Annotated in this window: 41 protein-coding genes and 1 pseudogene; 19 read left to right on the forward strand and 23 right to left on the reverse strand. The window is 43.7% G+C overall.

The features are described from left to right. The first annotated feature begins 154 nt into the window (after window positions 1-154). The 13 genes from U2P89_RS12930 (at window position 155) to U2P89_RS15265 (ending at window position 16,101) form a co-directional block, all read left to right on the forward strand. Window positions 155-595, forward strand: coding sequence for a hypothetical protein (locus U2P89_RS12930; RefSeq protein WP_322191595.1), 441 nt, complete (start codon window positions 155-157; stop codon window positions 593-595). 144 nt (window positions 596-739) lie between these two features. Continuing rightward, window positions 740-1,066, forward strand: coding sequence for a nucleotidyltransferase family protein (locus tag U2P89_RS12935; RefSeq protein ID WP_313382311.1), 327 nt, complete (start codon window positions 740-742; stop codon window positions 1,064-1,066). Continuing rightward, window positions 1,059-1,400, forward strand: a complete 342-nt coding sequence (locus tag U2P89_RS12940; RefSeq protein WP_091908098.1) for a DUF86 domain-containing protein — start codon at window positions 1,059-1,061, stop codon at window positions 1,398-1,400. Before U2P89_RS12935 ends, U2P89_RS12940 begins: the two co-directional genes overlap by 8 nt. Before the next feature lie 666 nt (window positions 1,401-2,066). Beyond that, a complete protein-coding gene (locus U2P89_RS12945; RefSeq protein WP_091908096.1) occupies window positions 2,067-3,449 on the forward strand; it encodes a dihydrolipoamide acetyltransferase family protein in 1,383 nt (460 codons plus the stop codon). 233 nt (window positions 3,450-3,682) lie between these two features. Beyond that, window positions 3,683-5,038 carry a dihydrolipoyl dehydrogenase gene (gene lpdA / locus U2P89_RS12950; protein ID WP_313382312.1) on the forward strand — a complete coding sequence of 452 codons (1,356 nt, stop codon included), beginning with the start codon at window positions 3,683-3,685 and terminating at the stop codon, window positions 5,036-5,038. Between the two features lie 172 nt (window positions 5,039-5,210). Next, window positions 5,211-7,670, forward strand: coding sequence for an alpha-ketoacid dehydrogenase subunit alpha/beta (locus U2P89_RS12955; protein ID WP_091908094.1), 2,460 nt, complete (start codon window positions 5,211-5,213; stop codon window positions 7,668-7,670). Between the two features lie 109 nt (window positions 7,671-7,779). After that, a complete protein-coding gene (locus tag U2P89_RS12960) occupies window positions 7,780-8,955 on the forward strand; it encodes a PHP domain-containing protein (protein WP_091908092.1) in 1,176 nt (391 codons plus the stop codon). A gap of 87 nt (window positions 8,956-9,042) precedes the next feature. Beyond that, a complete protein-coding gene (locus U2P89_RS12965; protein WP_322191596.1) occupies window positions 9,043-11,043 on the forward strand; it encodes an SDR family NAD(P)-dependent oxidoreductase in 2,001 nt (666 codons plus the stop codon). A 112-nt stretch (window positions 11,044-11,155) separates the two neighbouring features. Continuing rightward, entirely contained in the window at window positions 11,156-12,403 is a 1,248-nt protein-coding gene (locus U2P89_RS12970; RefSeq protein WP_313382308.1) for a PDDEXK nuclease domain-containing protein, read from the forward strand. 16 nt (window positions 12,404-12,419) lie between these two features. Further along, complete coding sequence (locus U2P89_RS12975) at window positions 12,420-13,688, forward strand: zinc-binding dehydrogenase (protein ID WP_091908086.1); 1,269 nt, start codon at window positions 12,420-12,422, stop codon at window positions 13,686-13,688. 106 nt (window positions 13,689-13,794) lie between these two features. Further along, the gene (locus U2P89_RS12980; RefSeq protein ID WP_076930884.1) at window positions 13,795-15,093 is read left to right on the forward strand and encodes a class II aldolase/adducin family protein; all 1,299 of its coding nucleotides are present in this window, start codon (window positions 13,795-13,797) and stop codon (window positions 15,091-15,093) included. A gap of 53 nt (window positions 15,094-15,146) precedes the next feature. After that, complete coding sequence (tal, locus tag U2P89_RS12985) at window positions 15,147-15,860, forward strand: transaldolase (protein WP_416188639.1); 714 nt, start codon at window positions 15,147-15,149, stop codon at window positions 15,858-15,860. Next, window positions 15,850-16,101, forward strand: a complete 252-nt coding sequence (locus U2P89_RS15265; RefSeq protein ID WP_416188640.1) for a transaldolase family protein — start codon at window positions 15,850-15,852, stop codon at window positions 16,099-16,101. The genes tal and U2P89_RS15265 overlap by 11 nt, the downstream gene beginning before the upstream one ends. 21 nt (window positions 16,102-16,122) lie before the next feature. Here the strand turns inward: U2P89_RS15265 and U2P89_RS12990 are convergent, their stop codons facing one another. The 3 genes from U2P89_RS12990 to uxuA form a co-directional block, all read right to left on the reverse strand. Beyond that, entirely contained in the window at window positions 16,123-17,517 is a 1,395-nt protein-coding gene (locus tag U2P89_RS12990; protein ID WP_322191597.1) for a glycoside hydrolase family 140 protein, read from the reverse strand. A 122-nt stretch (window positions 17,518-17,639) separates the two neighbouring features. Beyond that, on the reverse strand, window positions 17,640-18,701 hold the full coding sequence (locus tag U2P89_RS12995) for a PmoA family protein (protein ID WP_322191598.1): 1,062 nt from the start codon (window positions 18,699-18,701) through the stop codon (window positions 17,640-17,642). A 639-nt stretch (window positions 18,702-19,340) separates the two neighbouring features. Further along, on the reverse strand, window positions 19,341-20,558 hold the full coding sequence (gene uxuA / locus U2P89_RS13000) for a mannonate dehydratase (RefSeq protein WP_322191599.1): 1,218 nt from the start codon (window positions 20,556-20,558) through the stop codon (window positions 19,341-19,343). 131 nt (window positions 20,559-20,689) lie between these two features. Between uxuA and U2P89_RS13005 the strand changes: the two genes are divergently transcribed. The 3 genes from U2P89_RS13005 (at window position 20,690) to U2P89_RS13015 (ending at window position 23,502) form a co-directional block, all read left to right on the forward strand. Continuing rightward, window positions 20,690-21,568 (forward strand): AraC family transcriptional regulator, encoded by an 879-nt coding sequence (locus U2P89_RS13005; protein WP_076932195.1) that lies wholly within the window; start codon window positions 20,690-20,692, stop codon window positions 21,566-21,568. Window positions 21,569-21,709: 141 nt separating this feature from the next. Next, window positions 21,710-22,777 (forward strand): LacI family DNA-binding transcriptional regulator, encoded by a 1,068-nt coding sequence (locus tag U2P89_RS13010; RefSeq protein ID WP_076930876.1) that lies wholly within the window; start codon window positions 21,710-21,712, stop codon window positions 22,775-22,777. Next, the gene (locus tag U2P89_RS13015; protein ID WP_092027049.1) at window positions 22,774-23,502 is read left to right on the forward strand and encodes a lipoate--protein ligase family protein; all 729 of its coding nucleotides are present in this window, start codon (window positions 22,774-22,776) and stop codon (window positions 23,500-23,502) included. Before U2P89_RS13010 ends, U2P89_RS13015 begins: the two co-directional genes overlap by 4 nt. Window positions 23,503-23,532: 30 nt before the next feature. Here the strand turns inward: U2P89_RS13015 and U2P89_RS13020 are convergent, their stop codons facing one another. The 10 genes from U2P89_RS13020 to U2P89_RS13065 all read right to left on the reverse strand — a co-directional run bounded on the left by U2P89_RS13020 (window position 23,533) and on the right by U2P89_RS13065 (window position 32,113). Then, the gene (locus U2P89_RS13020) at window positions 23,533-24,504 is read right to left on the reverse strand and encodes a TIGR01212 family radical SAM protein (protein ID WP_322191609.1); all 972 of its coding nucleotides are present in this window, start codon (window positions 24,502-24,504) and stop codon (window positions 23,533-23,535) included. Between the two features lie 177 nt (window positions 24,505-24,681). After that, window positions 24,682-25,146, reverse strand: coding sequence for a DUF4252 domain-containing protein (locus tag U2P89_RS13025; RefSeq protein ID WP_076930874.1), 465 nt, complete (start codon window positions 25,144-25,146; stop codon window positions 24,682-24,684). Window positions 25,147-25,159: 13 nt separating this feature from the next. Beyond that, complete coding sequence (locus U2P89_RS13030; protein WP_322191600.1) at window positions 25,160-25,681, reverse strand: hypothetical protein; 522 nt, start codon at window positions 25,679-25,681, stop codon at window positions 25,160-25,162. Continuing rightward, window positions 25,665-26,186, reverse strand: a complete 522-nt coding sequence (locus tag U2P89_RS13035) for an RNA polymerase sigma factor (protein ID WP_092027047.1) — start codon at window positions 26,184-26,186, stop codon at window positions 25,665-25,667. Before U2P89_RS13035 ends, U2P89_RS13030 begins: the two co-directional genes overlap by 17 nt. Before the next feature lie 126 nt (window positions 26,187-26,312). After that, entirely contained in the window at window positions 26,313-28,325 is a 2,013-nt protein-coding gene (gene rpsA / locus U2P89_RS13040) for a 30S ribosomal protein S1 (protein WP_322191601.1), read from the reverse strand. Between the two features lie 228 nt (window positions 28,326-28,553). Continuing rightward, window positions 28,554-29,099: a DJ-1 family glyoxalase III gene (locus U2P89_RS13045; protein WP_092027043.1), complete on the reverse strand. Its 546-nt coding sequence runs from the start codon at window positions 29,097-29,099 to the stop codon at window positions 28,554-28,556. Window positions 29,100-29,181: 82 nt separating this feature from the next. Beyond that, window positions 29,182-29,964 carry an energy transducer TonB gene (locus U2P89_RS13050; protein WP_322191602.1) on the reverse strand — a complete coding sequence of 261 codons (783 nt, stop codon included), beginning with the start codon at window positions 29,962-29,964 and terminating at the stop codon, window positions 29,182-29,184. Between the two features lie 167 nt (window positions 29,965-30,131). Next, a complete protein-coding gene (locus U2P89_RS13055) occupies window positions 30,132-30,539 on the reverse strand; it encodes an ExbD/TolR family protein (protein ID WP_091908058.1) in 408 nt (135 codons plus the stop codon). 60 nt (window positions 30,540-30,599) lie between these two features. Next, the gene (locus U2P89_RS13060; RefSeq protein ID WP_232001561.1) at window positions 30,600-31,256 is read right to left on the reverse strand and encodes a MotA/TolQ/ExbB proton channel family protein; all 657 of its coding nucleotides are present in this window, start codon (window positions 31,254-31,256) and stop codon (window positions 30,600-30,602) included. 125 nt (window positions 31,257-31,381) lie between these two features. Continuing rightward, window positions 31,382-32,113 carry a pyridoxine 5'-phosphate synthase gene (locus U2P89_RS13065; protein WP_091908106.1) on the reverse strand — a complete coding sequence of 244 codons (732 nt, stop codon included), beginning with the start codon at window positions 32,111-32,113 and terminating at the stop codon, window positions 31,382-31,384. A 102-nt stretch (window positions 32,114-32,215) separates the two neighbouring features. Here U2P89_RS13065 and U2P89_RS13070 point away from each other — a divergent pair, with 102 nt between their 5' ends. Further along, complete coding sequence (locus U2P89_RS13070) at window positions 32,216-32,593, forward strand: hypothetical protein (protein ID WP_091908056.1); 378 nt, start codon at window positions 32,216-32,218, stop codon at window positions 32,591-32,593. A 152-nt stretch (window positions 32,594-32,745) separates the two neighbouring features. After that, window positions 32,746-33,642 (forward strand): NAD kinase, encoded by an 897-nt coding sequence (locus tag U2P89_RS13075; RefSeq protein ID WP_091908055.1) that lies wholly within the window; start codon window positions 32,746-32,748, stop codon window positions 33,640-33,642. Window positions 33,643-33,734: 92 nt separating this feature from the next. Here the strand turns inward: U2P89_RS13075 and U2P89_RS13080 are convergent, their stop codons facing one another. The 10 genes from U2P89_RS13080 to cmk form a co-directional block, all read right to left on the reverse strand. Continuing rightward, entirely contained in the window at window positions 33,735-33,917 is a 183-nt protein-coding gene (locus U2P89_RS13080) for a hypothetical protein (RefSeq protein WP_322191603.1), read from the reverse strand. Between the two features lie 11 nt (window positions 33,918-33,928). Continuing rightward, entirely contained in the window at window positions 33,929-35,086 is a 1,158-nt protein-coding gene (locus U2P89_RS13085) for a sodium ion-translocating decarboxylase subunit beta (protein ID WP_322191604.1), read from the reverse strand. Window positions 35,087-35,184: 98 nt separating this feature from the next. Continuing rightward, the gene (locus U2P89_RS13090) at window positions 35,185-36,342 is read right to left on the reverse strand and encodes a sodium ion-translocating decarboxylase subunit beta (protein WP_322191605.1); all 1,158 of its coding nucleotides are present in this window, start codon (window positions 36,340-36,342) and stop codon (window positions 35,185-35,187) included. Window positions 36,343-36,357: 15 nt separating this feature from the next. Next, window positions 36,358-36,798, reverse strand: a complete 441-nt coding sequence (locus U2P89_RS13095; RefSeq protein WP_313381621.1) for an acetyl-CoA carboxylase biotin carboxyl carrier protein — start codon at window positions 36,796-36,798, stop codon at window positions 36,358-36,360. A 112-nt stretch (window positions 36,799-36,910) separates the two neighbouring features. After that, on the reverse strand, window positions 36,911-37,816 hold the full coding sequence (locus U2P89_RS13100) for an OadG family transporter subunit (protein WP_322191606.1): 906 nt from the start codon (window positions 37,814-37,816) through the stop codon (window positions 36,911-36,913). Between the two features lie 12 nt (window positions 37,817-37,828). Further along, window positions 37,829-39,391, reverse strand: coding sequence for an acyl-CoA carboxylase subunit beta (locus U2P89_RS13105; RefSeq protein WP_313381619.1), 1,563 nt, complete (start codon window positions 39,389-39,391; stop codon window positions 37,829-37,831). Window positions 39,392-39,484: 93 nt separating this feature from the next. After that, on the reverse strand, window positions 39,485-39,892 hold the full coding sequence (gene mce / locus U2P89_RS13110) for a methylmalonyl-CoA epimerase (protein WP_313381618.1): 408 nt from the start codon (window positions 39,890-39,892) through the stop codon (window positions 39,485-39,487). Window positions 39,893-40,007: 115 nt separating this feature from the next. After that, entirely contained in the window at window positions 40,008-40,991 is a 984-nt protein-coding gene (gene pfkA, locus U2P89_RS13115) for a 6-phosphofructokinase (RefSeq protein ID WP_322191607.1), read from the reverse strand. 119 nt (window positions 40,992-41,110) lie between these two features. Next, entirely contained in the window at window positions 41,111-42,004 is an 894-nt protein-coding gene (locus U2P89_RS13120) for a 4-hydroxy-3-methylbut-2-enyl diphosphate reductase (RefSeq protein ID WP_322191608.1), read from the reverse strand. Continuing rightward, window positions 41,991-42,698 (reverse strand): (d)CMP kinase, encoded by a 708-nt coding sequence (cmk, locus tag U2P89_RS13125; protein WP_076930856.1) that lies wholly within the window; start codon window positions 42,696-42,698, stop codon window positions 41,991-41,993. The genes U2P89_RS13120 and cmk overlap by 14 nt, the downstream gene beginning before the upstream one ends. Window positions 42,699-43,099: 401 nt before the next feature. Here cmk and U2P89_RS13130 point away from each other — a divergent pair. Beyond that, a pseudogene (locus U2P89_RS13130) lies at window positions 43,100-43,216 on the forward strand (AraC family transcriptional regulator); the annotation flags it as partial. Window positions 43,217-43,271: the final 55 nt, after the last annotated feature.

Below are 43,271 nucleotides of genomic sequence, written 5' to 3' on the forward strand. Positions count from 1 at the left end.
ATTTCCCTTCTATTTCTTTGTCAATGGTTTGAGGGAAGTGCGAAACATGAGTAACTTAATATCAACCTTGTATCATTCAGTCAAAAGTTTGTTCAATAAAAATGGGGTGAAATCGTTTAGTTGAAGTTATGTTTGCAGAGACGTGAAAGCCTACATGGAATTCTTCAATAAATCATTGAATCTTTCCGAGAAAGAAAGAGAAGAATCGGAAGAGAGGGTTCGGAAAGAAGGACTGAAGAAGTCAGAGAATCAGTCGTTTGTTTTTCCTGAAGATTTTGAAACGGGTTTAGTGTTTTTCAATTCAAAGAGCGGTTGTGAGATGGTTTTTGAGGTCAACTCGGCTTTCCCCTTGCCGGACAATCCCTATTTCAGGCCGGAATTAAGTGAAAAGCATATTCATCGCTTATTGATGGACGAAAGCATTTCTTCTGAACTGGTGATGTTCTGTATTGATAACTGCAGGGAGAAGTTACCTTTTTTCAACGCCGGTCCCGGGCAACAATATCTGGGTGATATCGACTTTTTATTGCGTTTCAGGAAGCGTGGTAATTATCATACGGTTCTTTCCATTACTTTAATAGGGCAAAAAGAGTAAGCTTTTTTGTTAACTCATTGAGTAATATTTTGAGGAATCGCGGCGCAAAGTGTCATGAACCGAAAAGAGAAAGCTAAATCCATTCATTGAGCTTGTACGCTATTTTAAAAAAGTTGTATCTTTACCGGTAAAAAAACAAGCATTATGACAAAGACTGTAAGTAACATAGAGGAAATAAGCACGAAAGAATCCGTCTTGCAAAAAATAAAGTCGGTAAAAGCGAAGCTTGCTTTATACGGTATCAGAGATATCGGGGTTTTTGGCTCTTACGCGAGAGGGGAGCAGACTGATGTCAGCGACATAGATATCCTGATTGATTTTGAGCCGCATAGAGAGAATTTCGACAGCTATATGGCGGTTTATGATATTCTTGAGGCATTATTTGGCAATCGGCGGATAGATATCGTTACAAAAAACGGGCTAAGCCCTTATATCGGTCCCAAAATACTACAAGAAGTACAATATGCCTAAAGATCCAGTTCAATACCTCCTGCATATTCGGGATGAAATACTGTATATTCTTTCGGTCATTACCATAGACATGACGAAGGAGGATTTTCTTGCAGACGATACATTGAAACGGGCTGTTGTACGCAGTTTGGAGATTATTGGTGAAGCTACAAAGAAAATACCGGCAGATGTAAAAGTAAAATGGCATACTGTTCAATGGAAGCACATGGCAGGCATGAGAGACCGGCTAATACATGACTATATGGGTGTTAACTACAACATTGTATGGGATGTGGTAAAAAACAAAATACCCGAACTATACGGACAGATTACGGAAGTGATAGAAGGACTATAGTCCCTGAGTATCTGAAAACCGACTTTTTGTTTCTTTTGGCAGATTTTTATTCGGATACCAGTATTAAAGCCTGCATTAGAGTTTATATTTAGTCGTTTATTAAATTGAATGATAACGATAATCGCGGGACAAATTTTATCTGTCAAAAATCATAGCTGAAAAATCAATTATTCAACCGATCGGGAAACCAAACTTTGTACATTTGTCAATGCTTTCTGTGTTGATTATTTTATTCTAATGAATGAAATGGCTTTTGGATATCCGAAAATATTATGTATTAATTTAATGGAGTTTATCCTTGGATTCTATCATGGATAATGATATCTTTGTGTCAGCATAGTTCAGCACAGTTGGCAGTAGTCAAAATTATATATATTTCCAGAATATAGGATGCGCCTTGGAATAATTCAACGAGTTAGGCTATTTCATTCAAATACTTTAGACTATTTGAGTCGCCTACGCTCCTCGATTGTTAATTCTGCGTTCGGTAAAGTAAATAGATTCACTTTACACTCACTTAGCGGAATAGTTCAACAAGTTAGTTGTTTTCTACGCTCGACATAGTCAAAACTTGTTTTGCCTCTGTGCTCGCTTATCGAAAACATTCAGGCAAGCTTGATTCTTCTCTCGGCTTTCACTATATTTGCATACTTAAATCATGCGTAAATGGCAGTTGTAGTAATCATGCCCAAACAGGGGCAATCAGTAGAAAGTTGTATCATTACCGAACTGAAAAAGAAAAAAGGCGACGCCGTACAAAAGGGAGATGTACTGTTCTCTTATGAAACGGATAAAGCTTCATTTGAGGAGGAATCCCCTGCGGAGGGAGTTGTGCTCGAATGTTTTTACGGTGAAGGCGATGAAGTGCCCGTATTGGAAAATATGATGGTGATCGGTCAACCCGGAGAAGATATTTCTTCATTGCTGGGAGGTCGTGAAGTGCCCGAAGATGAATCGGAGGACAAAATTGAGCCGCATAGTACCGGCCATTCTTCCGGTGGAGCTATGGAATCCGCAACAACAACTTCATTAACCGGTGAGATAGCGGGACAGGGAGGTAGTTCTGTTCCTCTAAACATACCAGCCGGCACAAGCCCTGTTTCCCCGCGTGCCAGAAAATTGGCAGAGAAAAATGCCGTGGATACCTCCGCTCTTTCCGGAAGCGGTCCCAAAGGACGTATTATAGAGAAGGATATACAGGCGGTCTTGCAAGATCGTCCAAAGATGACGCCATTGGCAAAGAAACTGGCTGCCGAACAGGGTATGTTGCCGCAATCGTCCGGAACAGGGCTTGCAGGTACGGCCAGGGCTTCCGATCTGTCTGTTCCCGTGAACACTGTTTACAGCAAGGATTATGAAGACCGGAAGATCTCCAATATGCGCAAGATCATAGCGCGTTCCATGCATGCTTCCCTTCAGAATTCAGCACAACTTACCCACCATTTGGGAGCAGATGCCAGAAGAATATTGGCGCTCAGGAAGAAGGTGAAAGCGATGCAGGAAGAAGGTCAAATCGATATTAATATCACACTGAATGATATGGTCTGCTTCTCTGTTATCAAGGCGCTGAAGAAGTTCCCCAATGTCAATACCCATTTCCTGGGTGACAGTATCCGTTATTTTAATAAGATACATCTCGGATTAGCGGTGGATACCGAAAGAGGATTAATGGTGCCGGTGGTGCATAATGCCGATGACCTCTCCGTTACAGGGCTGGCCCGTCAGTTCAAGGAAATTGCCGCTGCCTGCAGGAATGGGAGTGTGAATCCCGATATCCTTTCCCCGGAAGCCGGTACCTTTACCGTATCTAATCTGGGAAATTATGGCGTGGAGATGTTTACACCGGTCATTAATCTGCCTCAATCGGCTATCCTGGGGGTGAATACTATCGTACCACGCCCCAAAGATATTGGCGATGGTGTTTATGCTTTTGTGCCCTTTATCGGGTTGAGCCTGACTTACGACCATCGTTCATTGGACGGAGGAGAAGCCACCCGCTTCCTGAAGCAAATTGCTATTGAAATAGAAAATCTGGAATTGGACGTTTGATGATGTACTTCGTGCTGATAATGCCTTCGGCAATAGTGTGCTTCGCACGACAAAAGATGGAGGATAATAATTTAAAGGAAGCAGCGTTTTAATGAACTGTTTGACGCTAAATTGTTATATATAGTAAATGGTTTTAGAGATGTTTTAAAATAATAAATTATGCCGGTAACCGGTCTGAATATAGCCTTTACAATCCTGGCTCTTGAGTCCTGGTTCTTGGCTCTAAAGAAAATATTATGTACGATTTACTAATTATCGGTGGAGGTCCCGCCGGGTATGTTGCGGCTGAACGTGCCGGGCATAAAGGGCTGAATGTAATACTGTTCGAGAAAAAATCAATGGGTGGAGTATGCCTGAACGAAGGTTGTATTCCCACCAAAACGTTGCTTTACAGCGCTAAGACTTATGAAAATGCTTTGCATGGAGATCTCTACGGGGTTTTTGGGGATAATATCCGTTTCGATTATGCCAAAATGGTCTCCCGCAAAAAGAAAGTGGTACGTAAACTCGTACTCGGCGTAGAAAGCAAAATGAAATCCAATAAAGTGACGGTGATAAAAGGTGAAGCCAATATCAACGGACGTTCATCGGAAGGGATCGAGATAACCTGCAACAATGAAAAATATATTGGAAAAAATCTCCTTATCTGTACAGGATCGGAAGCTTCCGTACCACCTATACCCGGTCTGCAGGAAGCAGGAGAGATCATCGTCACCAACCGTGAGATACTGGAGTTGACCGAACGTCCTGAATCGCTTGTCGTCATTGGCGGAGGGGTGATCGGTATGGAATTTGCCAGTTTCTATAACAGCCTGGGAACCCATGTGGCTGTAGTCGAGATGCTTCCTGAAATTCTTGGAGGACTTGATGTGGAGATTTCTGCCATGCTTCGGGAAATCTATACAAAGAAAGGAATTACGTTCCATCTGAACGCAAAGGTGACGCAGGTAGATGGTCACAAGGTTGTGTTTGAGAAAGACGGAAAAACAGAAACGATAGAAGGTGAAAAGATATTACTGAGTGTTGGTCGTCGTCCCGTTACGCAAGGATTCGGGTTGGAAAATCTGGGAGTAGAGTTATTGCGTGGCGGTATCAAGGTGGATGAAAAGATGCGTACCAATGTCCCCGGTGTTTTTGCTGCTGGCGATGTAACCGGTTTTTCGTTGCTGGCTCATACGGCAAGTCGTGAAGGCGAGGTAGTGGTGAATAACCTCTCTGGCAGAAGCGATATCATGCGTTATAATGCCATTCCGGGTGTGGTTTATACTAACCCCGAAGTCGCTGGGGTAGGAGAGACCGAAGAGTCAGCCAAAGCCAAAAATATAGCCTATAAAGTCGCTAAACTGCCTATGGCTTATTCCGGACGTTTTGTTGCCGAAAACGAGGGTGGAAGCGGACTCTGTAAAGTGCTGGTCGGTGAAAAGCATGGCGAGGTGATCGGCGTACACATGCTGGGTAATCCCGTCAGCGAAATCATTTACGGAGCCTGTATCGCTATTGAACAGGAAATGACGCTGAAAGAGATGCAAGAAGTGGTCTTTCCGCATCCTACCGTGAGTGAGATTATTAAAGAAACCGTCTTTTTATAGTGGAAAGGAGTATTAGAACTTACAACTTGGAACTGAGAACTGAGAACTGAGAACTGAGAACTTAGAATTAAGAACTAAAACTTCTAAATTTTCTCTTTTCTATACTTCTTGACTTCTGAGTGTAGTATAATCTTCAAATCAATAAATTAGTAAATCAACAAATCGATAAACAATGCCCAAAGTTCAACTTATAGATCCGACCGAAGCACGTAAACCCGGCTTTGTAGAGTTTCAACCGATACCTGTCAACCAGTACCAGAAAACGGTGCAAGATGAAAAAGAGAATTTTACCACAGAGGAATTCAAGGCGATTTACCATGATATGGTATTGATCCGTGAATTTGAAACCATGTTGAATCTGATCAAGACGCAGGGAGAATACAACGGTACTCCCTATAATCATCCGGGTCCCGCTCACTTGTCTATCGGACAGGAATCGTCGGCAGTGGGTATGGCCTGGACGCTGACGGTGGACGATTTTATTTTCGGGAGCCACCGTTCACATGGCGAAATCCTGGCCAAAGGAATGTCAGCCATCCATCAACTGGATGACCATCAGCTCATGGATATCATGGAGAATTTTTTTGATGGTGTGATCTATGAGATCGTGAAAAAAGATTTTGAAGGATCGGTCAAAGAACTTGCAAAAAGATTCCTGGTATATGGTACATTGGCCGAGATCTTTGCCCGTAAGACCGGTTTCAATAAAGGATTAGGAGGCTCCATGCATGCCTTCTTCACTCCGTTCGGCGTCTATCCCAACAATGCCATCGTGGGCGGATCGGGCGATATAGCCGTCGGCGCTGCTTTATACAAAAAAGTGAACCGCAAGCCGGGATTGGTCGTGGCAAATATCGGGGATGCTTCCATGGCATGTGGCCCGGTGTGGGAAGGAATCACCTTTGCTGCAATGGACCAATTCAAAGAACTTTGGGAGGGTGATATGAAAGGTGGTCTTCCGGTAATCATCAATATAATGAATAACCAGTATGGTATGGGAGGGCAGACCTGTGGTGAAACCATGGGGTATGGTATCGCTGCCCGTATCGGGGCCGGAGTGAATCCGGAACAAATGCACGCTGAACGGGTGGATGGATATAATCCGTTGGCTGTTATCGATGCTTATAAGCGTAAACGTAAAGTGATCGAAGAAAAGAGAGGCCCTGTCCTGTTAGATGTACTCACCTACCGTTATAGCGGACACTCACCCTCCGATGCTTCGTCGTACCGCTCTAAAGAAGAGGTGGAAGCATGGGAATCGCAGGACTGTATCCGCAGCTACGGTGAGCAGTTGCTGGAAGCGGGAGTAGCTACTCAGGCCGAACTCGACTCTATCTCCGACAATATACGGGCTCTGGTATACGAAATGTTCCTGAAATCGATCGATGATGAGATATCACCAAAGATGGAGAATCCGGATGTTATCGGCGACATGATGTTTTCTGACGGTTCGGTGGACAGTTTCTCCAATGAAAAACCGGAGGTGCTGATTCCGATGGAAGAAAACCCACGGGTGAAAAAGATCGCAAACAAAGAACGTTTTGCATTCGATGCTGAAGGTAAGCCGTTCAGTAAGATGAAACAGTTTCAATTGCGCGATGCTCTTTTCGAGGCGATTATCGATCGTTTCTATAAGGATGCATCCCTGATCGCTTACGGTGAGGAAAACCGTGACTGGGGTGGTGCGTTTGCTGTTTATGGAGGACTGACCGAGTCACTGCCCTATCACCGCCTGTTCAATTCGCCAATCTCAGAGGCATCCATCGTGGGAACGGCTATCGGCTACGCCATGTGCGGCGGGCGTGTGATTCCCGAAATCATGTATTGTGATTTCATCGGCCGTGCCGGAGATGAGATTTTTAATCAGTTGCCCAAATGGCAGTCAATGAGCGGGAATGTGCTGAAAATGCCGGTGGTTGTCCGTGTTTCCGTGGGATCGAAATATGGTGCACAGCACTCGCAGGACTGGACGTCGCTTGTAGCCCATATCCCGGGTTTGAAAGTATGCTTCCCCGTGACGCCTTATGATGCCAAGGGATTGATGAATGCTGCATTGCAGGGTACCGATCCTGTGATTTTCTTTGAAAGCCAACGTATATACGATATAGGTGAGCAGTTCCATGAAGGAGGTGTTCCTGCCGGTTACTACGAAATACCTATTGGCGAACCGGATGTGAAGAAAGAGGGTAAAGACATTACATTCCTGACCATTGGACATACCCTTTATCCCGCCTTACAAGCTGCGAAGGAGTTGGAAGAGAAATATGGCATGAGCGCAGAAGTGATAGATGCCCGCTCGTTGGTCCCATTTAACTATGAAAAGGTATTGGAATCGGTGAAGAAGACCGGAAAAATTATTGTTGCCGGAGACGCTACCGCACGTGGTTCATTCCTCAATGATCTCGCAGCCAATATCAGTCAGCTTGCGTTCGACTATCTCGATGCCCCCGTCTGTGTGTTAGGTTCACGCAACTGGATCACTCCGGCATTTGAACTTGAAGAGTCTTTCTTCCCCCAGCCAAGCTGGTTCCTGGATATGATCAACGAGCGAATCCTGCCCTTGAGGGATTATATTCCGGTACAGAATTTTACGGATGCGGAATTTATCAGAAGGGCGAAAAAAGGAGTCTGAGTTGATACCGACAAGTCGGGACAAGTAGTGATAATTCGATGATGTGAAGATTTGGTGATTAATCAATCTGCTAATCGGTATATCGGTAAATATTCTAATTAATTATTTGATGATGAGTCAATTAGGCGGGTCGGCTGTTGTAAAAGTAAACGCGCACCTGCATACACCATACTCTTTCAGTGCCTTTGCCGATGTCAATGATGCATTGGACAGGGCGGTTGCCGAGGATGTAAAAGTGGTGGGAATAAACGATTTTTACACTACAGAAGGATATCAGGAGTGGGCTGATGGTTGTAATAAGCGACAACTCTATCCTCTTTTCGGTATCGAATTTATCAGCCTGAATGAAGAGGACCAGAAAGCGGGACTGCGTGTGAATGATCCTGCAAATCCGGGACGTACCTATCTGAGTGGAAAAGGATTGTCATATCCTTTCCGGTTAGAGGAGCCCTATGCAACAATGTTATCCAATGTTCGGGATGAGGCCAATCGACAGGTAGAAGCAATGTGCAACAAACTGAACGGCCTGCTTCGACGGAAAGAATGTGGTTTTAAGCTTGATTTCAAACGGATAACCGACGAATTGACAAAAGGACAAATTCGTGAGCGCCATTTGGCAAAAGCGTTACGCATAAATGTCTATGAAGTTTGTGATAATGACGAGTCCAAAATAAGGGCATTGTTGGAGATGCTCTTTGACGGAAAGATGCTGAAATCGGCGGTAGATAACCTTGCCGGCGTGGAAAATGAGATCCGGGGTAACCTGCTGAAAGCGGGTGGGGCAGCGTTCGTTCCGGAAGAGCCCACCGCTTTCCTGCCGATGGAAACCGTGCAGGAAATCATTATTGCCGCCGGTGGTATTCCTACTTATCCCTTTTTAGCAGATGATATAAATGGGAATTATACTGATTTTGAAAGAGATCCGGAACGGGTAGCCAAACAGCTCACGCAACGGGGATTTCATTCGGTTGAATTTATCACAACCCGCAACGATGTCCGGCTTTTGGAAAAATATGCCGGCTATCTTTATGAACAGGGTTTTGTGGTGACTTTCGGCAGTGAACATAATACGCCTGCAATGGAGCCAATTGAACTATTTGCCCGGGGAGGTGCACCTTTGACCGAAAAACTTATGGAGATTAATTACAAAGGGGCTTGTCTCATTGCGGCACATCAACATTTAGTAAAACAGGGATTGAACGGATATATAGATCAGAACGGTTATGCAGACCGTTCTAAACGGCATGAACTGGAAGCTTTAGGTGATCAACTCATTTCGAACTGAGGGTCCCCACAAAATATCTAAATGTCTCTGCTTTAGTTGCAATCATATGGCTTACGAAACTGAATACATATAAAAAACATGATAAAGATGGAACAGCATTCTCAAACCTTTCTACCTGAAAACGACATTTTCGGAATACGGGATTTAATATATATATCACGGTTCTACGGGCAGGACAGCCGTTTTGTGATTGCCGGTGGTGGTAATACATCCTTCAAGAACAAAGAAAAGATATGGGTGAAGGCCAGTGGTGCTGCATTGGCTACAATAACCGAAGAGGGATTTGCAGTGCTCGACAGAAATAAACTCGACAGCATGTCGGAGAAAATATATAGTACAGATCCGGCAGAGAGGGAAGAGCAGGTGAAGAATGATCTGGCCGAAGCTACCCTCACTAAGGGGAGACGTCCTTCGGTGGAGACATCGATGCACAATATAATCGACTATCCTTTTGTGGTACACCTGCATCCGACAGCAGTGAACGGGTTGATGTGTGCACAGAATGCGGAAGCTGAATTGAAACGGCTTTTCGGTGAAAAAGCATTGTATGTGGAATATACTGATCCGGGCTATGTGCTTTTTAAAAAGGTCTATGACCGGATCAAAGAGTATCGTGCGGCATACGCCGAGGAACCCCAGGTGATCTGGTTGCAGAACCACGGTATTTTTGTCGCTGCTACTACCATCGCAGAGGTACAGTCGATCTATTCAGAGATACTTCACAAACTGGAGCAGGCTGTTTCTACGCCGTTACCCTCCGGCGAAAGAGATACCTGCCGTTGTACAGAAGAAATCTTGCCGGCTCTTCGGATGATGCTGTCTGGCAGCGGATTGAAAACGCTGACGGTAAGGAAAAATGAACTGATCAAATATTTTTACGATAATCCCGGTAAACAGCAGGATATTGCCAAACCATTTACTCCCGATGCCATTGTTTATTGCAAATCGAATTATATTTTCCTGAACGATGAGACACCCGAAGCCGTGTTGGAAGAAGCCCGGAAGACGATCCCTTCGTTTACGGGGAAACTGGGTTATCAACCTAAAGTAATACTGATAAAAGGAATTGGACTGGTCGCTGTAGGTGATAATGCCAAACAGTGCGATATCATTCTGGATGTGTTTGAAGACGCAATGAAAGTAGCCTATCTTTCACATTCATTCGGCGGACCGCACCCAATGACGCAGGAGCAGATAGATTTTATCGACAACTGGGAGGTGGAAAACTACCGCCGTAGCGTGTCGGCAGGAATATCCCGGGGACGTGCGGAAAATAAAACCATTGTGATTACCGGTGCTGCCCAGGGTTTCGGAGAGGGGATCGGGCGATGCCTGTTACAGGAAGGAGCCAATATCGTGATCGCCGACCTGAATGAAGAGGCGGGTAGAGTCACGGCCGAAAAGTTCAACCGTATTGCGAAAAGCAACAGGGCCTTTTTTGTGAAAACGAATGTAGCTGAAACGGCAAGCCTGGAGAATCTTATCCACGAGACCGTATGCCATTTCGGGGCAATTGATTGCTTTATCAGTAACGCAGGTGTACTTCGCGCTGGTGGCCTGGATGATATGACACCGGAAAATTTTGATTTCGTCACCAAAATAAATTACAGCGCCTATTTTTATTGCACGAAAATGGTCAGCAAGGTCATGAAGTTGCAGACAAAGTATGCTTATGTCGATTATTATGCCGATATCATCCAGATTAATTCGAAGTCGGGTTTACAAGGCAGTAAAGCCAATTTTGCCTATGCAGGAGGGAAATTCGGGGGTATCGGGCTTACCCAGTCTTTTGCTTTGGAATTGGCGCCAGACCGTATCAAAGTCAATGCCATTTGTCCCGGAAACTTCTATGAAGGACCCCTCTGGAGTGATCCGGAAAACGGGCTCTTTGTGCAATACCTGAAAGCAGGTAAGGTGCCGGGAGCAAAAACTATAGAGGATGTGAAAGCGTTCTATTTATCTAAAGTCCCGATGGGAAAAGGATGTACGCCCGAGGATGTAACCAAGGGAGTCCTTTACCTGATGGAGCAGTGCGGTGAGACGGGGCAGGCTTTGCCGATTACCGGCGGGCAGGTGATGCTTTCTTAGAAGATGGAAAGGTGGAAGAATGGAAAGGTGAAAAGGTTTGATTTGATGGTTCGATGATTTTTTTATAAAATTGAAGTAGTATCAAGAGTTGAATATAGATAACTTAAATCCTATGAATTTCAACGATCTGCAACAAAATATCCGGCACATTTCCGGCACATTCCGGCAGAATGCGGTTGCGGCTGTCAATACCCACTTAACCGTCAGAAACTGGCTGGTGGGGTTTTATATTGTTGAATTTGAACAGAAGGGTGAAGATCGGGCAAAATACGGGGCTAAGCTCCTTCAAAGCCTCGCCGATGCCTTTGATGAAGAAGGATTATCGTATAGAAATTTAAAACTTTATCGTCAATTTTATAATACTTATCCGCAGATAAGTGCTTATATACCCCATTTCTTCCAAAAATATTTTGGGGAGATTTGGCAATCACCGATTGTCAAATTACAATTTCCTGAAAAAGAGGATGTTGGAATTGGGCAATCACCGATTGCCCAATTGGGTAATTCAGAAGAAGGCAATGTAATTCTGCAGTCACTGATAGGAGAATTACAACACTCTGAAAAAGAAGATGTTGGAATTGGGCAGACACTGTCTGCCCAATTCAAGCCGGAAGGGGGAACTGAGCAGTTACCTTTTATTACGGAATTGGTTAGCAAACTTTCATTTTCACATTTTAGTTTGCTGCTTCCTATTGAAGATCCTTTAAAACGACGGTTTTACGAAATGGAGTGTATCAAGGGAACCTGGAGCGTACGTGAACTTAAGCGCCAGATCGATACCCTGTATTTTGAGCGGAGCGGTATTAGCCGGAAACCTGAGATGTTGAGCGAAGTTGTGCAGACGAAGAGTGAGAAGAGCACGATGACAGATATTATCAAATCGCCGTTTACTTTTGAATTTTTGGGACTTAAGGCAAAAGATGTGACTTATGAGTCAGATTTGGAACAAGCGCTTATCGAACATCTGGAAGAATTCTTGATAGAACTTGGACATGGATTTTGTTTTGAAGCCCGGCAAAAACGAATTATCATCGGTGATGAATATTTCTTTTGTGATTTGGTTTTCTATCATCGTATATTGAAATGCCACGTGTTGATTGAATTGAAAGTCGACAGTTTTTCACACGAGCATATTGGTCAGTTAAAAACTTATGTCAATTATTATAGAAAAGAGATAATGCAGGCAGATGATAATCCACCTGTAGGTATCTTGTTGGTAACAAACAGAAACCGTGCTTTAGTGGAATATGCTGTGGCCGATAGTGACCATGAGCTATTCGTGTCTAAATATCTGGTAGAACTTCCTGATAAAAAAGATCTTGAACGGTTTGTCAATCAGGAGTATGCAAAAATGAAATAACAAATAGAATAATCATATGAAAACGAGAGCAGTTAGATTGTACGGCAAAAAAGACTTGCGTCTGGAAGAATTTGATTTGCCGCCCATCAAAGAGGATGAAATCCTGGCCAAAGTGGTGACCGATTCATTGTGCATGTCATCCTATAAAGCTTCTTCACAAGGGACGGATCACAAGCGTATTCCCGATGACGTAGCGGAAAATCCTATTATCATCGGTCATGAATTCGCCGGTGAATTGCTGGAAGTGGGTTCCAAATGGGCTCATAAATTTAAAGCAGGGGATAAGTTCTCCATTCAACCGGCGCTCTACTACGAGAATGGCCCCGTTGGTATTCTGAGCGCTCCCGGTTATAGTTACAAATATATCGGCGGAGATGCCACCTATGTGATTATTCCTAACGAAGTGATGGAGCAGAACTGCTTATTGAAATTTACGGGTGAGGGATATTATCCTGCATCGCTGGCAGAGCCGCTCTCCTGTGTAATCGGTGCGATGCATGCCAACTACCATACTACTCCCGGCAGTTATAAGCACAAGATGGAGATTGTGGATGGAGGAAAGATGGCTATTCTTGCGGGTGTCGGTCCAATGGGACTTGCAGCTATCAACTATGTGCTCCATCGTGAAGACCATAAACCATCACTGTTGGTAGTGACCGATGTAGACCAGGCTCGCTTAGACAGGGCTGCCTCAATCTATACGGTTGAATTTGCCGCATCCAGGGGAATTGATCTCCACTATATCAATACCGGTGCGATGGAAGACCCGGTGAAAGAACTGAAAACTCTGAGTGGTAATTCCGGTTATGATGATGTGTTTGTCTTTGCACCGGTCAGGCCGGTAGTAGAGCAGGGGGATGCTATACTGGCATTCGACGGTTGCCTCAATTTCTTTGCCGGACCCAGTGACCCCAATTTCAGCGCCACGTTCAATTTCTACAATGTACATTATGCCTATACACATATTGTCGGCACCAGTGGAGGTAATAACGACGATATGGTGGAAGCACTCGATATTATGAGTAAAGGACTTGATCCAGCCGGACTGATTACCCATATTGGTGGATTGAATGCAGTAGCCGATGCGACCAACAACCTGCCCAATATCCCGGGTGGAAAGAAGCTGATCTATACACATATTGATATGCCGCTCACTCCGATATCCGACTTTGAAAAGCTTGGTGGGACCAACGAACTTTTTAAAGAACTGGCTGTTATCTGTAGTCGCCATAAGGGATTGTGGAACGTAGAAGCGGAAGCTTATTTGCTGGCTAACAGCAAATAATGATGTGATAATTTACTGATTTGATGATGTGCTGATTAGTGTTTATAATCTGCTAATCAGTACATAGATAAATCTACTAATCAATTTTACTCTTTATTCAATAAAAATGAAACAATTAGATGTGAATTTAATGCATCCGGTGGAACAGATCAATGTGATCATCGGAAGAATATACAGTCGTGGGATGACCACTACTTCGGGAGGGAATATCTCTATCAGGGATAAGAATGGTGATATTTGGATTACCCCTTCGGGAGTGGATAAAGGGTCGCTTACTACCAAAGATATTATGCAGGTGAAGAGGGATGGAACCATTATCGGGTTACATAAGCCTTCTTCGGAGCTCCCTTTCCATAAGGCTATTTATGAAGCCAGACCTGAAATAACCGCTATCATCCACGCCCATCCGCCTGCGCTGGTAGCTTTCAGTATTGCCGGCATTGTACCCGACACCAAAATCGTTCCTCAGGCACACAATATTTGCGGGGATATAGGATTTGCACCTTATGGAACTCCCGGTAGTGAGGATCTGGGCGAGAAAATCGCTTTTGAGTTCAAGGATACCCGTTATAAGGCGGTGATCATGGAGAATCATGGGATAGTGTTGGGTGGGACTGATATGATGGATGCCTATCAACGGTTTGAAACGCTGGAGTTTTGTTGCCGGACGATTGTGAATGCCAAAAGACTCGGGCAGGTGAATTATCTGAGTGATGAGCAGGTGTCGCAATATGTAAATCACTTACCGACCAATATTTCCCATTTTATGGATATTGATCATCCTTCCGATGAACGGGCAATCCGTACGGAGATGGTGAATATCATCCGTCGGGCCTGTGATCAGGGGATGATGATATCGACTTACGGTACGGTATCCGTACGCTGGAGAGGTGACGATTTCCTGATTACACCAAGTAATGTGGCGCGATGGGATATTGTGCCGGGTGATATTGTCCAGATAAAGAATGGTATGGCCGAAGCGGGAAAAACACCCAGCAGGTCGGTAGCCCTGCATCAACGTATTTACCAGCTGAACCCGCATATCAACTCTATCATCTGCACACAATCGGTGAATCTGATGGCGCATGCGGTGAGCGGTTCAAAATTCGATGTACGTACAATCCCCGAAAGTTGGATTTTCCTCCAGGATGTCCCCTCCATTCCTTTCGGGCTGATCTATAACGATGTAGATAGTGTGGCGAAAATGTTTAACCACAATCGGGTTATTCTGGTAGAAAACGACAGTGTTTTTGTGACAGGTGATAAATTGTTGAATACGTTCGACTATCTGGAAGTAGCTGAATTTTCAGCTAACTCGCTGGTGATGGCCTCTTCGATCGGCTCTTTGCAACCCATGGGGGACAAGGAGATCGACGAACTGCGCATCGCGTTTAATGTAAAATGACAATAATGCATTTTCGATGATGGTTGATGATGGTTGATTAAATATCATGACCTATGAATTTATTAGAGCAGTTGAAGCTGTATACCAAAGTAGTGGCTGATACGGGCGATTTTGCCTCTATTGAAGCATACAAACCGGTCGATGCAACTACGAATCCTTCTTTGATTTATACTGCATCGCAAGACCCGAAGTATGCTTCGCTGGTAGATGATGCTATTGCCTATGGTAAAACGCAGCTAACCGACAAATCCGGGCAATTGGCAAAAGCGATGGATAAGTTGGCCGTGAATTTCGGATTAAAAATTTTGGAAATTGTTCCAGGAAGGGTTTCTACTGAAGTAGATGCCCGGTTGTCGTTTGACACTGAAGCGTCGGTGATCAAAGCCCGGGAATTCATAGCTCTCTATGAGATATCGGGGATTTCGAGGGAACGGATATTAATAAAACTCGCATCCACCTGGGAAGGGATAAAGGCCGCAGAAATACTTGAGAAAGAAGGAATTCATTGTAACCTGACCCTTCTCTTCTCTTTTGCACAAGCGGTTGCGTGTGCCGAAGCGGGTGTTCGTCTGATATCTCCCTTTGTAGGCCGGATTCTGGATCGGTACAAAAAAGAACAGGGTGTTACGGAAATTGCCGCTCATGAAGATCCGGGAGTGCTTTCTGTGAAAAAGATTTTCAATTATTACAAGAAATTTGGTTATAAGACCCAGGTAATGGGAGCCAGCTTCCGTAATATCGGAGAGATAGTGGAACTTGCCGGATGAATTGTTGACTATTGCTCCAAAGTTCCTCAAAGAGCTGGAGAATACCGAAGGTGTCTTAGTCCGGAAATTGAACGAGGAGGCTGCCAGACAATCTGAGATTGAACAAATCAGCATCGATGAAAAAACGTTCCGGTGGATGATAAACGAAGATGCCATGGCCACGGAAAAACTGGCGGAAGGGATCAGAAACTTCACGAAAGACTTAGAGAAACTCGAGGAACAAATGGCGAAAAGGTTGTAGGGGACAGGTGAAGAGATTCGTTTAGTACCTTTCCATAATCAATATCCAATCGTTATTTTTTCCTGATGACGGCGGAGTTGCCACGAAAGAACCTTTGGCTGCCTTGGCACCTATCCCGGTTTTTTTACCTGTACGGGGATTAAGCCAGATAAGTTTTATTTTTTTCGTTCCGGAAATTTTTTCCAGTGATACCTCCACACTATTTCCATGTGGAAGGTATATCAATGCATATCCATCTCCTTTTGTCGCGATGGCGTAGTCCTTGCTCTCTGTTTGTGGCGTTAAAATAATGGTGTTATCGGGTTGCCTGCTGAAAAAATCATATGATTCGAATAACCTGCGGGCATGTATCAGATCCCAGGCTCCCGGCAGGTCAAGGACATCATACCAGTTGTTCCGGACTCCTCCTACCGGGGTATAGCCAGGAGCCATGAACTGCCATACGGGATGGCAACCATAAGTATGTCCAAATGCCCCACTGAACAGACTCCAATACAATGCATGCCGCACATTGCTTTCATCGAACCAAAGATCGACACCTTCAGGTTGCCCTCTTACCGGATGATCTTCGTAACAAGGCTCCAGATTGATAGCCGGTTTAGTGGGTTGCCTGTTATAATCCCCGGCAATCAACTTTTCAAAAATATCGTAGGTATAATAGGCGTGTCCGGTCTGGCAACTATTAAAATCAAGCCAATCGTAATCATGAAACCAACTTCCGGATGTTTCCGCACCAATCGGGTGGAAGGTCATAAGATGATTGTTGTCTGCCGATCTGATCCCTTTAGCCATGGCATCCCAAATATCTTTGTTCCTGCCACCACCACTGCGATCCCCTCCGTTGATCCATATGATATTAGGGAAATCCTTGTAGCGTTCTCCTAAATATTGCCCGTAAGTATAAGCATTGTCGGTATCGAATACTACAGGGCCTGTGCCCCATTGAACATCTACTTTATCACCCCATGTAGGCAGCAGGCCAATATACATTCCCTTTCCTGCGGCTTTACGTATCACTTTATCCACCCATGCAAAATAAGCCTCGTTAGGTTTACGGGGATCGTTGCCGAGAAGAGGCCGGTCACCGTTTTTGTTGGGAGTGTTCAGCCCGTCCAATTCAGCAAGGATTACTGCCTGGATCACGTTAAACCCTTTTTCCCTTCGGTTTTCAAGGTAGGTGTCTATTTCCGTTTCATCCAGCCTGTGAAACAATTCCCATGCCGTGTCACCCAGGTAAAAGAATGGCGTGCCGTCGGCATGGCAAAGAAACCGTTTGTCGGGATGGACTTCCAATCTGCCATGTGAAAAATCAACCGCTTTCCCTTGCCATTTATCTTCCTGGGCATGGAGAATATACGTAGAAAAAATGAGTGCAAGGGCAAAAAATAATACCCTGATCTTATAGTTTGTGTTCATGATTGTATATTGTTGATAATAGATATGTTATCCCTTAAATTTTAAGTTGTGGCCATATGTTGCAAAGCAAATGTACATGATTTTCTTCAAAAAACCACATAGACGGCAAAGATAATACATTTTTATGCAAATATTATATCCTGTTTTAACGCTATAAACCTATATTTTTGTATAAATGAAAAAAATGATAATACGATTGAACTTACAAGATATTTTTTTGAGTCAATTTTAATTTCAGGTGTTGCGGCAAAACTATTCCAATACATTTCTGCTGCCTCTTTGTCGATTTTTCCATCAAAGACTATCATCCTGTACTTAAGAATATAATTACTTCCTTTCTGCAGTTCCCACGATCTATGGCGAATAGGGGTAAATTCGAAGAACATGTCACCTCTGCCTCCATTTGCATCGAGAGGCCAAACGCGCATAGGTTCAGGATGTGCACGATTTGAAGGATGGCTCAGAAAGAGAATCCCCGACCGGCCTTCCTGTACTTCCGATTCCCCTTCCACAATACACCAACGTGCGTTGCTGCCATCCGCATCGATCCTTGTTTTTCCTTCAGATGTCAGCACAGTAGAATTATCCTTTGTCCATTTTTCTGTTGCCCTGAAACCAATGCCACCTCCATATCTGTATGCGTCGAGCATGATACCGTCCGGCAATGGCGTATTTAATATAGTGGTATAGTCAATGATCCTTACTCCGTCGTGTATGTTCCAGGCTCTCACATCCAGAATCTCATTGATTGCTATCTGGTCTTCTCCCTTTGCTCCAAAATCAATATGTTGCTGCAACGCGCGAAAACCTGAGAATACACTTCCGGTTGTTTCGGACAAGAACCCGGCAAACTTCACCGTCCCCTGGCCTTCATACAAATTCCAGAAATCGACTTTCCGGTCATTTATGTGAGTTAATGTCCACGGACCCCAAATACCATAATGGTGATAATGATCGGGAGCCTGCACACGGGTTAATACTTCACCTCCCGGAGACCACAGGGGATGGATGAATCCTGAGCGCTTAAACAAAGGATCAACCCCTTCGGGGGGGTACATCGTACCAAAACGATAGCTTAAAATCTGCTGCTCTTTCTGACGAAGGGTGAGGTTTTCTCCCGATTTATAAATGTGAATATCAGTATTTGATTTATTGGGAGAATCCTGTTCTTGAAATTTAAGCACAAATTTCCTTGTTGAATTTTTTGCGGAAAAACCTTCTAATATAAACCAAAGGCGAGAAGTGTAATCCGATTCCAGTTGGCTGTGTATAAGTTTTTCTCCTGAAGGGGTGACCTCATATAATGCGAATGTTTCACTGGTTATATCAGCTATTAAATCATCTACCGAAATCGAAACAGGCGTATTAACGCAAGGTTTTTTAATAATAATTGAAAAGTTTATTGTTTGGGCAGATACACATAAAGAAGATATCCACACAAGTGTGAGCAACATTCCTCTTGATAGATTTGAAGTTTTCCTTTTCATTTCCCTGATTTGTTTAGATTTATATAGTATTTACGTAAACTGTTATTTACAGACAAACTTGAACTTATCCAGTTATTTCCATTACTGCCTGTCACTTTATTAAAAAATGCTTATATTCTCCCTAATATCTACCCTAACGCATGTTTTGTGTACGTGAACAGTCAGGATAAATCTTCAATTAATTTTCATTAAGGCTCAGATCACAAAAATAGCTTGGTGTTGTGTTAAAACAAAATATTATTTTTGCATATGAAGGTATAAAATTTGCAGGAATTATTCGGTCCGTTGATTTTTATATTCCACTATAGTAGTTAAAACCGCCGCTTTGGAGCGTCTTTACGGATTTATTTTACTTTTCACAATCCACTCTATTGCCGTTTGCAATCCCCTGATCTCCGACAGTCCTCTCATTCGCCCGACCAGTGGATAGCCGGGATTGGATTTTCTATGGAAATCATCCAGCATTTTCTTTCCGTGATCTGCCCTGAACGGGATCCTTATGTCTTCGCGTCCTTCGTTTTTTCGCCTGTATTGTTCTTTCAATAATAATTTCACGATCGGATACATATCTATATCTCCATCCAGATGTCCCGATTCATAAAAGCAATGATCATTTAAAAATCTCAGATTCCGGAGATGTGCAAAATGAATCCGGTCTGCGAATTTTTCAATAAACTGAAGTAAGTCATTGTCCTTTCTGGCCGCCAAAGAGCCGGTACAAAAAGTAAGTCCATTGGCAAGGGAACTGTTATGTGAGAATATCCGCTCAAAGTCTTCCACCGTACTGGCAATGCGTGGTAGCCCTAATAAAGAAAAAGGAGGGTCATCAGGATGGATGCACAATTGGATCCCATGCCTTTCGGCAACAGGTACCACCTCTTTAAGGAATAGGGAAAGATTATCCCTGAACCTGTCCGATCCTATTTCTTTATATTGTTCTATCGAATGGAGGAACAACTCTTTATAATCGTTGGTGTCTTCAACGGCACTATTAATGAAACCCTGTGTAATGATGATAATATTGTAGGCAAGTTCCTCTTTCTCCTTGTCATCCATAGACTCGTATATTTCCCTTGCTTTCAGGATAATGCTTTCCGGATAATCATCGGTTGCGCCCTCTCTCTTTAGAATGTACAGGTCAAAAGCGGCAAAAGTGTGATAATCAAACAGTATTGTTTCCGTGCCATCGCTGTCTTTGTAACGGAGATCCGTCCTTACCCAATCCAACACAGGCATAAAATTATAGCAGACGGTTTTGATACCGCATTGGGCCAGATTAACCAGGGAAGTTTTATAATTTTCCATATGTTCATCCCGCTTATCCGTTCCTAATTTTATGTCGTTCGATACCGGCAGGCTCTCCACAACACTCCACTTAAGGCCTTCCTGTTCAATCATTTTTTTTACGGGCAGGATGTCATCGACATGCCAGGCAGTACCCGGCTTTATGTGATGCAAAGAGGTGACGATACCTTCTACGCCGATCTGTTTTAAATCGGACAGGCTGATTGTATCGTCCATGCCAAACCATCTCCAAGTCCTTTCCAACAACATGATTCATTCTATGTTTTATGGCCGATAGACGGCGGTGTTATTCAGTTTACAAATGTATTCATATTTATAAATATCCGACAAGTTTGATATTTGCAATTATTAATACTATATTTGCGGCAAATTATATGGCTATGGCAAAAATAATGCATGAGAAGCTGAATCTCAGCAGCGGGTCACCGGTGAAGATAAAATGGTGTGATTATGATTATTTCAAATTTCCCTGGCATTTTCATGAAGAGTATGAAATTGTATATATATTGAAAAGTACCGGTACGCGATTTGTGGGGAATAATGTCGAGCTGTTTTCCGATGAAGATTTGGTGCTGCTTGGAAGCAGTGTCCCCCATATGTACAGAAATGATATTCAATATTATCAGAATGACCCGAAGTACAGGGTGAATGCTATTACCCTTCAATTTTCCAAGGATTTTTTTCATTATTCCCTTCAACAGTATCCGGAATTTTCCAAGATAAAAAAATTACTGGAGGATGCTAAATACGGCATTTACTTTGAGAAGGATGCGAATAAGACAATAAGAAAAAGAATAACAAAGGCACTTCGGTTAAGTGGGCTTGACTTACTTTTGGAGACAATAAAAATTCTTTCCATGATGAGCCAGTCACAAGAAAAGAGGTTATTGAGGGATGAGAGTGAAGATACTCTTATAAATATCCATGATAAAGATCCCCGTATAATTAAAGTCAAAGCTTTCCTGCATCGTGAATATACTAAAGCAATTACACTGCAAGATATTGCAGATATCGCAGGGATGAATGTAAGTGCATTCTGTCGTTACTTTCTGGAAAAAACGAGTAAGACCTGTTTTCAATATATCAACGAACTCCGGATCAGTTATGCATGTAAACTGTTGTTGGAAAGAAGGCTGACGATAACCCAGATTTGCTACGAAACAGGGTATAATAATATTTCCAATTTTAACAGGCAGTTCAAAAAGATAATGGGTTATACGCCTACAGAATATATACTGGAGTTTAATAAGGCTGTGTAAATATATTTCCGTGTACCGGAACCGTTTCTGTATTCTCACATAAATTCAAAATTAATTCGTTACTTTGTAAAAACAATTACACTTATCTTGTTTATTCACTAACATGTTTGTGTTTATTAAATATCTATAAAATCACCCTATATGCAACGAAAAGTTCGTATTAAGGATATTGCGCAAATGGCGGGAGTTTCGGCAGGCACGGTCGACCGGATACTTCATAACAGGGGAAATGTATCTGAATCGGCACGTATTGCTGTTGAGAAGGTGCTGAAGAAAGTAAATTACAAGCCGAATATCCATATCTCCGGATTATCATTAAAGAGAAAATACAAGGTGGTAATCACTACTCCGCATGTGATGGAGGGGGAATATTGGGAGAGTATCCATTCCGGTATCCGCCATGCTTTGGAAGAGTTTGAAAATATCCGGGTACAGTGTTTGATATATACTTATAACCAATATGATATTTATTCCTGCAGGGAGGTGCATGACCAGATAGCACAGACAGATGCCGATGCGGTCATTATCGGTGCTACTTTCAAGGAAGTGACCGTCCGCCTGACGAAACAGTTGGATGAAAGAGAAATCCCCTATGTTTTTGTTGACTCTCCCCTGGAGGATACTTCACCGCTCGCTTTTTTTACTTCCGACCATTATATTTGCGGTTATCTGGTGGCCAAACTGATTACCTCCATCATTCCTTCAGGGAGTGATATTGGGATGTTGCAGGCTGTGAGGATAGGAGCCCAGAGTGCCAATACGAGTATACTGAGAAAGCAAGGATTTAATGATTATCTCAGCGAAAAGGGCATCACCAACAGTGTGCGGAGAATACCTTTTACTGCTATGGAACCGGAAAAATTTGACCAACAGTTGGAAGAATTTTTTCAGACCCAGCAGAATATTGGGGGAATAGTGGTACTTAACTCGAGGGGAGGGCTTATTGCCGATTATTTCGATAGAAACGGGATCGATGATATCAGGCTGGTTTGTCTGGACCTTACGGCACCCAATATAAGGGGATTGAAAAATGGATATATCGATTTTCTGATCGGGCAGGAACCGGAACACCAGGGTTTTCTGGCAATGAAAACATTAATTGAATATCTGATATACCGGAAACCGGTAAAAGTAGAGAATTACACACAGCTTGATATTCTAACCAAAGAGACTATCGGTTATTACAACCAGTTCAATTTCATGTCATGAATATTATCCTGTCTCAATCTAGGTCACCTTCGTTTAACTTAGCCGCAGAAGAACATCTTTTCTCAAGAATAGGAGAAGATTTCTTACTGCTGTATGTCAATGAACCAAGTGTTATCATCGGATCTAATCAGGCTGTATTGAATGAGGTTGACCAGGACTTCTGCATTGAACACGATATCCGTATTGTACGTCGATTGTCGGGTGGGGGAGCAGTGTATCATGATACAGGCAACCTGAATTACAGTTTTATTCATGGAAAAACAGGGGAGCCGTTGAGCACTCGTTTCCTTGATCCGGTAGTGGAGACATTGCGTACTTTGGATATTCCCGTTGAAGTAAGGAAACGAAAGGATCTTTGGTTAGAGGGCTATAAAATATCCGGTACTGCATCACATCTTTCTAAAGGTCGGGAGATACATCACGGTACGTTGCTTTATGACACTGACTTGGAGATGCTTTTGAAGGCTCTCAACCCTGAAAAGAGGGATCTGGTCAGGAAGGCAACCGCTTCGGTTCCCAGTCCCGTGAAAAATATCCGGTCATATTTAGAAAATATGAAAGGAATCAGTCCTGAGCCTGAGCAATTTTTCCGGCAGTTTGTGCAGCAGGTGGGCCTGGTACTGGGGACAGGGAATATCGACTCTTTTGGAAGCCGTGAGAAAGAGGAGATAGAAGTATTACAAAGAGACAAGTATATACAAAGGATGTGGAATTACAGGATGTAATAGCTATTTAGCCGGGACGGTTCTGGAATTTCACGTAAAAGGATTTACTGCAGGTTGGGAATATTCCTGTAATTGGCCATACAGTCGTCCCTGCCAGGTATCCCTTTCCCGGAAGCGTTTCATGATTTTTTCCGTTACCACATAATTCTTCTGATCCCAAGCAGGTGCAATCAACAGTTTTTTTGGAGATTGGGAGGTGAACCGTTCGATATAAATTTCCGGTTTCAGCCGTTCCGCAAAGTCGATACACAGATCCACATATTCATCCAGTTCGAAAAGGTGAAACGATTCCGGTAATAACCTGAACTCTTTTGCCATGGCGGTTCCCTTGATGATCTGTAACTGATGTAGTTTCAGGGTTGTCAGAGGTAGTTGTGAAAGCTTGTCTGCATGAGAGAGTATTTCTTCAGTACTTTCCCCCGGCAATCCCAGGATCATATGTGCACCTGTCACAATGTTTCGTCCGGCAGTTTCCCTGATCATTTCTGCGGATTCCTCATAAGTATGCTGACGGTTTATCCTCTCCAACGTTTTATTCAATGTTGATTCTACGCCATATTCCACCATGACAAACGTTTTTTTACTGAGTGCTTCAAAATAATCGAGCAGTTCTTTTGGCATACAGTCGGGGCGGGTACCTACTATCAATCCTACAACGTTGGGGTAGGAGAGAGCCTCTTCATATTTGGAGATAAGAGAATCCAGACTGTCGTAGGTGTTGGTATAGGATTGGAAATAGGCGAGGTATTTCATCTCCGGATATTTGTGAGAAAAGAAATTGATACCGTCGGCCAGTTGTTCTGAAATAGTTTTGGTCGGTTTGCCATAGCCGGGGCTGAAGCTCTGGTTGTTACAATAAGTGCATCCGCCACGTCCTTTACTTCCATCACGGTTGGGGCAGGTAAAGCCGGCATTGACGGAAATTTTTTGTACTTTATAGGGAAATTTTGCTGAAAGGAATTCGGCAAAATCACGATATGGTTTGTCGTTTGAGAACACGATCGTCAAATTTGTTGATATAATAATGGTGGGATATTAAACCTCTATCTTAAACAATTGTAGGAGTAAAATGTTTTCGATATATGGGGAGGGAAATAAAACTGAAATAACGGGAATATGACTCACGCCGCATTCCCGTTCAGAAATTTATATATTAAAAAAGTAGAGTTAATTAACCGGTTATTTTTTCCTGATCGTGTATAATTCCCATTTCAGAACGACATTTCCACTGCCGTTTTTGATAACCCGCACTTCTTCCATCTTATCGGATGATTTGCGTATATATTCCGATACACGATTGTCTTTGCCATTGCGGACATAGGAAGTGTTTTCAAATTTATCACTCTCCAAGGCTTTATCCACTTCGGCCATAAAACTCTTCTGAAAACTTTCATTGGCTGAATTCAGAATAAGCATTTTCTCATTTTCCTTGTTACGATCCGATTTAAACCGGATATTAAATGCATCTGTTTTCAGATTTTCCAGGTCTGCCCTATCCAACACAGAGCCGGCACTTCCTTTTCTATATACATAATTGAAGCGTTCATCTTCCATATATTTATCGAATAATTTCTCTACCTGTTGTGCTGATGCTACTGCTGAAAATACCAGCATTATAAGCATAATTGAAAATAATTTCTTCATAATGTGTTGGATTTTATTGTTTATAATTTGTTTTTATACATTCTATTTTTTGATCTGTCTCTTTTAATATCTTCTCGGCATTAAGATCTTGATTTATAGTGGCCGCTTCACGGAAAAGCTGATAGGAGTTCTCTATGATCTTGTCCGTTTCCGAAAGCATATGCTCGGCGTATTGCTGTGCTTTATGCTGATTGACGACCTGTTTGCCGTTTACAATAACCATATATTCAGGATGTTGTGAGCGTGCGTACTGCAGGTTAGAGAATGCGACAGCCAGTAGTCCTATCGCGGCTGATCCTAACAGTAGAATGATTATACGTCGTGTAATCGCAGGTCTCCTTGTTTTCTTTTCAGGGAAGGTCATCACCGGCGCTTTTATCTGTTTCTCCGAATTAAAAGCAGCAAAAAGCGATTTGTATATTGCATGCTCAGGCAATATGCTGCTTCCTTCGAAGTATTGTTTCAGCCTTCTCTCTTCTTCGGTCGATGACAGGCCGTTGAAGTATTTCTCAAGCAGGTTATCTATATCGTTCATATACTTTATTCTCCTTTTTTCGGTTGTTTATAATCATATCGCGAAGTTTTTTCCGCGCCCGGGAGAGGTTTACGGTGACGGCATTTTCCGTCATCGACATTATCCGGGCGATCTCCTCCAATTCCATCTCTTCCACATCTTTCATGCGGAGAATAGTTCGTTGCATTTCGGGCAGTGTATCGATCATACTACCGATGTGGTTTATCATATCAGCTTGTTCCGTTTGTTGATGCGGACTGGGAGCGTTGTATTCAGTGTCGGCCGGAATTTCATGTGTGTGAATTGACTTCCGGATCATATCGAGGCACAGATTACGCATCGATGTGAGTACAAATGCCTGATAATTGGCAATGGCATCCAATTGCTCGCGCTTTTCCCACAGCCGCATCATAAGTTCCTGCAATGCATCTTTTGCACTGCTTTCATCTTTTAGGATCGATAGTGCCATCCGATATGATTTATCGGAGAGGCAAAGGATCTGATATTGGAACTGCCGGACATTCATATACTATATAGACGAATATAATGGGAAATTCTTACATAACCTGGTCGATTTTTTTTATAAAATAAATCCATAAAAAAAACTGCCCGGATTTCCGGACAGTTTTTACATTGTGTAGATAAAGAATTATTATTCTTTATCTGTTTCGGGTTTTTCGGTTTCAGCTTTGTTTTCTGCTTTCGACTCTTCCGAAGTAGTTTCTTCCGCTTTCACTTCTGCCTTAGTTTCGGCAACTTCAGGAGTTCCTGCTTTCACTTCTTCGGTTTTAGTTTTCACCTCTTCCGCTTTTGCTTCAGCAGCTTTGGCCTCTTTGGCAGCTTCTTCCTGTTTCACCTTCTTATTGAGTGCTTCTATTTTTTGGCTATCGAGTTTTTCCTTCAATGCAGCCAACTCTTCGATATCACCCAGGGTGGTTCTTTCCATTGCCGGGATAGCCGCAGCGGCTTCGTTTCCGCCTTCTTTTCTACCACCGGTACGCTTATTCCCTTTCTTCCTGGAATCATCTGCCAGATCTTCATGGATACGGCTGTGAGAGACAATGATACGTTTTGCATCTTTATTGAACTCAATTACTTTGAATTCCAGTTTCTCATCCAACTGTGCCTGAGAGTTATCCTCTTTCACAAGGTGTTTGGGTGTTGCGAATCCTTCCACGCCATAAGGCAGAGAAACAACTGCCCCCTTGTCGAGCATTTCGATGATAGTACCTTCATGGATGGAACCTACAGTGAAGATAGTTTCAAATACGTCCCAAGGATTTTCTTCCAGTTGTTTGTGGCCGAGACTCAAACGACGGTTTTCCTTGTCAATGTCGAGTACCTGTACTTCAATCGGAGCACCGATCTCAGTCACTTCGCTCGGGTGTTTGATTTTCTTCGTCCAGGAGAGGTCGGAGATATGAATCAATCCTTCTACACCATCTTCAATTTCAACAAATGCGCCGAAGTTGGTGAAGTTGCGCACAGTTGCAGTATGAGTGCTGCCAACCGGATATTTCTGTTCGATATCTTCCCATGGGTCGGGTTTGAGTTGTTTGATACCGAGAGACATTTTACGTTCGTCGCGGTCGAGAGTCAGGATGACTGCCTCTACCTCTTCGCCTACGCTCATAAAGTCTTGTGCGCTATGCAGGTGTTGTGTCCAGCTCATTTCTGAAACGTGGATCAATCCTTCTACGCCCGGTGCTATTTCTACAAATGCGCCGTAATCAGCAATCACAACCACTTTACCTTTGACGATGTCACCTACTTTCAGGGTTTCGCTCAATGAATCCCATGGGTGCGGGGTCAGCTGTTTCAGACCAAGTGCGATGCGTTTTTTCTCGTTGTCGAAATCGAGGATTACCACGTTGATCTTGTCGTCCAGTTTCACCACTTCATCCGGGTGCTGGATACGTCCCCAGGAGAGGTCGGTGATATGTACAAGACCGTCCACACCGCCAAGGTCGACGAATACACCGTAAGAAGTGATGTTTTTCACGACACCTTCGAGTACCTGTCCTTTTTCGAGTTTCGAGATAATCTCTTTTTTCTGCTGTTCGAGTTCTTCCTCAATAAGGGCTTTGTGAGATACCACCACGTTCTTGTATTCAGGGTTGATTTTAACTACCTTGAATTCCATTGTCTTGTCGACAAAGATGTCGTAATCGCGGATAGGTTTCACGTCGATTTGTGAACCGGGGAGGAACGCCTCGATACCGAATACATCCACGATCATACCACCTTTTGTACGGCATTTGATGTATCCGTTAATAACTTCGTTGTTTTCGAGCGCGGCATTGACCCGATCCCAAGAGCGGGAAGCACGTGCTTTTTTGTGAGAAAGGATCAACTGTCCTTTTTTATCTTCCTGGCTTTCGATGTAAACTTCTACTTCGTCACCAACTTTCAGGTTCGGGTTGTAACGGAACTCATTCATCGATACCACGCCATCGGATTTATAACCGATGTTTACAACCACTTCGCGTTTGTTCATGGAGGTCACAGTACCTGTTACTACTTCCTTGTCATTGATTTTATTCAAGGTGTTGTCGTAGCTTTCGGTAAGTTTTTCTTTACTTTCTTTGCTGTAAGAATCACCTTCAGCATAGGCGGCCCAGTCGAAATCTTCCATTGGAGCCACATTGTTTAAATTTTCTGTCATTTGTTATGAAATAATTTTTTCAATTAAATAAGTGAGACATTATATTGATAAAAAACGGTGCAAAGGTAGTTGTTTCTTTGTTAATAGACAACTATTTGCACCATTAATTTTTTGAGTGAAAACGGTTCCGGATAGTATTTGCAGGTCAGAATACGACTAAATCTTTATCTGACGATATTTTGTGACCACAAAATATCTAAAGGACTCTGCTTTAGCCCTATTCATTGATCAGAGTAACAGGCCGTTCTGCACCTCTTGTCTTGTTTTAAGGCCGGCAATCTGCTCTACCAACCTTAATGCAAACTCGAATGCCAGTCCCGGGCCCCTTCCTGTGGTAATATTGCCGTCGACCACTACATTTTCACCTGTTGTCTGCGCACCTGCCAGTTCGGCTTCAAACCCGGGATAGCAGGTGGCCCGTTTGTCATTAAGCAGGCCAAGTCCACCCAATACCATTGGTGCTGCACAAATAGCGGCGATTTGTTTTCCTTCTCCGTTAGACTTTGTGATCAGTTCTTTTAACCCTTCATGTTCGTTGAGGTTTTTGGCGCCCGGCATTCCACCCGGCAAGATTAATACCTCAACATTTGAAAAGTCGGCTTGCTGAAAGGTTGTATCCGCAATGACTGTCACGTTATGTGCACCGGTCACGGTTTTTGTATCTGAAATCGATACAGTCTCAACCGGTATCTGCGCTCTTCTTAAAATATCTACGGTCGCGAGCGCTTCAATTTCTTCAAAACCGTTTGCTAAAAAGAGGGCTACTTTCTTCATGATTGCAGTATTTTAGTGAAACTTAAATAATATCTCTCCTTATAGAGAGAGTAAGATATTTTGGGGTTTACCTGTATATCTTTTAATTGAGATTAAATCGATAAGTAATGGTTCCCTGCTGGTTATTAGCAGAGTTTATCGCATTGAATTTAGTGCTTCGGGCCGCTCGTAATGCTTCTTCACGGAGAGTGGCGCTGGGGGTGTTCGTGCCACGTCCGATTTCCGTGTGGATCACGTTGCCGGCAGGATCCACTGTAATATTGACAACGACAGTCCCATAGTCGTTCACAGTATACCGGGGTTGAATAAGCCCACCACTGCCCAAACTGCGTCCACCCAAATCATAGGAGCCTATTCCTCCATTACCGGAGGGTGAGCCTTGCGTAGCGTTTCCGGTAGAAACTCCCTGCGTTCCTTCCCCTTCAGTATTACCGCGGCTTTCCGAACTTTCTCCGAAGAGTCCTGACATCTGGCGGTTGATTTCACGCTTACGTGCTTCTTCTTCTTCTTCTTTCCGGCGTCGCTCAGCCTCTTCCCTCGCCCTGCGTTCAGCCTCCAATTGTGCCCTGCGTCGTTCTTCTTCCCGTTGAGCTTCCACATCGATGGTAGGTTCCGTTGTTTGGGTAATTAACGGTTCAGCCGGAGAATAAGGGGGGATCTCAGGTGAAGGTGCAGGTGTTATCTCTGTAATGGGAGGTTCGACAATGCCGAAAGCATCTTCAGTCGTTCCGAACATTACCGGTATCCCTTCCAGTTCTTCGGGTGGAAATGATAATGTGAAAACAGAGAATAACAAGATGAGGAAAAGCAATATCGTAAAGATTGCCGTTCCTATTATTCCTCCTATTTTTTCTCTTGTAATCATGTTTCTGATAACTGAATTTAGTGTATACTTATGATCAGGGCACTTTTATTCGCTTCTATACCGTATCATTATTTCCTTGAATAATTCGGCTGTAGTAGGGGGCGTATAGGAAACCGCATTGGCACCGGCTTCAATTACCTGCCGGATGGTCTCGTCGGTTTTTCCTTTTAATTCGGTCGCGTCATCAGTACCATTTTGAATTGGTTCTGATTGGCAATATCCAGCACACGGACAATCTCCCGGTAGGGTACGGTCTCATCTGCATAGAGTGCGACGAATATACTGGGATCGGCCGAATAGACCGATTGCAGGAAAGGCGTGATATCTTCGAAAGATACCTGCCGTTCCGTCTCATTGGCATTTGCCACGTAATAATTGATATCCTTGTCTATGGTTACCCGTGTAATAGGTTTTGCCTGGGTTTGTTGCTGAGACCTTGGCAATAACACCTGTATGGAATTAGGTACGACGAAGGTGGAGGTAATCATAAAGAAAATAAGCAGCAGGAAGATCACATCCGTCATGGACGCCATGCTGAAATTAGTCTCTATTGTAAACCGTTGTTTTAAAGCCATAAAACTAATGTGCTAATGTGATGATTTAACAATCAGTAAATCAATAAATCAACTAATCAATCATACTGCCGGTTCATTGAGGATATCCATGAACTCCATCACCCTCATCTCCAATTTATTTACAATTCCCTTGATCCGGGTAGTAAGGTAGTTGTACGAAAATAGTGCGATAATCCCTACGATAAGCCCGGCAACGGTAGTCACCAATGCTTCGTAAATACCGGCGGAGAGGGTGGTTATACTTACGTTGGCCCCTGCGTTTGCCATACTCATAAAAGCATTCACCATTCCGGTCACAGTACCCAGGAATCCAACCATAGGAGCCGCCGATGCAGAAGTAGCCAATACGGGCAACCCTTTTTCCAGTTTTGATATTTCAATATTGCCCTGATTTTCAATGGCTGACATTACGTCGGCAGTCGGCCTTCCCAAACGGGAAATACCTTTTTCCACCATACGGGCTGAAGGAGTGTCGGTATTGCGACAGAGTGCAACTGCAGCATCGATTTTACCGTCGTGGATATAATCTTTGATGCGATTCATGAATGAATTGTCCTCTTTGCTTTCTTTGTTGATGACCAATGTTCTCTCAATAAGAACATAAATAGTCATCAGCAGAAGGATGAGCAGAACGACCATCAACCAACCGCCTTTCAAGGCAAGATCGAAAGCGTTCATTGTGACAGCTTCAGTCTCGGCAGTCGCTACTTGCTGCATGGTGTCATAAATTGCCTGGGCTGTATCTCCCGGCACAGGTATTTGCAATAGATTCATTTTATACTTATTCTAAAAGAAAATTTTACTAGCGAAAACTTGTGGATAAAGATAGTTAATTTAGATTGTCAAACCTCTTCCGGAGACTCTTTTAAACAATTTTTATACGCTTTTATTGTTTCTTTCAACCCCATATAGAGTGCATCGCTAATGAGCGAATGACCTATTGATACTTCTTTTAGCCAGGAGATATTCTGGTAAAGATAAGCGAGATTCTCCAGATTCAGATCGTGTCCTGCATTTACGCCTAATCCGAGGTTTTTTGCCAGAGTGGCAGCTTCAATAAAGGGCGCTATAGCCTTTTCCCTGTCTGCCCGGTATGCTTCGGCATAAGGGCCGGTATAGAGTTCAACCCTGTCCGTGCCGATTTGCGATGCCATCCGTACCATTTCCGGATTGGCATTGATGAAAATAGAGGTGCGTACCCCCATCGCCTGAAACTCATTGACAACATCGGTCAGAAAACCTTTATGTGTAACAGTATCCCATCCGGCATCTGAGGTGATAGCATCATGGGCGTCGGGTACAAGCGTTACCTGCGTGGGCCTGATCTTTCTGATCAAAGAGATGAATTCCGGCGTAGGATTCCCCTCAATATTGAATTCCGTATATACTTTTGCCTGCAAATCAAAGACATCGTTATAGCGGATATGGCGCTGATCGGGGCGGGGGTGCACTGTAATCCCTTCGGCACCGAAAAGTTGACAATCGGTAGCCACCTGCACCAGATCGGGGATATTTCCACCGCGCGCATTCCTCAAAGTAGCTACTTTGTTTACATTTACACTGAGTTTGGTCATAAAAAGAAAAAAATAAAAACCCGTGGGAACTTTCAATTAGGCAAAATTTTGCCATCTTTGTAAATCAAATACAAAAGTAATACGAAATAACCGTTTTGCGCAATGTCGACCAAAGAATTTATCAAAGAGCAGGTGGAAAAATTCAGTTCATCGTTTACCCCCGGGCAGTTTACAGAACTTTCCAGGACGGAAAACTCCCTTATCATACTGGAGGTTCCGTTGAAGGATTATACGCTGACGGAGATAGCAAGGATTGTAGAAAGTAATAATGCGCATATAACGGCTCTCAGCGTCATGCCAATTTCCGGAGGAGAGTTTCTATTGATCTCTTTAAAGCTCGACATCGATGATGTGACCGTGCTTTTAAGAAGTTTTGAACGATTTAATTATAATGTAGTTTATTATTTCATGAAAGAGGGAGAAGTGACCGACAAACAAAAGGAGCGGTTGGATGAACTAATGTACTATTTGAATATGTAATAAATAAGGTGGAAAAGTGGGAAGGTGATTTAAGTGAAAAATGAAAAGTGAAAAATGAAATTTTTTTGAGACTGCTAATTGGTAATTTGTAATTGATAATTAGTAATTCTCCTCTTTTAGTTTCCTGGTTCTAATTTCTAAAAATATAAAAGATGAAATTTGCTTTATTTGGGAGTATGTTCCCCGACAGGACTGCCAAAGCAGAAGAGCAGATATGTGGGGTATGTGAGGCTATTGGTCGAAACGGCGGTGAGTTGTGTTTACCTGTGAACTTTTTCTATAGCCTGCCTGCCCCTCTCCGCCAACGGATCGCTCCGCTCTGTACTCTTGAAGAAAAATTACCCCCTGTGGATATGGCTGTGAGTGTGGGCGGTGATGGTACTTTTTTGAGAACGGCCGGTACAGTAGGTGATTCGGGTATCCCTATTCTGGGTATCAATACGGGGCGTTTGGGATTTTTGGCAGCTATTAATTACGCCGATATGGAAGAGACATTACAGGAGGTGATGGAGGGGGCATATAAAGTAGAAGATCGTACATTACTGAAACTATCTACAGACGAATCCTTTCCCCCGGAACATTTTAATGTGCATGCTCTCAATGAAGTGGCTATCCTGAAACAGGATACTGCTTCTATGCTTTCGATCCATGCCTATATTAACAACGACTATCTGACATCTTATCAGGCTGACGGATTAGTGATATCGACGCCAACCGGATCCACTGCCTATTCTCTAAGTATCGGTGGTTCTATCTTATCACCCACCACTCCCAGTATTATCCTTTCAGCAATTGCTCCTCATAACCTGACTTCTAGATCGTTAGTCGTAGACGATAGCAGCATCATCTCATTGAAAGTGGAAAGTCGTAGCCATATGTTTCTTGTCTCAGTGGATGGCGAATCGCGTGTATTGGACGAATCGGTAAGTATCCAGGTGAGAAAGGATGATTACACGCTCCGTGTGGTGAAACGGATTGGCCATACCTTCTATGAAACGCTGCGAGACAAACTGATGTGGGGAGCAGATGTAAGGAAGCAACAAAAATGACGTACCATTTCCCGGTGCTGTCCTTCACCTTTCACCCCCCCCCCTCTTCATTATTAACGGCTCAAAGGCTCTAATTCTTCGTTATTAATTCTTCATTCTTCACTTTCCTCCTCTTCGGATATCTCTTCAATAAACTCTTCCACAGGCTTTTCTTCCTGGTAGGGCAGGTATTTGTCGAGCGCAAGAATGATCAGGTAGAAGAAGGACATAAAAACAAAAATCCCTATTAATCCTACGACGGCAATGAATAAAGCTGTTTGTATTGTCGGTGTCATAATCGTTGTTTTTAAGCGAGTAAAGGAACCAGTGTCAATATAATACCTCCTGCAACCACCGAACCTATCTGTCCACCCACGTTGGCGCTGATGGCCGGCATAAGCAGATAGTTATAAGGATCTTCCTTTTGTCCCATCTGATGGATCACACGGGCCGACATGGGAAATGCCGAAATACCGCAGGCGCCTATCATTGGGTTGATCTTGTTATCTTCCTTGCGGAACAGGTTCAGGAATTTTGCGAAGATCACACCGCCAAAAGTATCGAAGATAAAGGCGAAAAGCCCTAACGCAATAATGATGAGCGTATCCGTACGGATAAACCGGTCGGCAGTCATTGTGCTGGCGATGGTGATGCCGAGCAGTATGGTGACCAGGCTAGACAATTCATTCTGTGCTGACTGCGATAACTTGTTTAACACGCCACATTCACGGATCAGGTTACCAAACATCAGGAAGCCGATTAACGATAGGGAAGAGGGTGCGATAATACCTGCTGCAATGGTAATTACAATGGGGAAGGCGATAAGGGCTTTCTTCGATATCTTCTTGTTGTTGTGGGTGGCTGATGACATCCTGATGAGGCGTTCCTTACGGGAAGTCAGCAGCCGGATGACGGGCGGCTGTATAATGGGTACGAGCGCCATATAGGAGTAGGCTGCCACAGAGATAGGCCCCAGCAAATTAGGGGCGAAACGGGAAGCCACCACAATAGAGGTCGGTCCATCTGCCGCACCGATAATACCGATAGAAGCTGCCTCGCGGATATCATAGCCGAGCAGTGTGGCGAACATCATCGTGAGGAAGATGCCGAACTGTGCAGCAGCGCCGAACAATAAAAGGGAAGGGTTCCGGAATAACGGTGAGAAATCGATCATCGCCCCGATGGCAATAAAGATAAGCAGCGGGAAGATCTCGGTGGCAATACCGGCCTCGAAAAAGACGTTGAGGACACCTTCCACGGCTTGCCCCGTAGCCGGATCGATCTGCGTGAGCGCCGAGGAGAGGGGGATATTCACTAAGATAGCGCCAAATCCCATCGGCAGTAACAGTGTTGGTTCGTAATTCTTGGCAATGGCGAGATAAATCAGGGTAAGTCCCACGCCAATCATCACCAGATGTTGCCAGGTCATGCCGGCTATCGCCGGTAACAGTTCTTCTAAACCCATAAAAACATCAAATTTTATAATAATCGATCCGTATATATACCCTTTTTAAAAGAAGCGGGACTTCCGTCCCGTCTCTTATTATTATGAATAATCAACTATTAATAGAGGAATCCCAGTAGGATACCGGCAGCCACTGCCGAGCCGATCACACCGGCCACGTTGGGCCCCATGGCATGCATCAGCAGGTAGTTACTCGGATCATATTCCATACCAATATGTTGTGAGATACGGGCTGAATCGGGTACGGCTGAAACTCCGGAGTTTCCGATCAGCGGATTGATCTTCTTGTCTTTCGCTAAAAAGATATTCATGAATTTCACAAAGAATATCCCTGTGATAGTTGCCACTATGAAAGAAAGGGCGCCGATACCGAATACTTTTAACGATTCCCAGCGTATAAATGTCGTTGCTTGAGTGGAAGCACCTACGGTAAGTCCCAACAGAATGGTGATAGTATCAATCAGCGGTCCGCGTGCTGTTTCTGCAAGACGGCGGGTTACCCCTGATTCTTTCAACAGATTACCGAAGAAAAGCATCCCTAATAGCGCCAGGCCGGAGGGTACCAAAAATGCGGTAAGCAATAGTCCCATGATAGGGAACAAAATCTTCTCTGTTTGTGATACTACCCGTGGCGTTTTCATTTTGATAACCCGTTCTTTCTTCGTTGTAAGCATCCGCATAAAGGGAGGCTGTATCACAGGCACCAATGCCATATAGGAGTAGGCCGAGATGGCTATTGCTCCCAGGAGGTGAGGGGCCAGCTTGGACGAGAGGAATATGGCTGTGGGGCCATCTGCACCACCAATGATCCCGATTGCCCCCGCTTCGTTGGGTGCGAAACCCCACATGGTTGCGATGATGTATGCGGCAAAGATACCGAACTGGGCTGCTGCGCCGATCAAAATCAACTTGGGATTCGCTATCAAAGAAGAGAAATCTGTCATGGCTCCGATCCCGAGGAAGATCAACGGGGGATACCATCCTTGAACTACACCCTGATACAGGATATTGAATACCGACCCTTCTTCGTAAATCCCTATCTGCATATTGGCTGCTTCATTGAAAGGAATGTTCCCGATCAAGATACCGAAACCGATAGGGATTAACAGGAGAGGTTCAAATTCTTTCTTGATAGCCAGGTAGATAAAGAACAACCCCACGAGGATCATCACGAGATGGCCCGGTTCGGCATTGGCAAATCCGGTAAAGTTCCAGAATGTAGCTAAATTGTCTGCTATAGATAATAGACTGTTCATGTTATTTTCCGGGTTTTATTCAATGACAACAAGATCAGCTCCTTCAAGAACCGAATCTCCTTTTTGGATAAGAATCTCCGTTACTTTTCCATTTCCATTGGCAAGGATGTTGTTCTCCATCTTCATTGCCTCCAGGATCATCAGGGTTTGTCCTTTCTTTACCGTATCACCCACTTTGCAGCGTATATCCAGTATGACACCCGGGAGGGGAGATTGAATGGTGTTCTTGCCGGCAGGACCGGCAGGTTTTGTCACGAGATGGCTGGTCGAACTCTGCGGCACCGGTCCGGGGGGAACACTATGACGTTGTACGACAGCTTTCGGTTTTTTTGCCTTTGGTGTTATTTCAACCGTATAGGGTGTGCCGTTCACTTCAAGCTCCACCAATTCAGTGTCTGATTTGGTTACTACCACCCTGTAAGGGGCACCGTTGATTTTATAATTGAACTCTTTCATATGATTAAAATTAGTGAAAAGTGAAAAACTAAAAATGAAAAGTTTTGGATTTCCACCTGATCAATTAATTTATTAGTCTTAAATCTTAAATCTTGAATCTTGAATCTTAAATCTACTTAGGCAATCTTCTTAACGATTGAAGTTTGGAACTCCATGGAGAATAATTTCTTTTCACGTGCTGAATAGTGAGGATGGTAGATTCTATATCGTGCTGATCCTCTTTTAGCTCGTGAATAGTCGCTGAGATTGCAGCCAATACTTCTCCCGATAAATGGGTGTGACTTCTCACAGCCGAGAGAGAACCGCTTTTGGCCACCTTCCTTTGTGATATTCGCTGCGCTAAAATGCCTGTATAGTTGAAGATTAGATAGAGTATGAGTAATGCGGTGAATACCACGAACATAGAGGTGAGTGTCATGACTCCCCCCCACGGATCATCTTCCCGCAAGCTGACTATTTTGGGATTCTCTTCCAGAATAGCGTTGTTGCTGCTGGGGGTTACCCTTTCAAGAGGAGTCGCAAGAATATTACCTTCCTCATCATGTTTGACACCATCCTGCGGATAGCCATAGGTCTGATCAGCTAACATCCCGGCAGGAATCACGATCTCGTCCAGTAATGTTTTCCCGTCGTTGTCATAGAGTGCGATGTAATTCTCTTTCGTAGGGTCGAGTTTGAAACTCACGTGGAATGTCCCGTTAAAAGGATTATTGTCGGCCCAAAACAATGCATGTTGATGAGGTGGGATCCTGGTGAGGACATCCCCGCGGGGAATAGGATATTTCGTCGGATTATTGCGGTCGTTGGTGAGGTATCGACCTCCCAAATCCTGAGTGGCTGCTGTATTGTTGTATATTTCAATCCATCCGTTCCGTTTTCCGAAATCATCCATATAGCTGTCCTCATTGACAACCATAACCTCGTTGATGACCCATCTCGGATTCTTTTGTTTGGAACTACATCCGGAGAACAACAGCACTGCGGTGAAAAGAAATAATGTTATTGTATAATTTCTCATATTCAACTGCTTTTAAAGAGGTAGATTGTCGTGCTTCTTGGGCGGATTCTGCAATTTTTTTGTCTGCAGTTGTTGTAATGCACGAATGACACGGAAACGGGTGTTCCGCGGCTCAATTACATCGTCGATATATCCGTAACGTGCAGCTACATAGGGGTTCGTAAAAAGATCATTGTATTCTTTCTTCTTCTCCTCTTTTACTGCTGTCATCTTTTCAGGATCTTTCTCAGCTGCAATCTCCTTGCTGTAAAGCACTTCCACGGCCCCATCCGCTCCCATAACAGCAATTTCAGCCGTGGGCCATGCGTAGTTGATGTCACCACGGAGTTGTTTACAACTCATCACGATATGTGCTCCACCGTAAGATTTGCGTAACGTAACGGTTACTTTTGGCACAGTCGCTTCGCCATAAGCGTAGAGCAATTTAGCGCCGTGGGTGATCACTCCACCATATTCCTGTCCTGTTCCGGGAAGGAAACCGGGTACATCTACCAATGAAACGATAGGTATGTTGAAAGCGTCGCAGAAGCGGACAAAACGGGCTGCTTTACGCGAAGCATTGATATCGAGCACACCGGCAAGGAATTTAGGCTGGTTGGCTACAATCCCGACCGATTGACCGTTGAAACGGGCAAAACCTACAATGATGTTCTTTGCATAATCGGCATGTACTTCCAGGAATTCTCCCTTATCAATGATAGCACCAATCACTTCATACATATCATATGGTTTGTTGGGGCTGTCGGGGATAATATCGTTGAGTGCGTCATCCAGCCTGTCGATTGGATCATCGTTAGGCTGCAAAGGTGCTTCTTCCAGATTATTCTGCGGAATAAAGCTGAGCAGTTGACGGATCAGTTTCAATCCGTCCTCTTCGGTTTGTACCTGGAATTGGGAAACTCCTGATTTGGAAGAATGAACTGAAGCACCTCCCAGTTGTTCTTGAGTCACATCTTCACCCGTTACGGTTTTTACTACTTTCGGCCCGGTGAGGAACATATAAGAAGTTCCCTGGGTCATGATGATAAAGTCGGTAAGGGCAGGGGAGTAAACTGCACCTCCGGCACAAGGCCCGAAGATCCCTGAAATCTGGGGGATCACACCCGAAGCGAGGATGTTACGTTGGAATATCTCGGCATAACCTCCCAACGCATTGATACCTTCCTGGATGCGGGCACCTCCTGAGTCGTTAATACCGATAAGAGGAGCGCCCATTTTCAGTGCCTGGTCCATTACTTTACAAATCTTTTGTGCATGCATCTCTGACAGGGATCCTCCGGATACGGTGAAATCCTGTGCGAAAACATACACCAAACGTCCGTAAATGGTTCCATAACCTGTTACCACCCCGTCTCCCAGGAATTTGGTTTTTTCCATTCCGAAGTTGTGGCAACGATGTTCCACGAACATGTCGAATTCCTCAAAACTTCCTTCATCCAGAAGCATGTCGAGTCTTTCACGCGCGGTGTACTTTCCTTTGAGGTGTTGCGCTTCGATTCTTTTTTCGCCACCCCCTAAACGAGCTTTTTCACGCAGTTGGATAAGCTCTTTGACTTTTTCGAGTTGGTTGCTCATATAAAAATGTTTATTTAAAACGAAATAGGTTTTCGCCGTTTGATGTAAGAATTTTTCTAAATAATGTGGTTACCGGAGAAGAGAGTTTCCGGATTATTCGGGATGTTCGCATAGTTCGGTGAGAACGCCACCGGTAGATTTGGGATGTAAGAATGCAATACGCAACCCTTCGGCACCTCCACGTGCTTCCTTGTCTATTAACCGTACTCCTTTATTTTCCATCTCTTTTAAAGCCTCATTTACATTTTCAGTGGCATAGGCTATATGATGTATTCCTTCACCCCTTTTTTCAATAAATTTGGCAATAGTGCTTTCCTCATCGGTCGGTTCCAGCAATTCGATTTTGGTTTGTCCTACCATGAAAAATGCAGTTTTAACTTTTTGATCTTCTACTGTCTCAATGTTATAGCATTTTAGTCCTAAAATCCCTTCATAATAAGGGAGTTGCTCTTCAATACTTTTTACGGCTATCCCAATGTGCTCGATGTGTGTAATCTTCATATTATTATAATCTTATGATATTTCAGAGTTTGACTGCAAATGTACGTCTTTCAATCATAAAAAAGAATAAAAAACGCATATTTATTTTTGTAGGACAGAAAGAAAATAGTAATTATCAGATAGAGGAGATACGTAATACCTCCAACATTTCCCGGCTGATTTCCCTGTCTTTCTTTATCGCTCTTTTGAATGGAACATATACGATCTCATTTTCCCGGATACCGATCATCACGTTACGTTGATTTTCCATTAATGCCTGTATGGCTGCAACCCCCATACGGCTTGCAAGGATACGGTCCTGCGCGGTGGGCGAACCGCCGCGCTGCAGGTGTCCGAGTATGGAGACGCGGACATCGTATTGGGGATACTCTGTTTTTACCCGTTCCGCTAATTTGATGGCTCCGCCGGTCACTTCGCTTTCGGTGACAAGCACCATGCTGCTGTTTTTTGATTTTCGGAAACCCTGCTCAATGAGTTCTGCCAATTGGTCTTTTTCGATACTTATTTCCGGAATAATAGCTGCTTCGGCTCCCGAAGCAATGGCGCTGTTGAGCGCCAGGTAGCCACAGTTACGGCCCATCACCTCTATGAAGAACAGGCGCTCATGAGAAGTGGCTGTATCCCGTATTTTGTCCATCGACTGCATGATGGTGTTCAGCGCTGTATCGTATCCGATAGTTGTGTCGGTACCGTTCAGGTCATTGTCAATAGTGCCGGGGAGGCCTACTATGGGTATATTATATTCACTGGCAAAAATAGAGGCACCCGTGAGAGAGCCGTCGCCACCGATCACAACCAGCGCTTCGATACCATGCTTTTGCATGTTTTCATAAGCAATTCTGCGCCCTTCTTCGGTCAGGAATTCTAACGAACGGGCTGTTTTCAGCATGGTTCCTCCCTGTTGGATGATATTGCTTACACTGTTGGTCTTGAATTCCACAATCTCGTCAGAAATCAATCCCCTGTATCCCCTGTAAATCCCGTACACTTTCATGTTATTGAAGATCCCGGCACGTGTTACCGCACGAATGGCGGCATTCATGCCGGGTGCGTCTCCTCCGGAAGTGAGGACACCTACACTTTTTATATTAGAGTCCATAATTGAAATGTTAATCTTTGAAGATTTGGGTGTTATTTACCTGATCTTTTTGAATAATCCTTTTAAATAACGAAGCGCAAAGATAGATTTTTTTAATGATGCATACAAAAAAAAGCTGCTTAAAAAGCAGCTTTTTCGACTTGCATCTGGGGTTGTAGTTTTGCGATGTTTTGGGCTACAGCCTCCATTTGCCACATAGGCGTGGAAGTTGCCCCACAAATACCTATACTGATATCCTCTTTTATAAGGGATGGATCTATCTCATCCGGATGATGGATCAGGTATGAGTTGGGATTCTTTTTCTTACATTCTGCAAACAGGACTTTACCGTTGGAACTCTTCTCCCCGGCAATAAAGAAGATGAGGTCATGATTTTCCGCAAACTCCTGTATGTTGGGAACCCGGTTCGATACCTGACGGCAGATGGTGTCGTAGAATTCAAATTTAGCGTCGCCCTGCATACGGGATTTGATCAGTTCTCCTACTTCACGAAAACCTTCAAGCGATTTGGTCGTTTGAGAAAAGAGGCTGATGTCTTTTGTGAAGTCCAGTTTGTCTATCTCCTCTTTGCTCTCAATTACAATGGCCGATTCATCAGTCTGTCCGAGCAGTCCGTTCACCTCCGCATGTCCTTTTTTACCGAAAATAACAACCTGGGCATCGTCGCTTTCTGCATGTGTGTATTTTTTCTTGATCCGTTTTTGTAATCCCAGCACCACCGGGCAGGACGCATCAATAAGTTCTATGTTGTTCTGTTTGGCAATTTCGTAAGTGCTGGGCGGTTCGCCGTGTGCGCGAAGCAGTACCCGCACGTTCTTTAATTCCCTGAACTGCTCATGATTGATGGTGATTAACCCCATCTTTTCCAGACGTTCTACTTCTATGTTGTTGTGTACGATGTCACCCAGGCAATAGAGGGTGCCTCCTTTTTTCAGCTCCTCTTCCGCTCTGATAATAGCTTTCTCCACCCCGAAACAGCAACCGGACTGCCTGTCTATTTCAATTTTGCTCATTTTTTACTGTGATTCTGTTAAACATATCCAATGCCCATTGCAGTTGTCCCTCAATATCTACGTGCGTATTGTCGAGTTCAATTGCATCATCGGCTTTACGTAGCGGACTCTCGGCCCGCGTAGTGTCACGCAAGTCGCGTTCCTTTACATTCGCCAATATATCTTCATAAGCCGGTGGGTTGATCCCTTTGGCTTTCATCTCATCAAAACGCCGTTGTGCCCGTATTTCTGGTGGGGCGGTGACGAAGAGTTTTAATTCGGCATCCGGAAGAACAACCGTACCGATATCGCGGCCATCCATCACCACCCCCTTCTCTTTCCCCATCTCCTGCTGCTGGCGAACCAGTTCTTTCCGTACAAACCCGAGCGTGCTTACCCGGCTGGCACCGTTAGCCACTTCTAAAGTACGGATATCATCCTCCACATTTTCTCCGTTCAGGTAAGTATCCTGGCTGCCCTGTGCATTAGGAGCAAATGTTATCTTTATCTCTGAAACATGTTCGCGAAGGGCTTCTTCGTCCATCGTTGTTTCCGTGATCCACCCTTTCCTGATAGCGTACAGGGCAACAGCGCGATACATGGCTCCACTGTCGATATAGGTATAACCCAATTTTCTGGCCAGGTCTTTAGCCATTGTACTTTTGCCGCACGAGGAAAAACCGTCGATGGCAATATTAATCTTTTTTGCGTGCATATCCAAATGATCAATCTCTTTATCCGTTGTTTCCCTGCGATAACCTGCAATGGGTAAATATCCCGAATGAGATAAACAAAGTACAAAGATAGAATGTTTTTGCAAGAATATCTTTTAACAGAAATGGATATTTATCCCTGTTAAAATGTATGGATGATAATGTTAAAAGTCATCCAGGTTTTGTCTTGAAGTTTTATTTTTGTATCATTACGGTCGCTAATAAGTATATATTTCGTTGAAATAACACAATAAAAAAAGGAGAAGTTATGAAACGAGCGTGAACGCCATTACACCCAAGATGATGATTCTCGCGAATTGCCTCCGGCTAAAATTTCAGAAGAAATCGGCGATTTCGCTTCGCTCAATTGTCATACACCAAAATAAAAAAATAAAATAACCGTATGAAACCAATGTTCCAGGAGTTACCATTTCCCGTAGATAGTCATATACATTATTATATAGAAGACCTGCCTCATTTCATTGTTCCCTGGCATTATCATCCTGCTATTGAGATTATTTAGGGTCTGCTTATTAAATCCCAATCAGGCACACAATTTCATTTGTGGCCCGAGT

Origin of the sequence: Proteiniphilum sp., assembly GCF_034331125.1 — a bacterium.
GTDB lineage: Bacteria > Bacteroidota > Bacteroidia > Bacteroidales > Dysgonomonadaceae > Proteiniphilum > Proteiniphilum saccharofermentans.

Coding starts and splice junctions, on each gene's coding strand:
- U2P89_RS12930 (WP_322191595.1), top strand. CDS start 155: ATGGAATTCTTCAATAAATCATTGAATCTTTCCGAGAAAGAAAGAGAA.
- U2P89_RS12935 (WP_313382311.1), top strand. CDS start 740: ATGACAAAGACTGTAAGTAACATAGAGGAAATAAGCACGAAAGAATCC.
- U2P89_RS12940 (WP_091908098.1), top strand. CDS start 1,059: ATGCCTAAAGATCCAGTTCAATACCTCCTGCATATTCGGGATGAAATA.
- U2P89_RS12945 (WP_091908096.1), top strand. CDS start 2,067: ATGGCAGTTGTAGTAATCATGCCCAAACAGGGGCAATCAGTAGAAAGT.
- U2P89_RS12955 (WP_091908094.1), top strand. CDS start 5,211: ATGCCCAAAGTTCAACTTATAGATCCGACCGAAGCACGTAAACCCGGC.
- U2P89_RS12960 (WP_091908092.1), top strand. CDS start 7,780: ATGATGAGTCAATTAGGCGGGTCGGCTGTTGTAAAAGTAAACGCGCAC.
- U2P89_RS12965 (WP_322191596.1), top strand. CDS start 9,043: ATGGAACAGCATTCTCAAACCTTTCTACCTGAAAACGACATTTTCGGA.
- U2P89_RS12970 (WP_313382308.1), top strand. CDS start 11,156: ATGAATTTCAACGATCTGCAACAAAATATCCGGCACATTTCCGGCACA.
- U2P89_RS12975 (WP_091908086.1), top strand. CDS start 12,420: ATGAAAACGAGAGCAGTTAGATTGTACGGCAAAAAAGACTTGCGTCTG.
- U2P89_RS12980 (WP_076930884.1), top strand. CDS start 13,795: ATGAAACAATTAGATGTGAATTTAATGCATCCGGTGGAACAGATCAAT.
- tal (WP_416188639.1), top strand. CDS start 15,147: ATGAATTTATTAGAGCAGTTGAAGCTGTATACCAAAGTAGTGGCTGAT.
- U2P89_RS12990 (WP_322191597.1), bottom strand. CDS start 17,517: ATGAACACAAACTATAAGATCAGGGTATTATTTTTTGCCCTTGCACTC.
- uxuA (WP_322191599.1), bottom strand. CDS start 20,558: ATGTTGTTGGAAAGGACTTGGAGATGGTTTGGCATGGACGATACAATC.
- U2P89_RS13005 (WP_076932195.1), top strand. CDS start 20,690: ATGGCAAAAATAATGCATGAGAAGCTGAATCTCAGCAGCGGGTCACCG.
- U2P89_RS13010 (WP_076930876.1), top strand. CDS start 21,710: ATGCAACGAAAAGTTCGTATTAAGGATATTGCGCAAATGGCGGGAGTT.
- U2P89_RS13015 (WP_092027049.1), top strand. CDS start 22,774: ATGAATATTATCCTGTCTCAATCTAGGTCACCTTCGTTTAACTTAGCC.
- U2P89_RS13025 (WP_076930874.1), bottom strand. CDS start 25,146: ATGAAGAAATTATTTTCAATTATGCTTATAATGCTGGTATTTTCAGCA.
- U2P89_RS13030 (WP_322191600.1), bottom strand. CDS start 25,681: ATGAACGATATAGATAACCTGCTTGAGAAATACTTCAACGGCCTGTCA.
- U2P89_RS13035 (WP_092027047.1), bottom strand. CDS start 26,186: ATGAATGTCCGGCAGTTCCAATATCAGATCCTTTGCCTCTCCGATAAA.
- rpsA (WP_322191601.1), bottom strand. CDS start 28,325: ATGACAGAAAATTTAAACAATGTGGCTCCAATGGAAGATTTCGACTGG.
- U2P89_RS13045 (WP_092027043.1), bottom strand. CDS start 29,099: ATGAAGAAAGTAGCCCTCTTTTTAGCAAACGGTTTTGAAGAAATTGAA.
- U2P89_RS13050 (WP_322191602.1), bottom strand. CDS start 29,964: ATGATTACAAGAGAAAAAATAGGAGGAATAATAGGAACGGCAATCTTT.
- U2P89_RS13055 (WP_091908058.1), bottom strand. CDS start 30,539: ATGGCTTTAAAACAACGGTTTACAATAGAGACTAATTTCAGCATGGCG.
- U2P89_RS13060 (WP_232001561.1), bottom strand. CDS start 31,256: ATGCAGCAAGTAGCGACTGCCGAGACTGAAGCTGTCACAATGAACGCT.
- U2P89_RS13065 (WP_091908106.1), bottom strand. CDS start 32,113: ATGACCAAACTCAGTGTAAATGTAAACAAAGTAGCTACTTTGAGGAAT.
- U2P89_RS13070 (WP_091908056.1), top strand. CDS start 32,216: ATGTCGACCAAAGAATTTATCAAAGAGCAGGTGGAAAAATTCAGTTCA.
- U2P89_RS13075 (WP_091908055.1), top strand. CDS start 32,746: ATGAAATTTGCTTTATTTGGGAGTATGTTCCCCGACAGGACTGCCAAA.
- U2P89_RS13080 (WP_322191603.1), bottom strand. CDS start 33,917: ATGACACCGACAATACAAACAGCTTTATTCATTGCCGTCGTAGGATTA.
- U2P89_RS13085 (WP_322191604.1), bottom strand. CDS start 35,086: ATGGGTTTAGAAGAACTGTTACCGGCGATAGCCGGCATGACCTGGCAA.
- U2P89_RS13090 (WP_322191605.1), bottom strand. CDS start 36,342: ATGAACAGTCTATTATCTATAGCAGACAATTTAGCTACATTCTGGAAC.
- U2P89_RS13095 (WP_313381621.1), bottom strand. CDS start 36,798: ATGAAAGAGTTCAATTATAAAATCAACGGTGCCCCTTACAGGGTGGTA.
- U2P89_RS13100 (WP_322191606.1), bottom strand. CDS start 37,816: ATGAGAAATTATACAATAACATTATTTCTTTTCACCGCAGTGCTGTTG.
- U2P89_RS13105 (WP_313381619.1), bottom strand. CDS start 39,391: ATGAGCAACCAACTCGAAAAAGTCAAAGAGCTTATCCAACTGCGTGAA.
- mce (WP_313381618.1), bottom strand. CDS start 39,892: ATGAAGATTACACACATCGAGCACATTGGGATAGCCGTAAAAAGTATT.
- pfkA (WP_322191607.1), bottom strand. CDS start 40,991: ATGGACTCTAATATAAAAAGTGTAGGTGTCCTCACTTCCGGAGGAGAC.
- U2P89_RS13120 (WP_322191608.1), bottom strand. CDS start 42,004: ATGAGCAAAATTGAAATAGACAGGCAGTCCGGTTGCTGTTTCGGGGTG.
- cmk (WP_076930856.1), bottom strand. CDS start 42,698: ATGCACGCAAAAAAGATTAATATTGCCATCGACGGTTTTTCCTCGTGC.